Genomic DNA, 46505 nt, shown 5'->3' with positions numbered 1-46505 from the left:
CCGATCTCGGTAGGTTACCCACTTGATTGAGGCAAACATGACAGGTTTTTGAGGAAGGAAAGAAACGGTCTACTTCTTGATAAACCTTTCCTTCTCTTTCAGCTTTGTACTTGAGCATGGTACAAAACATCCCCCAGCCAGCATCACTAATCGCTTTGGCTAGCTTGGGATTTCGCACCATCCCTTTGACATGCAGATTTTCTACAGCAATCACTTGGTTTTCGTTGACTATCTTGCGGGATAGCTTGTGCAGAAAATCTTCACGACAGCGAGCTATTTTATGGTGAACGCGAGCGACTCGCTTTCGCGCTTTATCTCGATTGTTGCTTCCCTTCTGTTTGCGAGAAAGCTTCTTCTGTTTGCGCTTTAGGTTACGAGCATGTTTGGCTAAATGCCGAGGGTTGTCGAACTTCGAGCCATCGCTGGTAATTGCGAAGTGGGTCAACCCTAGGTCAATTCCTATCGCTTTCCCCTCAGCACTGGGAATAGGTTGCTCTTGACTATCATCAACTAGAAGGGACACATAATACTTCCCGTCTGGATTGAGAGAAACCGTAGCCGATTTGATTTGTCCCTCAAATTCTCGGTGCTGACGGCAGGATAACTTCCCAACGTTTCCAGGGAGTTTAACGTAATCTCCTTCTACTTTGACGTTTTGAGGATAAGTAATCGATTGACGACATTTTTTGGACTTGAACCTCGGCAGCTTCGCTCTCCCTTCAAAAAAGTTCTTGTAAGCCGTAGACAAATTCAGAGCCACGACTTGCAAGCATTGAGAGTAAGCCTCCTTCAGCCACAGRTGCTCCTTTTTCAGGTCAGGGAGTAATCCCTGAATAGCTGAGCGGGACAACCCTTTCCCAGTTGATTTGTAGGTTTCTTGGCACAAGTTGAGCGAGTAATACCAGTACCAGCGGCAGCAGCCAAAGCTCTTGGCTAGGGCTAATTTCTGCTCGTGGGTTGGATAGGCTCTGAACTTGTACGCTTGCAACATTTAGCGTCTTTGGATGTTACTGATAATATCCTACCAGATAGCAAAGAGGATGTGCTACGCACGTTGATTTATGGGTCGCCATTCATCCCACGATTCACCTGCGGTAGAATCGGGGACTTCTTGCGACATTTGTTAAAGTCACGCTGGCGCAACAGATCTATAATTGATGGGGCGTTTGTCAACAAATTGGCGTTGCTCTCATCCCCATACTCCGTTGCACTGCGTATGGGGTTTTCCCGCAAAGTTTGGTAAATTCTGGATCGCAAAGAACTGGACGAAAACGGTGGGGAATCCGCTAAGCTACAAGCTACTTGACTATCTTAACTGGTGGAAATAGCTATGGAATCATTGCGGGGGCGAGACCTACTCAGCATTGCTGACCTGTCCCAAGAGGAAGCGCAGTATGTGCTAGCGTTGGCGGCACAGATGAAGATTGGTGAGGTTGCCCCGCATTGTCCGGCAGTGTTGGGGTTACTGTTTCAAAAGGCCTCAACGCGGACGCGCGTTAGCTTTACGGTGGCGATGTACCAACTGGGAGGGCAAGTGATTGATCTTAACCCCCAATCTACCCAAGTCGGGCGCGGTGAGCCGCTCGCTGACACGGCGCGGGTATTGGATCGCTACCTCGATGCCTTGGCCATTCGCACCTACGGTCAAGCTGAATTACAATTGTTTGCTGACTATGCCCGCATCCCTGTCATTAATGCCCTTACTGATCGGGAGCATCCGTGCCAAGTGTTGGCGGATTTACTCACCCTACAGGAATCCTTTGGCGGCTTAGGGGGCTTAACCCTTTGCTACATTGGTGATGGCAATAATGTGGCACATTCGCTGTTGCTAGGTTGTGCGTTGATGGGGGTGAATGTACGGGTTGCTTCCCCTGCTGAATTTCAGCCACTCCCAGACATTGTTGAACAGGCGCGCTCATTGAGTCGCGGTGCAACGGAAGTCACCGTTACCACAGATCCCTATAGTGCAGCTAAGGGTGCCCATGCGCTTTATACCGATGTCTGGGCCAGTATGGGTCAGGAAGCAGAAGCGATCGCTCGCCAACCCATCTTTCAGCCCTACCAGATCAACGATCAGCTACTAGCGGTAGCAGATTCCCAGGCGATCGTCCTTCATTGTCTGCCGGCTCATCGGGAAGAARAAATTACCGCCAGTGTCTTGGAAGGCCCCCAGTCGCGGGTGTGGGAGCAAGCGGAAAACCGCCTCCATGCCCAAAAAGCCCTACTTGCGAGTGTGTTGGGATAGTACCATGACCCTTGTGCCGATACGCCGCCCTTGGTTCCCCACCCAACTATCGGATCAACTACTGTGGATCGGCGGCTTGATTTGTGGCATCTTTGTGTTCGTTGCCTTTACTGCGCCTTTAGGGCAAGCCTTGGGCTGGATCCCCAACCCCCAAGACTTTCTGGACTTTCCGATTCATGCGCCCCCGTCCGCGCAGCACTGGTTTGGCACCAATCGCCAAGGCTATGATGTCTTTTCCCGCACCCTCTTTGGAACTCAAGCCGCCTTACAGGTCGTGGTGGTAGCCACACTCTTTAGTCTGATCCTTGGTGTGCCCCTCGGATTGCTCAGTGGCTATTGCGGCGGTTGGTTGGATCGCGCCTTGCTCTTTTTCATGGATACAGTCTATACCTTACCCGGATTGCTATTGGCGGTTACCGTTGCCTTTGTGGTTGGCAAGGGGGTGGTGAATGCCGCGGTTGCTCTGAGTGTTGCTTATATTCCCCAGTACTATCGGGTGGTGCGTAACCACACCGTCAGCCTCAAAAATGAAGTGTTTATTGAAGCAGCGCGCGCGATGGGAGCCTCTACACCACGAATTTTGCGACGGTACTTGTTGATCAATGTCTTGCCAAGTATTCCGGTGCTTTTTACCCTGAATGCCGCAGATGCGATCTTAACCCTAGCTGGATTAGGGTTTTTAGGCTTAGGGTTGCCGCCGGAGGTGCCAGAGTGGGGACAGGATCTGCGCCAAGCCTTGGATGGCCTGTCGGTGGGAGTTTGGTGGACTACCCTCTTTCCAGGGCTAGCCATGACCACCCTTGTGGTGGGGCTATCGCTGCTTGGGGAAGGCTTGGGGGAACGCTTAGATCCACGGCGGCTGCGGTAACCATGGCCGGCCATATCCTTGTCAGTGGACCAAGCCGCTCCGGTAAAAGTGCATGGGCAGAGTTCCTTGCGGCGGAGTCTGGTGCCCCTGTGATTTATATTGCGACGGCGATCGCCGCCAGTGGCGATCCAGAATGGTGCGCACGGATTGCCCAACACCAAGCCCGTCGCCCTCCCCACTGGCAGCTTTGGGAATGCCCGGTGACCTTGGTCAATAGTGTGCAGCAACTCCCCCCTGATCACTGTGGTCTAGTGGATTCTCTGGGCACATGGGTGGCCAATACACTGGAGCAACAGGAGACCCAATGGCAAGCCACGGTGCAACACTTATTGGCGGCGGTTGCTGCCTGCCAAGCCACCTTAATTCTTGTGGCTGAGGAAACCGGTTGGGGCGTTGTGCCCCCCTATGCCAGCGGTCGCCACTTTCGAGACCGCCTCGGTGAGTTGTGCCAGCAGTTGCGCCCGCTGATGACGGAGGTCTATCTGGTGACCACGGGGTTTGCTTTGCCCCTCCACCAATTAGGTATCCCGCTGCCTATCACCAGATTGAGCTAAGATTGTAACGGTTTGTCACACTCCTCGACGTTGTATTACAAAATCTGCGGGAATAGTCTATGAGTCTGCCCATTCGCAATGTTGCCATTATTGCCCACGTTGACCATGGCAAAACCACCCTGGTCGATGCCCTCCTACGGCAGTCCGGTACGTTTCGTGAGGGCGAGGATATTCCCGATTGCGTCATGGATTCCAACGATCTTGAGCGGGAACGCGGTATCACCATTTTGGCGAAAAATACCGCTGTGCGCTACAAGGAGTTAACCATCAATATCGTCGATACTCCCGGGCACGCCGACTTTGGCGGTGAAGTGGAGCGGGTATTGGGGATGGTGGAAGGCTGTCTGCTGATTGTGGATGCCAATGAAGGGCCGATGCCCCAAACCCGCTTCGTGCTCAAAAAAGCCTTAGAAAAGGGGTTGCGCCCTATTGTGGTGGTCAACAAAATCGATCGCCCCCAAGCTGAACCCTATAAAACCATCGATAAAGTGCTGGATCTATTTATTGAACTGGGTGCCGACGACGATCAGTGCGAGTTTCCCTACCTCTTTGCATCGGGGCTCGCGGGCTACGCCAAAACTGATCTGGACGAGGACGGCAATGATATGCAGCCCCTTTTCGAGGCAATCGTCCGCCATATTCCACCCCCAGTGGGAAATCCCGATGCCCCCCTACAACTTCAGGTCACCACCCTTGACTACTCTGAGTACTTAGGGCGAATTGTCATTGGCAAAATCCATAACGGTACGGTGCAGGTGGGGCAGCAGGCCGCCTTAGTTAAGGATAATGGTCAAATTGTCAAGGCCAAAGTCACCAAGCTCCTCGGGTTTGAAGGCTTAACGCGAGTGGAATTGACCTCCGCCAGTGCGGGTAACATCGTGGCGATCGCCGGCTTTAGTGATGCCAATATTGGCGAAACAATTACCTGCCCCAACGAGCCGCAGGCATTGCCCCTCATCAAAGTCGATGAACCGACCCTACAAATGACCTTTGCGGTTAATGACTCCCCCTTTGCCGGTCAGGAAGGCACCTTTGTTACCTCCCGCCAACTGCGCGATCGCCTCTATCGGGAACTAGAAACCAACGTGGCACTACGGGTCGAAGAGACCGACTCTCCAGACCGCTTTGCCGTCTCTGGTCGCGGCGAATTGCACCTAGGTATTTTAATTGAAACCATGCGCCGTGAAGGCTACGAGTTCCAAGTCTCCCAGCCCCAAGTCATCTACCGGGAAGTAAATGGTCAGCCCTGCGAACCCTACGAATGCCTTGTGCTGGATGTCCCTGACGAAGCCGTCGGCGGTTGTATTGAGCGGCTTGGCCAGCGGCGGGGTGAAATGCAGGATATGCAAGTAGGGGGCAATGGCCGCACTCAACTGGAATTTATCATTCCAGCCCGCGGGCTAGTGGGCTTCCGCGGTGAATTCATGCGCCTCACCCGTGGCGAAGGGATCATGAACCATAGCTTTTTAGACTACCGCCCTCTTGCTGGTGAGATTAGCGCCCGCCGCAATGGGGTCTTAATTGCCTTTGAAGAAGGCACCGCTACCTTCTATGCCCTCAAAAATGCAGAAGATCGCGGGGTCTTTTTCATTACCCCAGGTACCAAAGTGTACAAAGGGATGATTGTAGGTGAGCACAACCGCCCCCAAGACCTAGAAATTAACGTCTGTAAAGCCAAACAACTCACCAACTTCCGTTCCTCCACCGGCGATGAACTGGTACAACTGCAATCTCCGGTGGACATGAGCCTTGAGCGTGCCCTTGAGTACATTGGTGCCGACGAACTGGTGGAGGTCACCCCCCAATCGATTCGCCTGCGGAAGATGAGTAAAAAACTGGCACGGCGCTAATGCTGACCAATAGCTTCTTTGCTCTCTCGTTGTTGCCCTATCTGGGGTTTTTGTTTTTCCTCACCCGTAACCCCAGAACCCCCCGCTTGGCCTTAATTGGCTTTTATAGCACCTTGGTGTTTGTGGCGGTCACCATTCCCGCAGGCCTCTATGCCCAGCACGCCTACGGCACCTCCTTGGCCAATGTGGACACCCTACACGGGGGAGCAGAGGCTTTCTTGACCGTTGCAAATATCTTAGTTGCCCTAGGGTTTCGCCGCGCTGTTAAGGAAGCCTCCAAGTAGCCTATTGCTGGTGCGCTCCCGCAGCTCAAGATATCAGACGTGATATTTTTTGACGGGTTTGGGTGAGGTAGGTGCTGATACCGTTAGGTCTGGGGTAGGCAAGAGGGTGCCTACGCTACAAGAGTGGCCAATCCCCCTAGTGGGGATGTCACTTTCCCCTACAATCGAAGGTGAGGTTTCATCAATGTTATGCCGCCGCGCCGTACTCGTAGTCAATCTATTGTCCTTGAAGCACTCAAAGCCAGTGGGCGATCGCTCTCGGCTCAGGAACTTTATCTTGAACTCCGCCAACGACAAACTCCCCTTGGGCTAGCAACGGTGTATCGTACTCTAGATGCCTTAAAGGTCAATGGTGTGGTGCAAGCGCGCCCCTTAGCTACGGGAGAGTTAGTTTATAACTTAGTACAGCAGGATCAACACTATCTTACTTGTCTGCACTGTGGCGTATCGGTGACGATTGATAGTTGTCCAGTTCAGCACCTTGAAGCCGAACTGCGCCAATCGCACAACTTTGAGATTTTTTACCATACCCTTGAATTCTTTGGGCTGTGCCAAAGTTGCCAACAAACTCTACTCAAGTAAACCGACCCTTGTAACATCGGGCTAAATTCGATCTAAGACACGAATCCCCAACAACGAGAGGCCTAGCTTGAGGGTACTTGCGGTTAGATAGGCGAGGGCAAGGCGGGACTGCTTGAGGGGTTCAGGAGCCGTCAAAATAGGACAGCGATCGTAAAACTGGTTAAAACGCTGGCTCAGTTCAAATAAATATTGACACAATCGATTGGGTAATAATTCTGCCATAACCAGATCTAGGGTTTCCTCGAATTGCACCAAGTGTTTTGCCAGTGCCTGTTCACTATCCTCTTCAATATGGATTGGGACATTCTCAGAGAGCAGACCCCAGTCAATGTTGCCGCGCCGAGTTAGCCCTTGAACCCGGACGTAGGCATAGATTAGATAGGGGGCAGTATTCCCTTGCAGCGACAGCATCTTATCGTAGCTAAACACATAGTTGCTATTGCGGTTTTGGCTCAGGTCTGCGTATTTGACTGCACCAATGCCAATAACCTCAGCGACGGTGTTAATGAACTCTGGAGATTCTTGACGGTCTTCTGCGGCTAGGCGTTGCTCTAGATCGCTGCGACTGCGGGCGATCGCCTCTGTGAGTAAATCAATCAGGCGAATGGTCTCTCCGGAGCGGGTCTTGAGGCGTTTACCATCTTCGCCTAGCACAAGCCCAAAGGGAACATGGGTTAGGGTAACGTTAGGGGGAACCCAACCTGCCCGCTCAGCCACCTGAAAGAACTGCGCAAAATGGTTGCTTTGGCCAACATCGGTAACGTAAATAAGCCAGTCTGCTTGATCCTGCTGAATGCGGTAACGTAGGGCAGCAAGGTCGGTGGTGGCATAGTTGTAGCCGCCATCGGATTTTTGAATAATTAGCGGCTGGGGCTGCCCTTCTTTGTTGGTAAAGCCTTCGAGGAAGACGACTTTTGCCCCTTGGTCTTCGACTAAGAGTCCTTGGGCGGCTAAGTCTTCAATAACAGCAGGCAAGTAGGGATTGTAAAAGGACTCCCCTCGCTCTGTAATGTCAATATCGAGGAGGTCATAGATTTTCTGAAATTCCCGTCGCGATTGATTGCACAGGAGTTGCCAAGCGCGGCGACTGTGTTCGTCTCCTTGTTGGAGGGCAACGACCTGCTGCCGGGCGTTTTGCTGAAATTCAGGATCGGTGTCAAAGCGCTGCTTGGCCTGCTTATAGAAGGTGACTAAGTCTCCTAAATCCAAGGCATCGGCCTTGGTCAGGGCATCGGGATACACCTCATCTAGGTAGGCAATGAGCATCCCAAATTGAGTGCCCCAGTCACCAACGTGGTTCAGCCGCAGAACATCGTGCCCCTGAAACTCAAGGATACGCGCAATACAATCCCCAATGATGGTTGAGCGTAAATGCCCAACGTGCATTTCTTTGGCAATGTTGGGGCTGGAAAAATCCACCACGACCCGGCGGGGGTGCTGAGTTCGGGCAATGCCAAGGCGATCGCTCCCCAAGGCAGCTTGGAGCGCTTGGGCTAAAAATTCAGGCTTGAGGCGAAAGTTAAGAAAACCAGCGCCTGCAATTTCAACGGGTTCACACAGATCATTAATGTCTAGAGCCGCCACAACTGCCGCCGCAAGGTCTCGGGGGGACTGTCCTACCTGTTTGGCTAAGGTGAGGCACACATTTGATTGATAGTCCCCAAACTTGGCTTGAGTGGCGGGTACCACTAGGGGCTGTGGGTAGTGGGGCAGATCCACAACCTTTTGGAGGGCACTTAGAAGGCGATCGCCCAACACCTGTAAGGGAGCGACCATTAGCGCTTGCGCCCCCGCCGTTGTTCCTGCTGCTCTGCGCGGTAGCGGCGGCGATCGCGCCATTCAGCATAGGTGAGATAGCCAATACCGCCACTGACGACGATGAGCAAGAGCAACGCAATCAGAACAAAAACATCTGCTAGAGAGACTGAAAGATCCATACTCCCGGACTCTGATGGGCTACATGCCGTGGCGACCCCAAACCACAAAGGCAATGGAGAGGGTAAAAACGCTGAGAATACCTATCCAACCCAAGCTAATAATATCCATTGGCTGATGTCCTACAAATCAGGTCAGCCCTTATTTTATCGCAGTTGTTCTCTATGGCACTAACGGCTCCCTAGGCATTTCTACTAGGTGTGCATTAACCTAGGAACTGCCTTTAATAACGTCTTTGAAAAACGGGCACGGTACCTACGCTTTAAGTCGAAGCGGGATAACCAATCTATCTAGTACCCCCAATTGGATGCGAATCGTTCGTTGCATAGGGATATACCACCCAGAGATTCAAGGACTCATTTCTCGCCAGTCACCGATGAAAATAAACCCTGACCAATAGCGAGGATGCTCACGGCTAGGGGTTCTCAGCATCTCTAGTTGAGCCTGCCGCAACGCTTCCCCCCGTTGTTCTCCTTTGCGTAGCCGTTGGTAGTATGCCACCATCAAGTCCTTAGTTGCCTCATCATCCACTCGCCACAGCGTCATCACTTGTGACTGTGCGCCCGCTAGGGTAAATGCTCGTCGTAGCCCATACACCCCCTCACCACTTTGCACATCACCTAGTCCTGTCTCACAGGCTGAGAGTACCACTAACTGCGTTCCTCGCAAGTCCATTCCAGTAATTTCCAAGGCCGTTAATACGCCGTCATCCTCACCCCCTTGCCGCACATTAAAACCAGATAACGCCAATCCAGAGCGCAATAAAGGGTTTTCATAGAGTATATTGCCATCTCTGTCCGGCGCAATTGGAGCAGGTCTCAAGAAAAACCCGTGGGTTGCTAGGTGCAAAATGCGCGGATTCGGCGTTCTTTTGACCACTGCCTCCGTTGCCTGTGCTTCAGTGAATAACCAAGCATTGGGTAATAACCTAGCGATGGCCTCCCCTTCGATCCTAGTTGCGGGTAATGCCCCGAACTTCAAGGCAGTCAAGTCGCCAGAGCGAGGATTACTCCGGTCAGCACTGGCAATTTGGATGGGCGGACTGCCGGGTTTATCAAAGGTGGGATTGGCCATAATTAAAGGGGGATTGGCTTTCGGAGGCCTAGTTTGCCAGCGTAACAAATCCCGCCCTGAGGTCAAGTAGGTAATCTTGTACCGCTCAACTAGGTATTTGTTTTGTTCGTCCACTAAAGCAGCAAAAGAAACAACATTTAATTGTCCATCAGGAGCAATTAGCAGGTGATTGGCTGACTTCACCAGTTGGCGCACGGGAGCCATGATTTTAGCATCAAGGGCACGGGCGGTGGCTTGGCCTTCGCTGATAGAGCGGCGGGGGTCAAGGGTAGCGGTGCGATACTGAGCAATCAGGGCATCAATCTCGCTAGCGGTTCCCAAATCTACCCAGCGAGGCTCACCTGTTGCACTCAGGATATAAACGGCATAACGGGGGGAGTCAAGGCCTTGATTAGCAGGAGCTTTTGGGTTGAAGGGCTGGTAATGGATGAACTCGACCAAAGCAGTATTGGCAGGGATAGCTTTTTGGACGGCTTCTAGGGKAATTTTTTGAGTGGTTTGGGCAAAAGCGGTACTGCTGCGGCTGAGTTGTATTTCAATTTGTTGCGCTTGGGTGTTTAGTAGTTGCCACTGTTGACGCTCTTGGTCGGTAGAACTAGGGTTAAAAGCAATTTGAGCCACTTGAGTGCGAAGAGTAGAAAGACGGGCAAGCTGCTCTTGGTCAGATGGGGAGAGTTGTTGCCGCAGACGGTTAAGGGATTGGCTGAGGGTATCAAGCACCCGCCCTTTGCGCCGTAAAATGGTCGTCAGAGCTAGCCGAGCCGCCTGAGGGTTGTTAGGAGCAAATTGCAGGTGAAAAGAGATGGCGGCATTGGTTGAGCCGAAAAAGGTCTTGAGGTAAGCGCGTTTATCCTCTTCTGAGCCAATGACGAGATTGTGGGTTAAATGAGTTTCTTCAATGTCCAATGCCTGTACCAGACGTGTTAGGGCTGGCTCAATTTGGTTGAGCCTCCAATACAACAGCGCCAAGTTGCTCAGGGCGGTGGCCACTTCTGGATGATTGGTACCTAGGGCTTGTTGCGTTATCGCTAAACTGCGCAAGTACAGAGATTCTGCCTCACTATGCTGGCCTTGCGTTTGATACAGCACCGCCAAGTTGTTGAGGGTCGTGGCCACTTCTGGATGGTTGGTGCCTAGGGCTTGCTCCAAAATTACCAAGCTGCGCTGTAGTAAAGGTTCGACCTTGCTATATTCCCCTTGTGCTTCATACAACAGCGCCAAGTTGTTGAGGGTAGTGGCCACTTTTGGATGGTTGGCGCCTAGGGCTTGCTCCAAAATCACCAAGCTGCGCTGTAGTAAAGGTTCGGCCTTGCTATATTCCCCTTGTGCTTCATACAGCAGCGCCAAGTTATTGAGGGTCGTGGCCACTTCTGGATGGTTGGTGCCTAGGGCTTGCTCCAAAATTACCAAGCTGCGCTGTAGTAAAGGTTCGACCTTGCTATATTCCCCTTGTGCTTCATACAGCAGCGCCAAGTTATTGAGGGTCGTGGCCACTTCTGGATGGTTGGTGCCTAGGGCTTGCTCCAAAATCACCAAGCTGCGTTGGTAAAGCGGTTCGGCTTTGGCGTATTGCCCTTGCTTTTCATACAGTAGCGCCAAGTTATTGAGGGTCGTGGCCACTTCTGGATGGTTGGTGCCTAGGGCTTGCTCCAAAATTACCAAGCTGCGTTGGTAAAGCGGTTCGGCTTTGGCGTATTGCCCTTGCTTTTCATACAGTAGCGCCAAGTTATTGAGGGTCGTGGCCACTTCTGGATGGTTGGTGCCTAGGGCTTGCTCCAAAATTACCAAGCTGCGCTGTAGTAAAGGTTCGACCTTGCTATATTCCCCTTGTGCTTCATACAACAGCGCCAAGTTGTTGAGGGCAGCGGCCACATTTGGGTGGCTAGCCCCTAGGGTCTGTTGCAAAATTGCCAAACTGCGCTGGTATAGGGGTTCGGCTTTACTATATTGGCCTTGCTCTCGATACAGCAGCGCCAAGTTATTGAGGGTCGTGGCCACTTCTGGATGGTTGGTGCCTAGGGCTTGCTCCCTGATCGCCAAACTGCGCTGCAATAGCGGTTCGGCTTTACTATATTGGCCTTGCTCTCGATACAGTAGCGCCAAGTTGTTCAGGGATTGGGCGACATCTGGGTGATTGGCACCTAAAACTCGTTCCCTTAACGCCAAACTGCGCTGGTAAAGAGGTTCGGCTTTGTTATATTCCCCTTGTGCTGCATAGGACAACGCCAAGTTGTTGAGTGTGGTGGCCACTTTTGGATGGTTGGTGCCTAGGGCTTGCTCCAAAATCACTAAGCTGCGTTGAAATAACTCCAGTGCTTGAGCGTATTGAGCTTTTTGATACTGTTCAATTCCTAACTGTTCGAGTCGCTTGGCTTCTTGCAGTGCTGAAGATTGAGCTATAACGTACCGTGGCGGATATCCTCCCACTTGCATGGGCATTGCAGCTATGACACTAGCAGTTAACGCCCATCCCACAATATGCCTGTGATTCATGAGCCGCTTTCTCTTGATGACGTGGCTCTATTTTAGTTTGTAGAGTGTTTTATGAACGTTTAGCAAGTTGTCTCTGGGTGGGTTGCTCTGGTGCTATACAACTATTGAGGTATTGGGTAACCTCTGGTTGGTTACATTCCTTTTCAAGCTGTCACACTTTTGGGTAAGGCGGTAATGCAACACTTCTTGATGTGATTAATGCACCTTACATTTACCACGTGCGAAAAACATCTCATATAAAGTTATGAGACTTAATTCAAGTCTTATAATGCGTCTATTTATCTCATACGATAATGCCAGATCTTCTCTTGGGAAAATTAGAATTAGGCAAGAGGTTGACGAGGGGGTTCAAGTGAATCCTGAAGCATGCTGGACGCTGTTTTTGGATTGGTTGCTGGCACAGGCGGTGGCGGGGGCAGGGGGCTTGCCAGCGGCGGAACAGGTCGCCGCAGAGGCACTGAGGGAGGCAACGGGCGATCGCGCCCAAGCCATTGAAACAATTATTTGGTGGCGAACCGGCCATGCTGCTGGTTTAGGGATGTTGGCGGCCTTACCAATGGGACTTCTGAGCATAGTGGGCATCAGTACCAGTTTGGCGGCAACCTATTTGCTGGGAGCCAATACAGCGGCGGCGATCGCCATAGTGCAGGGATACGATGTCAACAGCGCAGCGGTGCGATCGCTGATTTTGCTGACTTTATTGGGGGGGAGCGCCTCCCAGATGCTTAAGAAAGCTGGTTTAGAGGTTTCGGAGCGTGTGAGTGTCCATTTGCTCAATCAACTACCAACACACCTATTACGGCAGATCAATCAGCACTTAGGCTACCGCCTGTTCACAGTGGGCGCTCAAAAAGGAGTCTTCAGCGTGACCACTGTTGTCCCTGTGGTGAGTGGGTTGGTGGGGGGTGCTATTGATGCGGCCTACGTCTATCAATGCGCCCAAGTGGCTAAGCAGGTATTTGAACGCCCTGTGGCTGAGGAGCCAACCTCAGTCTGAGCACTCATATGGATAAGAAATCCAAAATTTTTCAGCCAATTCCTTCACGTTTCAGGCACACACTGAATCTAGAAATCGACAATAGACAATAAGGAATTCAATGATCTCCAGATTCATCAATCGTCGTTGATGGAGGAGTTACGCCTATGCAATACCGATGGAGTGTTTTCGGAGGGTTACTGCTAACCATGGCTGCTGCGTTACCTGCGGCTGCCGAGACCCTAGTTTCAGATAGTGGCCTAACCCGGATCTATGGCTACCAATTTAACCACTTCCCTGGGGATGTGATTGAGTACACCACACAGGTTAATGGCCGTCGCCATAACGGTGTTATTACCGTAACCAATGTGAGCAACAGTTTGGTCAGGGGATGGTTTAGCGATCGCGATGAGGGGGGTAATTTTGGCTGTATCGGTGAGGTTAGCATCCAGTTTGTCCGCAATAATCGCTATATTTCGGTGTGGCGAATTGGCGGCAGACCTAGCCCCTACGTCACGTGCCCCCAAGCAGGAACCACGTCCCGGTTGAATATGACTGCCTACCCCTAGCGCCGGAGATGAGTCGCGAGAATGTTTGCGGGGCACGCAATAGAGCAAAATTTTCAAACGCTTATCTGAAGAGGCTTTTTATGTACTCAGCAAAAACGTTGGACTAAAGTTGGCCTAATTCTGCAAATAGCTCGGCGTGAGTGGCAAGGCTTCTTGGAACAGCGGTGTGGTCAGGTAGCGCTCCCCAAAGCTGGGTTGCACCATCACAATCAGCTTGCCCTCGTTTTCTGGGCGTTTGCCCACGTGGATGGCTGCACACAACGCCGCACCGCTAGAAATTCCTGAGAGCAGCCCCTCTTCGCGGGCAAGGCGACGACCAAAATGAATGGCCTGATCATCAGAGACGGTGATGACCTCATCAATAAGCTCAAGTTTGAGGACAGGGGGAATAAAGCCGGCACCAATGCCTTGAATTTTATGGGGGCCAGGTTTACCGCCTGAGAGTACCGGACTATTGCTGGGTTCAACGGCGATCGCCTGAAAACTCGGCTTCTTTGCCTTAATCACCTCCGCAACCCCGGTAATGGTGCCCCCTGTCCCTACCCCACTAATGAGAATATCGACCTGCCCGTCAGTGTCTTCCCAAATTTCTAAGGCAGTCGTTTCGCGGTGAATTTTGGGATTGGCAGGATTTTTGAATTGCTGCAGCATAAAGGCATCCTCAAGGGAGGCAACAATTTCCTCGGCACGGCGAATCGCGCCACTCATCCCTTCTGTACCGGGGGTGAGATCTAGCTCTGCACCGTAGGCTCGTAGCATTGCACGGCGCTCAGCACTCATGGTTTCCGGCATGGTTAAAATTAAGCGATAGCCCTTGGCGGCGGCCACCATGGCCAAGGCAATTCCAGTATTACCAGAGGTTGGCTCCACTAAAACGGTTTTACCAGGAGTAATTAACCCCGCTGCCTCTGCCTCGGCAATCATACTCAAGCCAATGCGATCCTTCACGGAAGCTGCAGGGTTCATGCTTTCCAGTTTGACCACAATCTGTGCCACACAACCTTCCGCCGCAGGAATCCGATTTAAGCGCACTAAAGGAGTGCGGCCAATCAATGCAGTAATATTGGGGGCAATGTTCATCCTTAAGTGCTCCTAGACTTAGATGTAGTACATGACATCAACGTGTTGATAGGCACGGCGGCGATCGCACAGGTCTTGGAGGGTGTGCGTTGCCAGAATGGCATTGGCAGCATTGCAGGCCTCTAGCCACACCGAACGGATGAGGTTACGGGCAAGATCATCCTTGTCTGGACGCTTTTCCGCCAGTTTAGAATCAATCCCCTCAATACAGTTGAGTACCTCTAAAATTGAGATTTGCCATGGCGGTTTAGCCAGTAAATARCCCCCCCTTGCCCCGCGTTGGCTACGAACTAATCCTTTACGCCGTAGGGTGGCCATCAGTTGTTCAAGATAGCGATCGGGAATCATGTGCAGGGCAGCAATTTGGCGGATTTGTAATGGCTCTCCTTGATCGTAAGCCGCCGACATTTCTAGTAAGGCAAGGAGTGCATACTCACTTTTGGCAGACAGTTCCACAGGAAAGTTGGACTCGCACGACACAATCAAGAGCAGTGTTGCCTAGTGGCTAGTATATCCTACTTCTTGATCGGAATTAGGGAGATTACAACCTGTTACACAGCGCTGTACTGGCGGCCTCGCCACTGTTTGGGGCGCTGCCCAGAGGAGAGGCTAATGCGCCAAACCGCAAGGAAATCAGCAAAAGGCGACAGCCAAAAGAACGCGGATCCTTGTCTGTGGTGCCAATCATACACCGGCGCGATCGCCACCATCATCGCCATGCGAATCAGCAGCAGCCCCCCGTTCAAGAGCATGGCCAGTTGCAGAGGCAACAGAGGGGGAGCCGCTGTTAACCCCGCAAGGGTCAGCAAGAATAGGGGCAACGGCAATCCTTGTACCGCCCAGAGAAAATAGACATCCCCCCATACTTGGGCTACGGGAGTTGCATCCTTCAAATCCAGCGATCGCCCCCACTCCCGCCAAGTTTCCGCCATCCCCTCGTACATCCGCACCTTGAGCAGCCGTGAACCATCTCGAAAGCCAACCCGCGCCCCCCGTGCCGCCGCAGTGCGCACCAAGGTCACATCATCGCAAAATGAGGAACGTGCCGCACTGTAGCCTTGCAGTTGCTCGAGAAGAGACCGGCGAATCAGCAAACACTGGCCATTGGCAAGAATGCGCTCCGGCTGGGACTCTACCACCCGCGTTGCCCCAAAGCGGTAGATGAGCGTTATCAGTAGCGCCGGTTGCAGCCACCATTCTCCCGCCGACTTGAGGATAAACTGCGGCGAGAGAGAGACCACATCCAGCTCATCGGCTGCTGCTGTGTACAACAGACTGGCCACTAAACCGGGCTGAGGTTGCGTGTCGGCATCAATTCCCAAAATCCACTGGCTCTGAGGATGAGCGCGACAAAAGCCGGTGTGCAATGCCCAAGGCCGCCCCACCCATCCCCTAGGAAGCGGCGGATCAAACTCTAGGCGCAGGCGCGGATCTCGCTGCTGTGCTGCTCGCACCATATCGGCAGTGCCATCGCGGGAGTGACTATCCACAATCAGGATTTCGCGAACCTCGTAGCCTTGGCGCATCAACCCCTCCAAGCACGGTTGTAAGCGCTGAGCCTCATTGAGAGTGGGCACGACAATGGTTACTGTCCCCAGATTGGCTAAACAAGACGGCTGAGGTTGTAAGGATTGAGGTCGGTTTAACCCAGCCCATAACCGCGCCAATAAAATTGCTACCCATGGTGCCTGTAGTGCGATCGCGACGGTGGCGATCGCCCCTAAACCGACTGTTAATGCACTCAATTGGAATCCGCCTCCTGAGAATGCGGTGTCTGATCAATGTCCTGAAGTGGTTCTGGTTCGGCCACCTTAAGGCGCTTAATGGGTAGGTTTGCAATTAGAGCCGTCGTGCGTTGATCCGATTCCAGCGAAACCTCTAACCCATCGGTTTCTAACTCCACATAGCGGGAGACCACCTCCAGAATATCGCGACGCAAATTTTCTAAAATGTCAGGGGTCAAGGCAGTGCGATCATGAGCCAGCACTAGCTTTAACCGCTCCTTGGCAGTGGTGCGACTGGGGGGCGTGCGTGTAAACAGCCGCTCCAGCAGTTCACTAATCATCCCTTTGCCCCAAAGAAACGGCGAATGCGCTTAAAGAGTCCGCCGGTAGCAGCATGGAGATCTAAAAATTCAACGGTCTCCCCTTCCAAACGACGGGCAATATTCAAAAATGCCTGTGCAGCTAAGGATGGTGGGTCAGCCAGCACCAGCGGCTCTCCCTTATTGGTGGAGACAATCACCTTTTCGTCTTCGGGGACAATCCCCAGCAGCGGGATTGAAAGAATCTCTTGCACATCTTCCACTGACATCATATCGTTGGCCGCCACCATCGCAGGTCGCAACCGGTTCAAAATCAAATGACTTTTACGAATACGGTAGGCTTCCAGTAAGCCAATCACGCGATCCGCATCCCGCACCGCTGCAATTTCCGGGGTGGTCACCACTAGGGCTTCCTGGGCTGGGGCAATGGCATTGCGAAAGCCACCTTCAATGCCTGCTGGGCAGTCAATTAGCACATAGTCATAGTGCTTAGCTAGCGCCGTAGCCAACTGCCGCATTTGATCGGGAGTGATGGCATCTTTATTGCGGCTCTGGGCAGCGGGAAGTAATGCCAACCTACTCAGACGCTTATCCCGTACCAGGGCTTGATCTAGACGGCACTGCCCCGTCAACACATCAATGGCCGTATAAACAACTCGGTTTTCCAGCCCCAAGAGCAAATCTAAGTTCCGTAACCCAAAGTCAGCATCGATGAGTACCACCGATCGCCCCAACTTGGCTAAGGCCATACCGATGTTGGCACTGGTCGTGGTTTTACCCACGCCCCCCTTGCCAGAGGTAATGACAATCGTACGCCCCATGGAACTCCCTAAGAATTTGAGCCTTGCCTTAGCACTGCCGCCACACCCCTTACACGCATCGGCTAGGACGTGAGGCGAACAGGTACAATTATGCTACAAACTTGGCCTTTCCCACAGAGAATCGACACGCCGCCCCTCACGTACCTATTATGTTAGATGTTTAGTTATGTTAGATGTTTAGATTAGGAGTGCGAGCTAAAAGCCGTTTGTACTCGCGTTGTTTGACTTGGGCGAGGGGATAAACAAACGAGCGCTCAGAAATACGCTCTAATTCGGCGATCGCCCCTTGCAATTGGTGAGTTACCACCGCCCACTCTTGTGCCTTTGCCGAGGCAAGTGCCTGCTGCCCCATAGCGAATGCTGCTCGATAACGATTTTCCGCAATGATTTCAAAGGCAAGCCGCTGTTGCACCCACGATAACGCTTGCTGTTGCTCTTTGAGGGCGGCAGCAATCTGATGCCGTTGCGCGGGTTCCAGCGGGCTGCTGGCAATCAACTCTGCCCGCAGCGCCTGACAGCGCGCCTCTAGCTTAGCGACCAAAACCTCTAACTGTGCCGTTTCCTGAATGGTTAACCATTCGGGGTGGTGTAGCTCCCCACTGGGGTCACTGGCCTGTAGCAACTCGGGCAGGGTGACGAATTCGTAACCCTTAGCGCGTAAGTCTTGAATCATTTTGGGCAAGGCCGCCACCGTTGCCGCACGGTTGCCCCCGCCATCGTGGAGCAAGACAATTCCCCCCGGATGCGCCTCACGAATAACGCTAGTGGCAATCTGTTCACTGGTTTGGCCCGGTAGCCAATCCTGTGGATCCACAGACCACATCACCACCCCATACCCCTGCTGGGTGGCTCGACTCGCTAGCCCATTATTTAAGCGCCCCCCAGGCGGCCGAAATAGTTTGATATTTACGCCAGTCACCTGCTCAATGTACTGCTGGGTGTGGTCAACTTCCCGCATGGCGGCGCTAGGCGTGTAGTTATGATAGCGGTGCGACCACGAATGATTGGCTAAGGTATGACCCTCCTGCACGATCTGCTGTGCCAATTCCGGATACGCTGCAACCGCACTGGCGATCGCAAAAAAGGAGGCTTTGATATTTTCCTTTGCCAGAATATCTAGCACTTGAGTCGTATAAATCGGATCAGGCCCATCATCAAAGGTTAAGGCAATGAGCTTTTGGCCAGCGGCAAGGGGCACAGAATTAAAGACCCGACCGCGAAACGACTCCGGCGGTACATAGCGAAACAGGGGTGGAGTGGCTGGCGCAAGTGTAGCAGCAGCATTCAAAATCACTGAACGCACTTGAGCCGGACTGGCGGCGGGTGCGGCCTCTAGCCAAACGCTGGGAGACTGCCAGTGTAATCCGGCTCCCACACTGAATAAAATGGCAACCCCCGCAGCCAACAGCAGTGGCTCCGTGCGGTAGGGGCGATCGCTCCTCTGCCCAACCTCCTCCGGCGCTGGCACATCCTTTGGACGTAAGCGTACTCCCCAACCGGGCTGGCTACCCCCCAGTTGCCGCCCATAGACATCAATGGGTTGCAGCAGAAAACTAGCAAACAAATCCTCGAGAGCATCAAGGCAGCTACGCTGATCAGGAATCTGCTCTGCTTCAAGGAGAATTTTCCAACCATCTTGAGCGTATGCAACACGCACACTGATGGCTTGGGGAGCAAGACGCAGCGCCAAGGCTTGGGCAATCTCCTGAGCCGATGGCAGGCGATCGCAACCCACAACAACACCAGCAGCCGTCACGGCTAATTCTCCCTAAAATAAGCTGATCTAGATAATTAACCGTAGCCTAGCCGTGAATCCGTGATTGCGGCTACATTTTAGGCCAGATCTTCAGGTGGCCTAAGACCAAAGAGCCGATGCCGCCTAGCCAAAGCGACCACTGACATAATCTGCGGTTTTTTGCTCCTGAGGATTATTGAAGATCACTGCCGTCGGATTGTACTCCACGATCTCCCCCAAATACATAAAAGCCGTATATTCCGACACACGACTGGCCTGTTGCATATTGTGGGTTACAATCAGTATTGTCACCTGATGTTTGAGTTCCGTAATCAGCTCCTCAATACTGACTGTGGCAATGGGGTCTAAGGCCGATGTTGGCTCATCAAACAAAATGATGGCCGGATCCGTTGCTAGCGCACGGGCAATACACAGACGCTGCTGCTGTCCTCCCGAGAGCGCCGTTCCTGACTCCTTGAGACGATCCTTCACCTCATCCCACAATGCTGCACCCCGCAGCGATCGCTCTACCACCTCATCCAACACAGCCCGATTGTTAATACCGCGCACCCGCAAACCGTAGGCAATATTGTCATAAATAGACTTCGGAAACGGATTCGGCTTTTGAAAAACCATGCCAATCTGCATCCGCACTTCAATAGCATCCATTTTGAGGAGATTGCGAGGCGGTTCATACCCCAAAAGAATATCTCCCTCATAGCGATTACCGGGATAGAGATCATGCATGCGGTTAAAACAGCGCAGCAGTGTAGTTTTGCCACAGCCCGATGGACCAATCAAGGCCGTTACTTTTTTTTCATAAACCGGCAAATTGATTGATTTTAGTGCCAATTTATTCCCATAGTAAAAGTTTAAATTCCGCACTTCAGCAAGGGTTTGCAATGGTGGGTTTGTTGTTGAGGTAACAGAATCGTTAGGGTTTACCATTTGATACTTTTCCGAAAACGATAACGCAGATAAATTGCTAAAGCATTGACACCAAGCGTTAGGACTAACAGCACAATCCCCGCTGCAGCGGCATTGATCTGAAATGCATCTTGGGGTCGGGACACCCAATTGAACATTTGAATGGGTAACACCGTAAAGGGTGCCCATACCCAGTTAAACGAAATATAGGGAAACTGAGCCGTTAGCGGTGAGTCTGGCAGAAATGTAATAAACGTCAATGCACCAATGGTAATAAGCGGTGCAGTTTCGCCAATGGCTCGGGAAATACCCACAATAATGCCAGTGAGAATACCCCCCATCGAATAGGGCAGCACATGATCCGCAATCACTTGCCAACGACTGGCACCGACGGCATAGGCCGCTTCGCGGATGCCCTGGGGAATGGCTCGCAACGATTCCCGAGTCGTTACAATCACAATCGGTAAAATCAGCAATGCCAACGTAAAGCCTGCGGTGAGAATACTTTCCCCCCAGTTGAGAATATAGACAAAAAAGCCCAGCGCCAGCAAGCCGTAAATAATTGAAGGAACGCCTGCTAAATTAGTGATGTTGATCTCAATAAAGTCCAACAGCCAATTTTTGGGGGCGTACTCCTCAAGGTAAATTCCTGCTGCAATGCCAAGGGGAACCGCCACCAACGCAGTGACAAAAATGACTAGCAGACTGCCCACCCACGCAATTAAAAYCCCCGCCTCTTCAGGATCGCTACTGGGAGGAGACGTAAAAAACCGCCAATTTAACATTGGCCAGCCGCGAATCAGTAGATCAGAGACCAAGAGCACAAGGGTTGCGAGTGCTATAAACAGAGAAAAGACACCGACGACAATAAACACCTTTTCCCAGCGCTTACGGACTTGGATGGAGCGCAAAATTGCTGCCGGATGGCTAAAATGATTGGGCATCTAGTACACCTCCCGATAGCGGCGACTAATAAAGTACCCCGCAACATTCAAAATCAAGGTTGCCACAAAGAGCATGATTCCAGCAGCAAAAATCGACTGGTATTCTAGGGAGCCGTGGGGTAAATCGCCTAAACTCACCGACACAATGTAGGCGGTTGTGGTCGCAGCCCCCTCTAACGGATTAAACGTTAGCTTTGGCTGCAACCCAGCGGCAATGGCAACAATCATCGTTTCGCCCACCGCCCGCGACAAGGCCAAAATATAGGCGGCAACAATCCCGGAGGTAGCAGCAGGCATGAGAACTTTAATGGCAGTTTGCAAGCGGGTTGCCCCCATCGCGTACGATCCTTCCCGTAGATGTACGGGCACAGCTCGCAGTGCATCCTCCGCCAAGCTAGTAATGTAAGGGACAATCATCAGCCCCACAACAATACCGGCTCCCAGCATATTAAAGCCCGGTAGCTCAAAGTATTCCCAAGGCTCCTTCCCCGGAGCAAAGAACTGCTGAACCTCTAGGATGATTTTTTGCAGCATGGGTGTAACAAACAAGAGAGCAAAATAGCCATAGACTACCGTGGGCACACCCGCCAGTAGTTCCAGAACCGGCTTGAGGAACTCCCTCACTTTAGCAGGGGCAAATTCACTTAAGTAGATGGCGGCAATGGTACCAAAGGGGATAGCGACGCAACTGCCCACCACGCAGGTGGTAAAGGTGCCCGAGAGCAGCGGCAAAATACCAATGCTAATGGGCTGAATCAGGGGTGACCATTCAGTCCCCGTGAAAAACTCCACCAATGCTTCAAGAAAGGACTCTTGGTGCTCCTCCATCACTTTTTTAAAAAAGATCATTGTTTCTGCAAACAAAATATAAACGATCACGAGGGTGGTGATCACCGAAGAGATGGCTGCTAAAAACAGCACGGTGGCAATGATCCGTTCTCGCCAAAGCCTAACAGTGCGGGAGGGCAGGGTAAGGGGAACCTTATTTGTAGAGGGGAAGGGTTGTTCTACCATCAGTGCGCGTCTAACCAAAAAAAGTTAAGAGGGTGCAGGCCTAGCATTTACCTCCACCCTGTAGAAAAAAGAATCAGAATTTACTGAGGGGTCATTTTTAGCAGTTGATTAATGGTCAGCCCGATCGCCTCTTGACCACCAAAGACAGTACCAACCCGGTTTTTGTTAAAGTTAGCCAGAATGGTTTTGTAGGCACTAGCGGGCAGGGGAACATACCGCACTTTCTTCACTAGTGCAGGTGCATTATTTAGGTAATAGGTAACAAATTGTTTGACTTCGGGGCGTTGCGCAGCTCGCGAGTTAACGTAAATGAAAATAGGGCGAGAGAGGGGCTGATAGGTACCATTGAGCACGGTTTGTTCCGAAGGAAGCACAGGCCCTTTGCCATTGTTGATGGCTACCGCTTTAAGGCGGTTACGGTTTTCGGCGTAGTAGGCATAGCCAAAATAGCCAAGGGCACCGCGCTCCCGAGACACCCCTTGTACTAAGACGTTATCGTCTTCACTGGCCGTATAGTCTTTCCGACTCACTTTGGCTTTGCCGTTGATGGCCTCAGTAAAGTAGTCAAAGGTACCCGAATCAGCCCCAGCACCAAAGAGTTTCAGGGGAATGTTGGGAAACCCTTGCCGCACTTGGCTCCAGTTGTTGATCTTAGAGTCAGGAGACCAGATTTTTTTCAGTTCATCAACCGTTAAGTTTGTTGCCCATGTGTTTTGAGGGTTAACAACAACAGTGAGGGCATCGTAGGCAATAGGCAATTCGATAAAGTTAACCCCTGCTGCTTTACAATCAGCAATTTCTTTCGCCAAGATGGGGCGCGATGCATTGGAGATGTCTGTTTCACCACGGCAGAACTTCTTGAAACCACCACCTGTACCAGACACACCAACGGTGACTCGTACCTTACCCCCTTGGGCTTTTTGGAACGCTTCGGCAGCAGCTTCTGTGATTGGAAAGACGGTACTCGAGCCATCAATGCGTACGGTAGGCGTGCCTTGGGATAGGGCATGGGGCATGAGGCTGGCAGAAAGAGCAGTCACGGCTGCCAGAACCCCTAGACGGGCATAGGCTTTTGCAGATGTGAACATGATGATGTTCCCTAGCGGAGTAAACAACGATAGATTCGGAAATGCAATATAGCATCTAGGCTGGGTGTGGCCGCAACGTGTTTGCGAAGGCATTCGCAATGGCTGAACCTTTCACACCCTTCATTGGTCAGAATAATCACCTTGTCTTGGAAATCAGGTTAAGTACAGGGAAAAGTTTGGTTAAAATTACTACCAAGTATCAGGAATTGGCCATATTGTAAGGTTGGGTAACACTGCCACCATTCAAATGGTTGGCTCAGTTACGTTTCTTAAACTCTCCTGCAAGAGGCCAATGATGCAGCCACTACCAACGAAAACCTATGACTGGCAAGGGTTCTCCTGTGCCTATCGGTTTGCCCCCGCCACTGCAACTCAAACACCGCTGCTGTTCATTCATCCGGTGGGGGTGGGGTTATCGGGACACTTTTGGGATCGGTGTATTGCCGCATGGCAAGAGGGCGATCGCCCCTTGTATGTCCCAGATTTACTCGGCTGTGGCGAGAGTGCTATGCCTCATGTGGCCTACTATCCTGAAGACTGGGCAGCGCAGTTAAAATTCTTTATTGAATCAGTGATTGACCAAGTGGTGGTGCTAGTGGTGCAGGGGGCACTGTTTCCAGTGGCCATGGAACTAGTGAGCCAGTGTCCTGAACGCATACGGGGGATGATCTTGAGTGGGCCACCAACCGCGTCACTGATTACCGAATACACCGATCGCTACTGGCAACACGTGCGTTGGAATCTTTTTGACTCTCCCTTGGGCTGGGGGTTTTATCTCTATGCTCGCCAAGAAAGCTTCTTGCGCCAATTTTCCATTGATCAGCTGTTTGCTCAGCCAGACGCGGTGGATTCTGAGTGGTTGCGGATGCTGGCAGCGGGTTGTGCCAACCTAGACAGCCGCCACGCGGTGTATTCCTTCCTTTCAGGGTTTTGGCGCAAAGATTATCGCAGTGCGATGAAGCATGTACACCAGCCTGTTTTGGTGGTAATGGGGAATCAAGCGTCCAGTATTAGTCGCGATGGCGTTGCAGATTCACCCCTAGATCGCCTGAAGTTCTACACCGAAACGTTTCCGAATGCTGAAGGAGTTGTCATTCCGGGGCGTAATGTTCTGCCCTACGAGTCCACGACTGCCTTTGTGGAGGCCTCTCAGCAGTTTCTAGCGGCCAAAGAGCTTTAGAGCCAACCCCGCAGACGATAGATCAGTAGTCCCTGATATTCCCGCAGTGCCATGGTGGTGATGTCCATATTATAGGGAGTAGGAATGAGGCTCAAGAAGAGATTCTGCCATGTCAATGAGCGGGCAATGGAGGGGTAGCGATAGTCAGTGGGTGCCGGAATGACCTCTAGGCCAAGTTTGCGAAAGATTGCGACGGAGCGGGGCATGTGGTAGGCCGAGGTCACCAGCAGTAGTTTGCCGGTGATGTTCTGCGCCGCTAGTAACTTTTTCACGTTCACAGCATTCTCATAGGTGTTCAGTGAGGTGGAGTCGAGCAGAATTTGGCTAGCAGGTACCCCACAGGTCTGGGCAATTTCCGCCATGTCGGCGGCTTCTCCCCGTTGTGAGGTTTCCCCTAACCAGCCAATGCGGCCACCGCTCAAGATGAGATAGGGAGCATAGCCCTGTTGCTGTAAACGCGCACCATAGAGAATGCGATCGCCCCCTTCGGTCACTTCAACCCAGGGACGGGGGGCGGTTTGGGGCACAACAGCTCCCCCTAACACCACGATTGTCGCTGCTTGGGGCATTGGTTCCGGGGGCAGATGTTGCTGCTCTAGAGATTTCATCAGGGCAGCGGCCACATAGTCATTGCCACTCAGCACCAGAATCAAAAAGCCAATGGCGAGGGCGATCGCCGCCTGTTGAGGGGCACGCCAAAAGCGCACCATTGCAAAGATTAATGCCCAACAGACTAGTGACAGCGGGTAAAAAAGGGGGGGCAAGAGCTTTGAAAGTAAAAGTAATAGATCGACCAAGCGCACCTGTCACAATCGAGCACAGCGGAAAAGCAGTCAATGCTAGCCATTGTACACCCCTCTCTTTTCAAGCAGCGTTAACTGCACCGCTCTCAGAGGTTTTTGCTCCTTGTAAGAAGCACCGAAATTCGTGACAAGAGCCTCGAGCATTGGATTTCGATTAACTTCCTTTGCCCCTACATGGTAGAAGTGCTCTCTCGTTAAAATGTTATACCTCGCCCAAACGGTATCAATAAGCTGGTTTGTTCTAAATTCGTTGCCATGCCATGTGGATAGGATGAACCTCGCTGGAGTATGTGCGAGCAGTTTCGCTAGTTGTCTCTCGTGCTCCTCGTCCCAGCCGTTGAAATAGTCAGTATGGCGAGCGATGTATGGGGGATCACAATACAGAATATCACGGACACTCGCTTCGGCGATAGTCACCGAGTAATCTTGACATCGGAATTCGTAATCTCCTAAGGCGCAGGCGTCTGCAACAGCTTGAACCTGATTGCAAATCTTTGTGATATAGGCTTGCGCGAAGCGGTTGGTCTTACGACAGAATGGAACGTTGAATTCCCCATGCTGGTTGAAACGGATCATTCCATTGAAACCCGCACGATTTAGAAAAAGGAAATCTAAAGGATTGCCGTGCCGATTGAATCTCTCTCGGACTAAGTAATAATAATCCCCCTTTGACCGCAGCAATTCTGCTCCTTCTTTCTCGAGGAAGCGTCTTGTGATCGCGGCGGTGATCTCGCCCTTGGCGACTGCTTGGTAAAAGTTAATGAGGTGCGGATTTGAGTCCGCAAGCAACGCCTTCCTAGGCCGCACATTAAAGACCACGACGCCTGATCCCATGAATGGTTCAATCCAGCGACCGTCAAAATCGGCAGGGATGATGGCCTTTATCCAAGGAACGAGTTTAGTCTTGATTCCTTGACACTTTATCGGGGGCACTAGCATTCGATGAATGATCATGGTTGATTGTTCCTTGGGACGATAAGTGATGGATCGCCGCCACGATATTTCACAAAATCAACAAGCGACGTGATCCTCTTGGTTTTCCCATCTGGGCATTTGACGATAATCTTTCCAAAATTCATCCAGTAATCGTCAAACCACTCCTCAACGAGCTTAGCGAAGATGCCGTTGCCTGAAAGGATGTCCGCAATGCGCTGGATGCTATCGATATTGGCTGTGTTTCCAGACCCGCTCTTATCGCCAGCGATTTTCCATTTCTCTGCAACGAAGAACTGGATATTCGAAATAACGGAGGTGATGGAATGAAGTTCCTCAATACGATAGCACCGTGTTTCGTCAATAATGGCTCCATCAGCGCGATCATAGATAATGCCCAAGCAAAAATGGCCGGAATAGCTTCCATAAGGGAATTGAATGTTCTTCGTGCTTGTTCGGTTCTGAAAGTATTCACCATGTGAACCAAGAGTGAATCCATTACAGAGCCAAGGTTTGCCGGGAATACGGTAGGTAGTCTTGAAGTCAACGGCAAAGCGAACGGCTTCATCATGCTTTGAGACGAATGATATATCCGGGTAGTAATTCTGCTGCTCAGCGAGAACGATGGCAAAGTCATGCTCATCAGCAAAAGCAATAATTCTCGGGAAAAGGTGGATCTCGAGGATTTTGGAAACAATTTTGGTGTCGGACGAGATTGTATAAACGTTCCTAAAGGCGTCGATAAATCCCTTGACTGACCACTGCCCATCCTCTGTGCTCACGTGCTCTGTGAGAGTGTTTACAAACTCTTTCAAGACATTCTCGAATTCCGCTTTCATCATCGCTGGTGATCTCTTATGGCTAACCACCTTTTGGAGAGCTGTTCTAAGACTCGATGGGGCGATCGCCGCTCAGGCAAGGTGTAATTGTAAGACGGAGCGAGGCGCACGCCGTACCCGCGCCCGAATGGTGGCTAACCCCAAGCGTTGGCAGGCTTCATAGCGGTGGCAACCAGAAAACCCATAGTACTGCCCTTCCACTTCCAAAACATCAATTGGTTCCCGCTGGCCAATCTCGGCAATGGAGGCCATCAGAGCTTCCACTTTGGCAGGATCCGTCTGGCGGATCAGCGGACGACGAATGGCATTCAGGGGCAAGTCTAAAATTCGCATTGGCTTACTCAAACTCGTTATGAGTTTATTTTAGCAGTCTCTAGGACAGTTGCCTAGCTATGGCGCAGCGATCACCTGTATTCGCTGTGGATCCCCAAACCGAGGGGGTACGGCATGGCCTTGAAACTCTGCGCCTCGTTCTTGGCTAGGTTGCAGGGTTTGGCTAAGGTGTTGAACGTAGCGATCTTGACCGTGGCGGAACCCCCAMAAATTACCACCGCCATTGAAGAGGGCAAAACAAACCGTGCCGTACTTCGCGGTGGGTAACACGCCAGCAAGGGCGCTAACGTTCCATAGAGACCCTGTCTTAATCAGCGTTGCTGCAGGAAGTTGGCGATTCTCTAGGGTGCCGCCATCCCGTCCCGCCATGGGTAAAATATCGGCAAGGCTATAGTTTTTGGCGGCCAGTTCCTGTTGCAAGCTAAAAAGCATTCCGCAGGCGGCGCGGGGCGAGATACGATTTTCTACCCCTAAGCCAGAGCCATTGATGAGTTGAATTTCTTGGGGCGGCACCTGAGCCTTGGCAGCAGCAATCTGGGCAACGGTGGCTGCCCCTCCAGCAAGTTTAGCAAGAGTGTCCGCAATGTCATTATTGCTGTAAATATTCATCTGGCGCACAATTTCTAGCAGCGGCAGGGAGCGGTGCTCAAGACGAAGGGTCACGTTGGCGGGCGGACTAGCTTGAATGCGGGTTGTGCCAGCAATCGCTAACTGGGGGCGAGGTTGACCGTGTAGATGCGCCTTGTAAGCGGCTTGGGCGTCAGCAGGCCAACGCTGGTGATCAAGGGCAATCTTGAACAGATCAGCCGCAGTGCTTGGCTCTGGGTAAAAGTTCATGCTGAAGGGGGGCACGATCACCAGATTTCCGTTGATTCTGCGAATGCCTAGGCGATTCAACCCTTGAGCGATCGCCATCGCCTCTTCCCAGACAAATAGAGGATCGTTGCCCCCGATAACCACTAGATCGCCATTGAGGGTGCCATTGCTCAGGGTGCCTGTGGTGCCAATACGGGTTACAAATTGATAGTCAGCGGGATGGTTTGCCAGCACTGCTAAGCTGGTGGCAACTTTGGTAATGGAGGCCGCCGGTAAGGGGCGATCGCCTTGGTGATCAATAAGCAACTGATGAGCGGTTTGCACCCAGACTCCCTGATCCGTTATCGGAAAGCCTTGCTGAGCAATTCCTTGCAAGTAGCGATCGCTATACTGTTGCAGTGCCACTTCCGTCGGAAACAGCACAGAACGGATGTGCTCAACCCCCACGCCCCCGGCGTACCAAGCAATTATGGCCAGTAAATCTAACATCGGTTCCCTAGTTTGCCGCTAACTGCCACCAGCCGAAACTCGGGCCAATGAAGCGAACGGTTAACCAAATAACCACCAACAGGCCAATCCCCACCCATGTGCCACGAGTCAGCCACGTTTGCAGCAATACCAGTTGCTCTTTCTGGAACCAACGACTTTTTTCCTTGCCGTAATTTTCTCCTAGGGTATTCTTACGCCGTTTTGCCTCACCCATCGGTGCCTCCTCGTTCAGCCTCTTTGGCTTCCCATCTTACCTTACCTGCTAGACGGGAAGGCTCGCGCTGTACCCGCCAAGGTCAGCGTCGAGATGAAAGGCGCGGCAAACGAATCCGGTCAACCCCAGTGAGTTTGCCAACAATCTGTTGGACAAAACAAACCCTCTTTGCATCCATTTGTTCTCTTGTTTACGGTAAGATAACTCCACAAGATTTGAGTCTTGCCTTGCATGATTGTTCTGGAAACCAAGCTCAGAGGAAATCCCACTCAGTTTGCAACACTTGATGACGCGATTAGAACCGCTCAGTTCATTCGCAACAAATGTCTGCGCTACTGGATGGATCACAAAGGAGTGGATCAGTATGACCTCTCTAAGCTCTGTGCTGTGTTGGCCAAAGAATTTGAATGGGCAGGCAAGCTCAACTCGATGGCAAGGCAGGCCAGTGCTGAACGGGCTTGGTTTGCCATTAAACGGTTCTACAACAATTGCAAAGCCAAGAAGCCGGGGAAGAAAGGCTTTCCTAGGTTCAAAAAGAACTGCCGCTCGGTGGAATATAAAACCACTGGGTGGAAGCTCTCTGAAGACCGGAAGCATCTTACTTTCACCGACGGGTTCGAGGCTGGAACTTTTTTGCTGATGGGTGCCGTCGATTTGCACTTCTACCAGATGTCGCAGATTAAGCGGATTCGGGTTGTGCGCAGAGCCGATGGCTACTACGCTAGTTTTGCATTAATGTTGACCGGCAGGAAACGATTCAACCCACAGGCAAAGCCCTTGGTATTGACTTGGGGTTGAAGTATTTCTATAAAGCAACCGATGGCACCGAGGTCGAGAATCCCAAATTCTTGAGGAAGTCGGAGCCTAAGCTGAAACGATTGCAGCGTCGAGTCTCTAAGAAGCAAAAAGGTTCTAACAATCGCAGAAAAGCAATTAACCGTCTGGGGCGACAACACCTGAAAGTATCGAGGCAGCGTAAAGACTGGGTTGTGAAACAAGCCCGTGCGTTGGTGATGTAAGAGCGACTTCATTGCCTATGAAAACTTACAGGTGCGGAATATGGTTCGCAACCATCATCTAGCTAAGTCCATCAGTGATGCAAGCTGGAGTCTATTTGTCGATTGGGTCAAATACTACACCCAAATCTTTGGCAAAGTGCAGCAACCCGTTCCACCTCAGAACACAACGATTGATTGCTTTGATTGCAAACAGCCAGTTCAAAAGACTTTGAGTACCCGCACTCATGTTTGCCCCCGCTGCGACTCTGTTCGATGCAGAGATGAGAACGCAGCGTGGAACATCTTGGAGAGGGGATTGAAGCTGGCTGGTTTGAGTACGGTAGGGCATACCGGAATTCACGCCTCTGGACAGAACGACCTCTATCTGAATCAAGCAATTGGTTTGGACAAGTCGGCTGGATGAAGGAGGAACCCCGCACTGTATGCGAAGCAACCCTGCGGGAAGCTAGCTACAGCGTCGGGAGGATGTCAGTCCCCATCCCCTGCGGCAAAGGATAAAGGCGGTGGCTGCCCCTTGGGATCCTCTAGCTTCAGGGAAATTAGCCCTGCACAAAGGACAAACACCATCGACACCCATAGGCACCCCACTAACCCCCACACTTGATACACCCAACCGGAGAGGACTGTGCCCGCTAGCCGCCCCCCTGAGTTGGCCATATAGTAAAAGCCCACGTTCAACGCAACTTTTTCATCGTCGGTGTAAGCCAACACCAGATAGGAGTGTACGGCGGAGTTTATGGCAAAAATAAGGCCAAACAGCAATAGCCCACCAATAATGACGGCGTTCGGATCCCAGCGACTCAGGAGTCCAAAGGCAATGACCCCAGGGACAAGTGTTAGGGCAAACGTCCAAAATTGAATGGTTGAGGCTTGGGGCGATCGCCCCCGATTCAGGTAGCGCAGCAAAATAGGTGCCGACGACTGAACGGCACCATAACCAATGACCCACAGCGCCAAAAAACCCCCCACCTGATAAAAAGACCACCCCAGCTCACTTTGCAGGAACACGGGCAAACCCACCACAAACCAGACATCCCGCGCCCCAAACAGAAAAAAGCGTGCCGCTGACAAAATATTGATGGCCCTACTTTTAGAAAACAGTTGCCGAAATTTGATTTTCTTTTTGATTTGTCCCATCCCCCGCGGTAGCAGCAACCCGCTTAGGAGAATGAACATCAAGGCGATCGCCATGATCCACAGGGCAGCGGCAAAGCCCACCACTGTCAACAGCACACTACCCACAAAAAAGCCTACCCCTTTAAGGGCATTTTTGGATCCCGTTAAAACCGCAACCCACTTAAACAGCCGCGACTCCGCCTCTTGAGGCACCACCAAGCGAATCGCGCTTTTCGAGCTCATCTTTGTTAAATCCTTGGCAACCCCTGAAAGAGCTTGAGCCGCCATAACGTAAGGAATAGCAAACCATAGCGGCCAGGCTTGGGTCAGGGGGGTCAGCAAGACTAGCGCCACCACCTGTAGGCCAATCCCCGCGTACAGGGTTACATTTAAGCCTAAGCGAGAGCCAATCCAGCCCCCCAAAAAATTCGTGACAATGCCGAAGATTTCATAAAACAAAAACAGAAAGGCAATTTCCAGTGGGGTGTAGCCAATCTGGTTAAAGTAGAGCAACACAAGCATCCGTAGTGCGCCATCGGTGATCGTAAACCCCCAGTAGGCAAGGGTAACAATCATGTAATTGCGCACACTGGTGGAAGCGGCCATGCCAGTTCTCCTAATCCTTAGGGAAGGGTTGTCGCCACTAAGCGAGCGAGTTCAGCCATGCGGTTACTGTAGCCCCACTCATTGTCGTACCACGCCAGAATTTTCACCTGTGTGTCATCGACGACAAGGGTTGAGGGGGCATCAATAATGCTGGAGCGGGGATCATTGCAGTAGTCAATAGACACAAGGGGGCGCTCTTCGTAGCCGAGGATACCCTTCAGGTTACCGGCTGCTGCCGCCTTTAGGTATGCGTTCACTTCAGCAACCGTCGTGGCACGGCTGACTTCAAACACACAGTCGGTTAGGGAGGCGTTCAACAAGGGAACCCGTACCGCCAAACCGTTCAGCTTCCCTTGCAACTCAGGATAAATCAGGCCAATGGCGGTGGCGGAGCCAGTGGTGGTGGGCACCAAGGACATCAGGCTAGAGCGAGCGCGACGTAAGTCTTTGTGGGGGGCATCGACAACGGTTTGCGTATTCGTGACATTATGAATTGTGGTAATTAAGCCGTGACGAATCCCCAAGGCTTCGTGAATAACCTTGACCACAGGCGCGAGACAGTTGGTGGTGCAGGAAGCCGCTGTGAGTAAGTGATGGGTATGCGGATTGTAAAGATGATCGTTGACCCCCATGACAATGTTGAGCGCTTCCTCTTTAACGGGCGCGGCCACAATAACCTTTCTCACCCCCGTGGCAAAATAGGGAGCTAACTGCTTGGGGGTGCGAAACTTGCCAGAACACTCCAGCACAATCTCTACACCGTAATCGCCCCAAGGAACATCCTCAGGATGCTTCGCCTCAGAAAAGGTGATCGATTGATCCGCAATGGCGATCGCCCCCTCCTTAGCATGAATCACCTGTGGCCAACGACCATGAACCGAATCAAATTCCAGCAAGTGTGCGGCTGCCGTTGTGCCCCCCTGAATCTCATTAATGTGGCGGAACTCCAGTTCAGGCCAAGCCCATGCGGCTCGCAACACTAAGCGGCCAATACGTCCAAAGCCGTTAATGCCGATGCCAATACCCATTGTGGCTGCTCCAGCAGGTCATTCCTACGTTATTTCAACTTATCTTGAATTGTCAACGCCCACCAATAGCCTCGAGCCTTTGGGGATTCTAAGGGCAGAAGACAAAACAGCTAGCCCTCACCGTAGGATACTGAAAGAGCGCTGGGTTTAGGCGAAGTAGGGATGAAATGGCAATTCTGGATTGATCGCGGGGGCACATTTACCGATATTGTAGCGCGGCACCCCAACGGCCAAATTCTGGTTCATAAGCTCCTATCAGAAAATCCAGAGCACTACCGGGATGCAGCGGTGGCCGGCATTCGCTCTTTGATGGGGCTACAGGCCAGTGACCCCATACCGGCAGAGACGGTTGAGATCGTTAAACTGGGCACCACGGTTGCCACCAATGCCCTGCTGGAGCGCACCGGAGAGCCAACAGTACTTGTAATTACCGAAGGGTTTGGCGATGCCTTAGCTATTGGCTACCAACAGCGTCCGGATCTGTTTGCCCTTGCGATTCAACAGCCTGAGCCACTCTATGCTGAGGTCATTGAAGTCAGAGAGCGCCTGAGTGCCAGCGGCGAGGTATTAGTCCCCCTTGATGTGGCCGCATTGGAGCCACAATTGCGATCTTGCTATGCCAAAGGCATCCGCAGTTGTGCCATTGTCTTGGTGCATGGCTATCGCTACCCCCGCCATGAGATGCAAATTGCTGAGCTGGCTCGCGCCATTGGTTTCACTCAGGTATCGGTGTCCCACGAAGTCAGTGGCTTAATCAAACTGGTCAGCCGTGGGGATACCACCGTTGTCGATGCCTATTTGTCCCCTGTACTCCACCGCTACCTTGCAGGGGTTCAGGCTGAATTAGGGGAGATTCCCCTCTACTGTATGCAGTCCAATGGCGGCGTGGTGGCGGCCTCCTTTTTTCGCGGTAAAGATAGCTTACTCTCAGGGCCTGCGGGCGGGATGGTGGGTGTGGTGCAAACCGCCTTGGCCGCCGGTATTGAGCGGTTGATTGGTCTGGATATGGGGGGGACATCTACCGATGTATGTCACTACCGGCACAGCCAGACGACCCCTTGGCCAGAGTATGAACGCTGGGAAGAAGCCAGTATCGCTGGTGTACGGGTGCGATCGCCCCTGTTAGCGGTGCATACTGTCGCAGCAGGAGGGGGGTCGATTCTGCGCTTTCACGGGGGACGCTACCAAGTGGGGCCAGCCTCTGCGGGGGCAAACCCCGGGCCTGCTGCCTATCGCCGCGGTGGACCACTGACCATTACCGATGCCAATGTTTTGCTAGGGAAGATTCAACCTGACTATTTTCCGTCAGTGTTTGGCGTGGATGGTCAACAACCCCTTGATCACAAGACGGTGATCCACAAATTTGGCGAGCTTGCCACCACGATCGCCAAGGCCACGGGAGAGCAGGTACCACCGGAAGCAGTGGCCACTGGCTTTATTGCGGTTGCCGTTCATACCATGGCGCAGGCAATCAAAAAAATTTCCTTAGAGCAGGGGCACGATGTACGGGAATACACCCTCTGCTGTTTTGGTGGGGCTGGCGGCCAACATGCCTGCCTCATTGCCGAGGTTTTGGGGATGCCACAAGTCTATATCCACCCGTATGCGGGGGTGCTTTCCGCTTACGGCATTGGCCAAGCAGAGCTACGGGTACTCAAAGAGCAAACCATTGAACGCCCTTTAACCCCAGAGACGGTGTCCCACCTTGCAGCAACGATTGAACAACTCCGGCAACAGGCACTAGGGGATTTAGTGGCTCAAGGGGTGAGTGCACAAAGTGTGCAAACCCATGTTCGCGCGGGGCTAGGGTATGAGGGCACGGACTCGACCCTGTGGATTCCGTGGGACGATGTCACCACCATGACGGCAGCCTTTACTCAGGCACATCAGGATCGCTATGGCTTTGTGTTAGCGGGGCGATCGCTTCGGATAGGCCAAATTGCCGTTGAAGCCGTAGCGTGTCAGCCACCCCCAGCGGTAACGGACTCCCGACCCTACGTCAGCTCACAGCCCTTGGCCACCGTGCGTCTCTATAGTCAGGGGCAGTGGCATCTGGCGCCAGTGTACCAGCGGCAGGCACTCCCTAGCAATACAGTCATTCAAGGGGTAGCCCTCATTCTGGATGGGACAGGCACAAATGTAGTAGAGGCAGGGTGGCAGGCTAAAGTTGACCCCCAAGGCGGCCTCTGGTTATCTCCTATGGCCGCCCCAACAGTACCCCAACCACGGCAGCGGCCAACCGTTGCCGATCCGGTACAGCTAGCCATCTTTCAGCAGCTTTTTCGCGCCATTGCCGAGCAGATGGGGGTCACCCTGCAACACACCAGTGCCTCGGTCAACATCAAAGAACGCTTAGACTTTTCCTGTGCCCTTTTTGATCATCAGGGCAACCTTGTGGCCAATGCTCCCCACATCCCTGTTCACCTTGGCTCCATGGGGGAAAGTGTCAAGGCACTGCTGGCAGAGAAGGGCGATACCCTGCGCCCAGGTCAGGTGTTTGCCACGAACAATCCCTACCGCGGCGGCACTCACCTCCCTGATATTACCGTAATCACCCCTGTCTTTTTGCCTAGGGAAACACGCCCCGCATTCTTTGTGGCCTCGCGGGGGCACCATGCGGATATTGGTGGTATTAGTCCGGGGTCAATGCCCGCCAACAGCACGACGATTGCTGAAGAAGGGGCACTGCTGGATAACGTCCTCCTTGTAGATCAAGGGGTGTTTCAGGCGCTGGCCATCAGCCAATGTTTAACGGCAACACCCTACCCTGTCCGACATCTCCAGCAAAACCTAGCAGATTTACAAGCACAAGTTGCCGCCAATCAGCGCGGCATGCAGGAGCTACGCAGCCTCTGCGATCGCTATGGCCGGGAGGTGGTGGCTGCTTATATGCAATTCACCCAAGACAATGCTGCTGAGTGCGTGCGCCAGTGTTTGCGATCGCTGGTCAGCGGCACGTTTCAGACAGACATGGACAACGGTAGTTGCCTTCAGGTACAGATCACCATTGACCCTGAGCAAGGAACTGCGCTTCTCGACTTCAGCGGCACCTCACCCCAACGCAGCGACAACTTTAACGCCCCCCTCGCCATCACTAAAGCGGTGGCGCTCTACGTCTTTCGTACCCTTGTCCAAGAGGATATTCCCCTTAATGAAGGGTGTTTACGACCCATTACCCTGCGTATTCCAACCGGGTGCCTGCTTAATCCCACCTACCCTGCTGCGGTTGTAGCTGGGAACGTCGAAACCTCCCAAGCCCTTGCCAACCTTCTCTATGGCGCACTGGGGGTCATGGCAGCCTCTCAGGGCACCATGAACAACCTGAGTTTTGGCAATGACCGCTATCAATACTACGAAACCCTCTGTGGTGGTGCAGGGGCAGGAGCCACCTTTGAGGGGGCTAGCACCGTGCAAACCCACATGACCAACTCACGGCTGACGGATGTTGAAGTTCTTGAAAGCCGCTATCCAGTCATCATTTGGGAATTTCGTCGTCGCTCGGGGAGTGGTGGGAAGGGGAGGCACCGGGGGGGCGATGGCGCAGTGCGAGTTCTCGAGTTTCGCGAAGCCATGACCGTTAGCCTTCTGAGCCAGTCACGCCGCATCCCACCCTTCGGCTTAGCTGGTGGGGAAGCCGGGGCAACGGGGCAAAATCAGTTACTGCCCCTCAACCAGCCTCCTCAAACGTTGCCAGGAACAGTGACTATTCAAGTGCAGCCGGGCGATCGCCTGCGAGTGGCTACCCCCGGTGGTGGTGGGTTTGGGTTCTAGTCGGGATCTGTGGGCTGACCATTACTGCTGACCTGCTTGAGATGAATATGCTTACGCCCAAGGCTAATTTCAAACTCATCCCCAGGTTTCAGATTCATTTGCTTCGTATAGGCAGAACCAATCAGCAAGTTGCCATTGGCTTGTACCGTAATCCGATAGCTGGCACTACGGCCACCCCGACTACCACTCCGCCCGCTCTTACTGTCAAGATTCATCCCCAACGCTTCGAGCAAGGCATTAGTAAATTTCATCTTGCTGATCCGCTCAGCACCACTTTGAGTAACCGTGTAGTAGCCACAGGCTTTTGCCTTTTCTGCCTTAGAAAGATGTTCGAGTTCTTTGACTTTGTCTAGTAAAGCAGCACCCGTGAGAGGTTCTACTCGTTTTCGTCCCATTTTAACCTACCTTATCAACCGTTAAATGCTGTCCTTCATTGACGACTTAGATAGTTGATTGTCGATCAGATGACAGCCAACTCAATAATAGTGAGCCTATTATTTAGATAACCATAACTGCTTTAAAAATTCAAGTTCTTACGTAGAGTAACGACATTTTATCACCTTTTAGGTTGTGATACTATTTCAGAAATGTTTGGCATATTTTCTGCCTAAAAGATATATGGCCTTAAGCTAGGCCAGCCGTTCCCTCAATGAAGTCATAGTAATCCTATCTCTATACCATGTTCCGTAGTAGCCAACAGGACAGCGCAGGTTAATTTTTAATAGTTAGCTTAAACGACCGGGGTTATAGCACAGTTCCGTGAACAAAAAGCAGGGAGTAGTATCCATCCCAGCGGCGGGTCGTGGCATCCTCCTTTATCTGACGAGCGAGAATCTCCCGTGCTCTTGAGGTAGCAACGAGAACGAGCCTAACATGATGCTTGGTATTAACAACAAGAGCGGCTTGACCATGTTTACACCCTAACTTCCTTACTGGCTGAAAAAAGAAGACGACCTCTAGGGTTCCAATGAGGTTAATGCTGTGCCTCTACAGCAAAGCATGACGCATCTAATAACGTTTTCACCGACAAAGCGCCCTAAAGCCCCTGCCTTGAGACATGGGGATATAAGGTGCTGAAATGTTGTAAAATCTAGGGTGTATCGTAGGACATACGGAAACATCTCCAATAAAGAGTAAACGACTAGAGAGACAAGCACCTCTGCTAATGCAAAGCAACTTGAGTTTGTAAGTGCGGCCACTGAACCAGTAATCCTAAAGGACAACCTTAGGGGAATCTCCTAGCCTTAGCTACGGGCAATATGTTAAACACAGCGTAAAGTATGCCAAGGATGCCAACTCCAAAACAAAGCACCATACCTGCATTGGGCTAGCACTTGGGGTGCATGGCGTGGATGCCAACTGGCTCCTGATATCTGAACCCGCCGGTCAATCTGTTTCACCCAAGACTCAACACACCCACCGCCAATGGCACAAACGCCTTCAGCTTGAAAATACTCGTAATTGATCATGCGGTAACGATGCTCGCGTCAATGCCTTGACACCCCAAGCCATTGACATACATGCCTCAGCATTGTTGCTGGATGTCATCACTATATCGTTGAGCGCCACTGTAGTTATCAACGAATTGCGGGTAACAACTGACACAAATGTAATTTTGCTTACCTCTTCTCCTCCCGTTCTTACGGATATGAGTCGATTGGCATTCTGGACATTGCATGAGAACTCATCCTCACTCCTCCCTTCATCATGCAACGTCGGCCAACCGCCCTGTGCAAGATCTAGACCAGCACGTTGCAACGGTGACCCACAGTTGGAGCAACTGTCCCTACAACCCAGCTACACCCAGTACCTATCCCTGCATGTGGACGGCTCCGCAACGTCTTGGTACGCCCTACCCTACTAACGCCTACGAAAACGCTGTTGGCCAAGCTCACCCCTATCGTGCCACTACTGCTGCTGCGTTTAACTCATGGCAGCGTAGCTCTGCCCATCGCAGTGTTCTCCTCAATTAAGGGATATGCCAATCCATGACATGGCAAGTGATTGGCATTGGCATTTACAGAGGCTATGCAGTGGTATGGTTTGGCGATGCTCTTGACCCTGCGGTACAGATGGAACCTTAAGATCTAGCTGAAAAGCCTTAAATCTGTTGCTGGGGTTACGAAACAGTTAGGGATAAATTTGCTAAATTAGCATCCAATTCCAGTGAAATACCCTTGGGAGAGGACACTTAACCCTCTCTTTATGATGGGATTGGGACACCGCTGATGAACGGTTCGTCTCATGGGCGGCAAACATTCACAAGAAAGTTACCTGTTGCTTGTTACTGTTTACTCCTCTGCTAATGTGGGGCAATGGCTTATGTTTGTGCATATCGAAATTATTGAGAGCAACCCCCACCTCCGATCTCTCCTAGGCTGGCATTTACAGCAGGTTGGCCACACCGTTCACTTGGCCAGTGGGTGCCAGCAGGGGCAAGAGGTCTTTCAACAGCGCCATCCCGATCTCGTTGTCCTAGACCTCGACTTAAATGAAGGGAATGGCCTTGATCTGTGCCGCTGGCTTCACTATCAGCAGCAGGCCATTATCTTAGTACTTTCAGCTCACGGCGATGAAACAGATGTTGTGGCCGCCTTGCGCTCAGGTGCCGATGACTATCTTGCCAAGCCGTTTGGGATGCAGGAGTTTTTAGCCCGGGTCGAAGTCCTCACGCGCCGTAGCCGTCCGTTTTTACCTAGCGTTCTGAATCTAGGTGAGTTGCAAGTGGATTTGGTGCAACGACGAGTTGTTGTCCGGAATATGCCGGTCGATCTAACACCCCAAGAGTTTAGTTTGCTCTATGTGCTCACGCAAATGGGAGGCACACCCCTCAGTCGTCAAGAACTCCTGCGCAGGGCATGGCCCGAAAGTATTGATAACCCACGCACTGTCGATACGCATATTCTATCTTTACGCAAAAAAATAGAGCTTGATCCCCAGCAACCGCGTCTCATTCAAACGGTACGCAATGTGGGCTATCGTCTGCACCTAGAACCCGTGAACGGTCGCCACAGGCACAATGGGGTGAAACCCCACCAACGTCCAGCACAGTCCCGTTCCTCCCATGTGTTGGTCTAGAGGGTTTGCTAGGATTGGGGATTGAGTGGAGCACGAGCAAGATTTCATGACAACTGCACCGCCATCCCCGGCCGCCTCGTCTTGGATACTCCAGCCAAACAGGTTGCTCGATCTGTATCGCCAGCAGCAGTGGGATGCCCTCTCAGAGGAGTTTTTGCAGTTGCTGGATCTTTTTAGGCAGACAACCTATCTAAGCCTAGATCCGCAGCAGCAGTATGCCATTGATGCCTTTGTGAAACACTTTCTTTATCTCTTTAGCCAAGAGGATTACATTATTGGCGATCGCTATGTGGAGCCATTTTTGGCAGCAGCAGGGTTAATTTCCAATCTTGTGGCCATCTCCCACTTCAAAACAACGGATCCCTACCTTGCCCTGCTCGAGCAGCAAAAAAATAATTTCGTGAAGCTGCTAACGCTTTACTCTGCTCGCAATTCACCACGATATAGCGTCAAAGCATTATTTGACATCTCTCCAGCTATTGCTAGCCAGTGGTATTGTCACTTTTTTAACAGCTACTATTCCCTGTGCGCCAACGATGTTGCCTACCGTCACTTGCAATCACACATGGCAGCCTTTGACGATCGCCTTGACACTTTGGTGAATTTTCACCACATGAATTTTGCTGTCACCTACATTAATGCCGAGGGCGATCGCCTACCTCATTGCCCACCACCCCACCTTACAAGCAGACCCCAGCCGTGAACCGATTCTGATTTCCTAGCCACAATGTCTCAAGCTTTTGCATGGTTAGAACCCGCCTTAGGTGCACTTCAGCGAGCCCACTGGTGGCGGCAGCCAAGAGCCAGTAGTGCACCGGCTGCCCTTGTGACCCTCGAAGATGGGGGGCAGCCACTAATTAACTTTTGCAGTAATGATTACCTCGGCTTAGCCACTCATCCAGCCGTCAAAGCTGCTGCCATTCAAGCTATTCAGGAGTGGGGCACTGGTGCAACAGGCTCCCGCTTACTCAGTGGTGAGCGCCCTTTGCATGCAGAGCTTGAAAGCGCGATCGCCCATTGGAAAGGCACCGAAGCCGCCCTTGTCTTTAGCTCCGGCACCGCCGCCAATATCGGTACCATTGCCGCTCTAGTGGATCCACGGGATCTCATTCTTGCAGATAGCTATAATCACGCTTGTCTTAAAAAAGGAGCACGCCTAAGCCGGGCAACCTACTACGAGTACCGCCACAATGATGTAGAACAGTTGCGGCATTACTTAAAAAAATACCGTCACCAGTACCGCCGTTGCCTGATTCTCAGCGACGGAGTGTTCAGTATGGATGGGGATGTTGCCCCACTGCCAGACATCCGTCAGCTTGGGGCAGAATTTACTGCCATGGTTTTGGTGGATGATGCCCACGGCACAGGCGTATTAGGGGCAACGGGGGCAGGCACCCTAGAAGCCCTAGGCCAGTCCAACACTGGGGTGATTCAGATGGGAACCCTCAGTAAAGCGCTGGGGAGCTTAGGGGGGTATATCGCAGGCGATCAGTCCCTCATTACCTACCTCCGCCACCGCGCCAGTACGTGGGTTTATAGTACTGGCCTCTCCCCCGCTGATACCGCCGCTGCCTTAGCTGCGATTCAGGTGGTGCAATCTGAACCCCAACACCGCCAAGCTCTACACGATCGCATTCAGCAGTTGGCCATAGGACTGGCTAAGGGAGGAGTGCAGGTGCTGCCTCGTTCCGTGCCGACCCCCATTTTTTGCCTCCCTGCCCCTGATGTGGCCACCGTCCAAGCATGGGGACAGCAGTTACAGGCTCAGGGCTGTTGGGTGGCTGCTGTCCGTCCGCCCACCGTGCCCTACAGTCGGCTGCGGATTACCCTGCGTGCCGATCACACACCGCAGCACATTGACCAATTATTGACGGCATTACTGTCGCTGCACATCTAATGAAGAATTAAATAAAATTCGCAAGCAAGCGGGTGTATTAGATCGAGGCAGCAAGTTTATTTTATTGAGGAATGATCTAGATTTAATGCCAGAAGAAACGGTCAAATTAGAGCAGCTTTTGCAACGCTCAAAGCGATTAGAAAAAGCGTACCGATGGAAACAAGAATTGTGTGGAATTGATGAGAAGTTGTTGATAATTGAGGAAGGGAAGCATCGAATTCAAGAATGGCTATATCAGACAGGAGCCGTTTGTAATCCAGCAATCATAATGATTGGGAACCCTTTAGATGGAATTATAAACTACTTTAGAAACCGCACTACGAGCGGAGTAACGGCGGGAATCAATAATCGTATTAAGTTGATTAAACGACAAACGCATAGCTTTGTAAACTTCAACAATTTTCGAGAAAGGTTATTAGCTTGCTTCTCTAAGTTAGTAATAGTTATCACCATACTAACGGGAGAGCTATTTTCATAAACAATTGAGGGCTTGGAGATGAGTGCTAAAATAGATGCCTAAAATAGACCCAGAGCAGCGGGGTAGTCTATGCATGATTACTGAGATATTGGCAGCACTGGATCGGGGTAACTATCAGCAGGCAGAGCAGCTCCTAGGGCAACTTCCTGCGGAGGATCCGCGGGTGTTGCTCTGTCAAGGACGGTTGTACCTCAAGACCGATCGCCTCGCCGAAGCAGAAACAACGTTTCGGAACCTGCTGCGACTGAATTGTGGCCCTAAGCTCACCCAAGCCGCACGGCAAGGGTTGCAGACGATTGAGCAGGTGCGGCAGCAGCAGCGACAGCAGGCGATCGCCCAAGCCCATGCAGTAGTCGGCGTTGAAGAACAGGGGGTACTGGTACTGGAAGGCGTTGCCAATCCAGAGGCGAAGGCTCCCCTAGCGCGTCATTTGGCAAGCATTCTAAAAATTGATCCCTATGCCGCCCGCTTGTTAATTCCCACCCGCGGATGGCGGTTGATCCGCTGCGGTAATTTTGCAGAGCTGATGGTATATCGGCAAGAGCTACAGGCCGTGGGCTTGCCGTTGTTTTGTGTCCCCATGGCGGCATTAACCCAGACCCCTGTCCTTGAAGTTCGCTATTTTCAAGCACTTTCCCCCCAGCCTCAGGTGGTGTGTACCAGTGCCCTGCATCCCCAGCCCTTTACACTGACCTTTCAGTGGGCAGAGGTCACGCAGCGGGTGGAGGGGCTACTGCCAATTTTTGAGCTGGTGTTTGATCGCGATCGCCAAGGCAAAGTCAGCCGCAAACAGCAAATCCAAGATCACGCCCAGTGCTGTGACCTACACTTAACCGAAAAAAACCAGATTCTGCGCTTTTATCGCGGCGGCTATCAGTTTAATCAGGGGCTTGATCTAGGAACCCTTGATATTGCGACAGCACCAGAAATCGAACTGGATCACCATACATCTTGGGCAAAATGGCGGCAGTTGTCTAGTCTATGGCAGCATAACTGTGGCGATCGCCCCGTCTGGAACGACTTTAGTAGCTTTGCTGCAACAGCTCTCGAATTTAGCGAGTTGCTCAGTAAAATTCCCCCCCATCTCAACCTCTTTCGCCGTGAAGATAGCCCTTGGGATGCTGCTTTCATGCTGTATAGTAGTTTAGCCTTTCACCGCCCGCCTCCCTAATCAGCCGTCCCCACAACCGTTAAGCTATAAGTACACTCCCCGTTCTGAGTTTGTTGTGCTCCATCGACTCAAACAAGCGATTAAAAATGACTTAATTGCTGGCCTGCTGGTGGTTATTCCCCTAGCAACCACCATCTGGTTGTCAATTTCAGTATCCAGTTGGGTGTTAGATCTACTCACGCGGATTCCCAAGCAAATCAACCCCTTCAAAACATGGCACCCCTTACTGGTGGAGTTACTGAATGTCAGTGTTGGCATTCTTGTCCCCCTCAGTGGCATTCTGCTGATTGGCTTAATGGCACGCAACATCGTAGGTCAGTGGTTCTTAGCAACTGGCGAAAGTCTGCTGAAGCGCATTCCCCTCGCAGGAACGATTTACAAGGTTTTGCAACAACTGCTAGAAACCATTCTGCGGGATTCGCGCAATCGCTTTCGTCGCGTTGTCCTAGTCGAGTATCCCCGTAGGGGTCTATGGGCAGTAGCCTTTGTCACTGGTACGATTAATGAATCCTTAGAAACACCCTTTTCAGAGCCAATGCTCAGTCTATTTGTGCCCTCCTCCCCCAACCCCACAACAGGCTGGTACGTCATTGCCAGTGAGCGCGAGGTGCAGGACTTAAACATTTCCATTGAAGATGCCTTTAAGCTGATCATCTCCGGCGGCATTGTTACGCCGGAGACACCTCTGCCGCAGTCCTTGACCCCTGCATCATTACCCCTATCATGAACAGCTCAACCCGCATGGCTAGGTACTCGAGCGCAGAGCTACCGTCAATTAAGCCAACATCAATGCTGAGGAACAACTAATGATAACTGCTCGCCGTGTTGCCCGTGAATTAGCCCTGCTCAGTGCAGCGCAACTCCTGCGCCAACCCAAGCAACTTAGCGATACTGACTGCCGTAGCTTGATTTTAATGGCCGTGCGTACCCTCGCCAGCGATGTGCGCGATACCTTAGAGCAAGCGGGGAGTGAGTTAAGTGACAGTCAACGGCTGTTACACCACAGTGAATTACAACTTCCCCACCTTGAAAAGGCACAGTCCCTGCTGCAAGAGGCCTTACAACAGGCAGAACGCTGTATTAATCGTGTGGGTGCCGCCTTAGATTTACCGGAAATTCTCTACTTTGCCCACCAAGAAGAGGTGCAAGCCTACGCCATAGGCATTTTGCAGCACCTCCATCGCCACCAAGCAGAAATTGAACAACACCTAGGCGCAGCCATGGTCGATTGGCACGTGGATCGGCTGACACAGTTAGACCGTTACATTATTGAAATTGCCATGACTGAAATGGCCTACTTAGGTGTGGCCAAACAAGTTGCGATTAACGAAGCCGTTGAACTGGCCAAACGCTACAGCGACGAAGGCAGTCATCGATTTATCAATGGTGTGTTGCACCGTATCAGCGAACTCAGTGCACGCGGGGTTGCACAATCCCCCCAATCATAAAGCCTCGGTCACAGCACTAGCAGACATTGTAAAATGAGAAACGACTAGGTCGTTGAAAGACTGGCTAAGCCTTAAGAGTTGAGTTTGTGCTGGTTGATAAAAGGTAGCTCCATCAATGTCTGCTTATACTGAATCCCTCAAACGCTCTCTTTTTCTGACAATCCTTGCGCTCATTGTATCATTGACCATTTCTTTCTTGGTGGCAATCTAGAATAAAACCCTAATCCATTTATAATCATCTATTCATGTGAGTTGAGTGAGCCATGGTTGCCCGTTCTGTAACGACTGCGCCACCCCCCTTGCCCCTTTGGGTGATGTTCCGCCTCGGTTTATTTCAGCTGGGACTGGGGATGATGTCTATCTTGGTTTTGGGGGTGCTCAACCGCATCATGATTAAAGAGCTGGCCGTGCCAGCGACCTTGGTGACGCTTACGATCGCGATGCATCAATTTGTGTCTCCGGTGCGGGTATGGTTTGGTCAACTCTCGGATGCCCACCCCATTGGCGGGCAGCATCGCACAGGGKATATTTGGGGCGGTGCTGTTGCCTTTACCTTGGTGGCCTACACCATTGTGCAGGTCATTTGGCAGGTGGGGGAAAGCCTTAGCCAGTCGGGCTGGAATGGGGTCACGCAGGCATGGATTGCACTCTTGGGAGTGCTGTTTGCCGCCTACGGCATTTGCGTCAGCAGTAGCTCTACACCGTTTGCAGCACTGCTTGTGGATGTCTCTGAGGAAGACAACCGAGGCAAGCTGGTGGGGATTGTCTGGTCGATGTTAACGGTGGGGATTGTTGTGGGTGCCATCCTCAGTGGTGTGCTCTTGCAGCAGTTGGAGATCGACACCCCGATCGCCCTGTTGCGCAGCAGTGTGAATCAGCTTTTTTTGACGGTGCTGGGGGTGGTGTTACTCTTGGCGATCGCCGGCACGTGGGGGGTAGAAGCCAAGTACTCCCGCTATGCTGTGCGCACAACCCACCCACAACGCACTGAACATATTACCTTGGGGCGCGCCCTTAAAATTCTGACTGCCAACTCGCAAACGTGGCTCTTTTTTATATTCTTGGTTCTGATGACCTTGAGTTTATTTATCCAAGAGCCTGTTTTGGAACCGTTTGGGGGTGAAGTGTTTGGCATGACCATTGCCGAAACAACGCGCCTCAATGCCTATTGGGGGGTGGGAACCCTCGTTGGTCTCAGTTTGACCGGCTTTTTGATTGTGCCTCGTTTGGGCAAAATTGCAACTACGAAATACGGCTGCTTAGGGGTGGCTGTGATGTTTTTGCTCTTGATTGTGGCGGGGGTAACCCAGCAGGCATGGCTCTTTAAGCTGGAGTTATTTCTCTTTGGCATTACCGCAGGGATTACCACCACAGGTGCTCTAAGCTTGATGTTGGATTTAACGGTTGCGGAAACAGCAGGAACCTTTATTGGTGCATGGGGGCTCGCTCAAGCGATTGCGCGGGGATCGGCAACAGTGCTGGGTGGTGCGGCTCTGGATATCGGGCGGCAGCTATTTGGGGTCCCCATTTTGGCCTATAGCCTTGTATTTTGCTTGCCAATGGTGGGCATGGTTCTAGCCATTTGCTTGCTGCAACGGGTGGATGTCAGCCAATTTCAACAGCAGTCTCAACGGGCGATCGCCAGCGTCTTGGCAGAAGACCTAGATTAACGCTTGCTACCACCGGCCGGGGGGATGGCGCGTGTCCTAGTAGCGACCAAAAAAGGAAAAATCCCGCTTACCAAAGTGGGTTACATTGGCAATATTAAAGTGCTCAAGACAATTTACAAGCCACCGCACCTTGCCACGACTAAAGGATTGGTAGTGATTAAATAAAATGGCAAAGCGCTTCTCGAGGTAAGGCTTGACCTTTTTGCTCACAAGAACCACTTTCAGCAGTAAGCCAATAGTGGCCGCGGTACCAATATTATTCAACAGGTCAATAAAGACCAAATGATTTGGGTTTTGGGCGCTATCCACCACCAAATAGTTCAATGTTTGGCTACAGGTACGCACAATCGTGAACTCATTAACGGGCTGTGGCTGCTGAAACGCTGGTAACGTATCGAGATATTGGTGAAATTTTTGGCGAAAGCGACCGCGACCGACATCAGGGATAGTATCCGTCAAGTAGTGAAAAAATGCATCCCGAAAATCACGGGTCGATTTTAACCGCTGTAGCCGCTGCTCAAACTGATTGGCTA

At 51.9% G+C, this 46505-nt stretch carries 48 protein-coding genes and 1 pseudogene (1 of these 49 running past the window's edge); 22 read left to right on the top strand and 27 right to left on the bottom strand.

The window, feature by feature from the left end; all coding sequences use genetic code 11:
• The coding region (locus L5220_RS05100; RefSeq protein WP_499572099.1) for an RNA-guided endonuclease InsQ/TnpB family protein at positions 1-991 on the bottom strand (991 nt) is incomplete at its 3' end.
• 339 nt (positions 992-1330) lie between these two features.
• On the opposite strand from L5220_RS05100, the gene argF reads away from it, so the two are divergent.
• From argF to L5220_RS05070, 6 genes are all read left to right on the top strand, one after another.
• Positions 1331-2245: an ornithine carbamoyltransferase gene (gene argF / locus L5220_RS05095; protein ID WP_499498463.1), complete on the top strand. Its 915-nt coding sequence runs from the start codon at positions 1331-1333 to the stop codon at positions 2243-2245.
• Positions 2208-3113, top strand: a complete 906-nt coding sequence (locus L5220_RS05090) for an ABC transporter permease (protein WP_099798326.1) — start codon at positions 2208-2210, stop codon at positions 3111-3113. Before argF ends, L5220_RS05090 begins: the two co-directional genes overlap by 38 nt.
• A 2-nt stretch (positions 3114-3115) precedes the next feature.
• Positions 3116-3667, top strand: a complete 552-nt coding sequence (gene cobU, locus L5220_RS05085) for a bifunctional adenosylcobinamide kinase/adenosylcobinamide-phosphate guanylyltransferase (protein ID WP_099798327.1) — start codon at positions 3116-3118, stop codon at positions 3665-3667.
• 59 nt (positions 3668-3726) lie between these two features.
• Complete coding sequence (gene typA, locus L5220_RS05080) at positions 3727-5517, top strand: translational GTPase TypA (RefSeq protein ID WP_499572096.1); 1791 nt, start codon at positions 3727-3729, stop codon at positions 5515-5517.
• Positions 5517-5801, top strand: a complete 285-nt coding sequence (locus L5220_RS05075; protein ID WP_099798329.1) for a DUF3593 domain-containing protein — start codon at positions 5517-5519, stop codon at positions 5799-5801. Before typA ends, L5220_RS05075 begins: the two co-directional genes overlap by 1 nt.
• A 189-nt stretch (positions 5802-5990) precedes the next feature.
• Entirely contained in the window at positions 5991-6383 is a 393-nt protein-coding gene (locus L5220_RS05070) for a Fur family transcriptional regulator (protein ID WP_099798330.1), read from the top strand.
• A 21-nt stretch (positions 6384-6404) separates the two neighbouring features.
• Here L5220_RS05070 and argS read toward each other — a convergent pair whose 3' ends face one another.
• From argS to L5220_RS05050, 4 genes are all read right to left on the bottom strand, one after another.
• A complete protein-coding gene (argS, locus tag L5220_RS05065) occupies positions 6405-8159 on the bottom strand; it encodes an arginine--tRNA ligase (protein WP_499572094.1) in 1755 nt (584 codons plus the stop codon).
• Positions 8159-8320: a hypothetical protein gene (locus L5220_RS05060; protein WP_099798331.1), complete on the bottom strand. Its 162-nt coding sequence runs from the start codon at positions 8318-8320 to the stop codon at positions 8159-8161. Before L5220_RS05060 ends, argS begins: the two co-directional genes overlap by 1 nt.
• A 19-nt stretch (positions 8321-8339) precedes the next feature.
• On the bottom strand, positions 8340-8429 hold the full coding sequence (locus tag L5220_RS05055; protein WP_099798332.1) for a cytochrome b6-f complex subunit PetN: 90 nt from the start codon (positions 8427-8429) through the stop codon (positions 8340-8342).
• Positions 8430-8666: 237 nt separating this feature from the next.
• Complete coding sequence (locus L5220_RS05050; protein WP_499572092.1) at positions 8667-11831, bottom strand: CHAT domain-containing tetratricopeptide repeat protein; 3165 nt, start codon at positions 11829-11831, stop codon at positions 8667-8669.
• Positions 11832-12237: 406 nt separating this feature from the next.
• Between L5220_RS05050 and L5220_RS05045 the strand changes: the two genes are divergently transcribed.
• Both L5220_RS05045 and L5220_RS05040 read left to right on the top strand, forming a co-directional pair.
• A complete protein-coding gene (locus L5220_RS05045) occupies positions 12238-12882 on the top strand; it encodes a hypothetical protein (protein WP_499572090.1) in 645 nt (214 codons plus the stop codon).
• Positions 12883-13070: 188 nt separating this feature from the next.
• Positions 13071-13430, top strand: coding sequence for a hypothetical protein (locus L5220_RS05040; protein WP_499572087.1), 360 nt, complete (start codon positions 13071-13073; stop codon positions 13428-13430).
• A gap of 114 nt (positions 13431-13544) precedes the next feature.
• On the opposite strand, the gene cysK is transcribed toward L5220_RS05040, so the two are convergent.
• From cysK to L5220_RS04990, 10 genes are all read right to left on the bottom strand, one after another.
• A complete protein-coding gene (gene cysK, locus L5220_RS05035; RefSeq protein ID WP_499572085.1) occupies positions 13545-14510 on the bottom strand; it encodes a cysteine synthase A in 966 nt (321 codons plus the stop codon).
• Between the two features lie 18 nt (positions 14511-14528).
• Entirely contained in the window at positions 14529-14966 is a 438-nt protein-coding gene (locus tag L5220_RS05030) for an RrF2 family transcriptional regulator (RefSeq protein WP_099799816.1), read from the bottom strand.
• A 95-nt stretch (positions 14967-15061) separates the two neighbouring features.
• A complete protein-coding gene (cruG, locus tag L5220_RS05025; RefSeq protein WP_499572082.1) occupies positions 15062-16255 on the bottom strand; it encodes a 2'-O-glycosyltransferase CruG in 1194 nt (397 codons plus the stop codon).
• On the bottom strand, positions 16252-16575 hold the full coding sequence (gene minE, locus L5220_RS05020; RefSeq protein WP_099798336.1) for a cell division topological specificity factor MinE: 324 nt from the start codon (positions 16573-16575) through the stop codon (positions 16252-16254). Before minE ends, cruG begins: the two co-directional genes overlap by 4 nt.
• A complete protein-coding gene (gene minD, locus L5220_RS05015; protein ID WP_448515090.1) occupies positions 16572-17375 on the bottom strand; it encodes a septum site-determining protein MinD in 804 nt (267 codons plus the stop codon). The genes minE and minD overlap by 4 nt, the downstream gene beginning before the upstream one ends.
• Before the next feature lie 169 nt (positions 17376-17544).
• Complete coding sequence (locus L5220_RS05010; RefSeq protein WP_499572080.1) at positions 17545-19131, bottom strand: polysaccharide deacetylase family protein; 1587 nt, start codon at positions 19129-19131, stop codon at positions 17545-17547.
• Between the two features lie 123 nt (positions 19132-19254).
• The gene (pstB, locus tag L5220_RS05005) at positions 19255-20058 is read right to left on the bottom strand and encodes a phosphate ABC transporter ATP-binding protein PstB (RefSeq protein WP_499572078.1); all 804 of its coding nucleotides are present in this window, start codon (positions 20056-20058) and stop codon (positions 19255-19257) included.
• Positions 20052-20981 (bottom strand): phosphate ABC transporter permease PstA, encoded by a 930-nt coding sequence (gene pstA, locus L5220_RS05000; RefSeq protein ID WP_499572075.1) that lies wholly within the window; start codon positions 20979-20981, stop codon positions 20052-20054. The genes pstB and pstA overlap by 7 nt, the downstream gene beginning before the upstream one ends.
• Positions 20982-21995, bottom strand: coding sequence for a phosphate ABC transporter permease subunit PstC (pstC, locus tag L5220_RS04995; RefSeq protein ID WP_448527760.1), 1014 nt, complete (start codon positions 21993-21995; stop codon positions 20982-20984).
• A gap of 80 nt (positions 21996-22075) precedes the next feature.
• Positions 22076-23083, bottom strand: a complete 1008-nt coding sequence (locus tag L5220_RS04990; protein WP_499572073.1) for a PstS family phosphate ABC transporter substrate-binding protein — start codon at positions 23081-23083, stop codon at positions 22076-22078.
• Between the two features lie 292 nt (positions 23084-23375).
• Here L5220_RS04990 and L5220_RS04985 point away from each other — a divergent pair, with 292 nt between their 5' ends.
• Positions 23376-24263: an alpha/beta fold hydrolase gene (locus L5220_RS04985; RefSeq protein WP_499572071.1), complete on the top strand. Its 888-nt coding sequence runs from the start codon at positions 23376-23378 to the stop codon at positions 24261-24263.
• On the opposite strand, the gene L5220_RS04980 is transcribed toward L5220_RS04985, so the two are convergent.
• The 6 genes from L5220_RS04980 to L5220_RS04955 all read right to left on the bottom strand — a co-directional run bounded on the left by L5220_RS04980 (position 24260) and on the right by L5220_RS04955 (position 28690).
• Positions 24260-24973, bottom strand: a complete 714-nt coding sequence (locus L5220_RS04980) for a YdcF family protein (RefSeq protein WP_499572069.1) — start codon at positions 24971-24973, stop codon at positions 24260-24262. The genes L5220_RS04985 and L5220_RS04980 overlap by 4 nt on opposite strands.
• 129 nt (positions 24974-25102) lie before the next feature.
• Positions 25103-26020, bottom strand: a complete 918-nt coding sequence (locus L5220_RS04975) for a DNA adenine methylase (RefSeq protein WP_499572067.1) — start codon at positions 26018-26020, stop codon at positions 25103-25105.
• Positions 26017-26841: a type II restriction endonuclease gene (locus L5220_RS04970; protein WP_499572065.1), complete on the bottom strand. Its 825-nt coding sequence runs from the start codon at positions 26839-26841 to the stop codon at positions 26017-26019. Before L5220_RS04970 ends, L5220_RS04975 begins: the two co-directional genes overlap by 4 nt.
• 69 nt (positions 26842-26910) lie before the next feature.
• Entirely contained in the window at positions 26911-27171 is a 261-nt protein-coding gene (locus L5220_RS04965) for a ParB N-terminal domain-containing protein (protein ID WP_499572061.1), read from the bottom strand.
• Between the two features lie 57 nt (positions 27172-27228).
• Positions 27229-28476 carry a D-alanyl-D-alanine carboxypeptidase gene (locus L5220_RS04960; RefSeq protein ID WP_499572059.1) on the bottom strand — a complete coding sequence of 416 codons (1248 nt, stop codon included), beginning with the start codon at positions 28474-28476 and terminating at the stop codon, positions 27229-27231.
• Between the two features lie 7 nt (positions 28477-28483).
• Positions 28484-28690, bottom strand: a complete 207-nt coding sequence (locus tag L5220_RS04955) for a DUF2839 domain-containing protein (RefSeq protein WP_499572056.1) — start codon at positions 28688-28690, stop codon at positions 28484-28486.
• Between the two features lie 231 nt (positions 28691-28921).
• Here L5220_RS04955 and L5220_RS04950 point away from each other — a divergent pair, with 231 nt between their 5' ends.
• From L5220_RS04950 to L5220_RS04940, 3 genes are read left to right on the top strand one after another with little or no spacing between them, the layout of a single operon-like run.
• Complete coding sequence (locus L5220_RS04950) at positions 28922-29488, top strand: RNA-guided endonuclease InsQ/TnpB family protein (protein WP_499572054.1); 567 nt, start codon at positions 28922-28924, stop codon at positions 29486-29488.
• A complete protein-coding gene (locus tag L5220_RS04945; protein ID WP_499572112.1) occupies positions 29422-29709 on the top strand; it encodes a transposase in 288 nt (95 codons plus the stop codon). Before L5220_RS04950 ends, L5220_RS04945 begins: the two co-directional genes overlap by 67 nt.
• 40 nt (positions 29710-29749) lie before the next feature.
• A complete protein-coding gene (locus L5220_RS04940) occupies positions 29750-30112 on the top strand; it encodes a zinc ribbon domain-containing protein (protein WP_499572052.1) in 363 nt (120 codons plus the stop codon).
• A 65-nt stretch (positions 30113-30177) separates the two neighbouring features.
• On the opposite strand, the gene arsJ is transcribed toward L5220_RS04940, so the two are convergent.
• Together arsJ and L5220_RS04930 are read right to left on the bottom strand one after the other, a co-directional pair.
• Positions 30178-31431, bottom strand: coding sequence for an organoarsenical effux MFS transporter ArsJ (arsJ, locus tag L5220_RS04935; RefSeq protein WP_499572050.1), 1254 nt, complete (start codon positions 31429-31431; stop codon positions 30178-30180).
• A gap of 17 nt (positions 31432-31448) precedes the next feature.
• Positions 31449-32453 carry an ArsJ-associated glyceraldehyde-3-phosphate dehydrogenase gene (locus L5220_RS04930; RefSeq protein ID WP_499572110.1) on the bottom strand — a complete coding sequence of 335 codons (1005 nt, stop codon included), beginning with the start codon at positions 32451-32453 and terminating at the stop codon, positions 31449-31451.
• 168 nt (positions 32454-32621) lie between these two features.
• Between L5220_RS04930 and L5220_RS04925 the strand changes: the two genes are divergently transcribed.
• A complete protein-coding gene (locus tag L5220_RS04925) occupies positions 32622-36230 on the top strand; it encodes a hydantoinase B/oxoprolinase family protein (protein WP_499572048.1) in 3609 nt (1202 codons plus the stop codon).
• Here L5220_RS04925 and L5220_RS04920 read toward each other — a convergent pair.
• From L5220_RS04920 to L5220_RS04910, 3 genes and pseudogenes are all read right to left on the bottom strand, one after another.
• On the bottom strand, positions 36227-36625 hold the full coding sequence (locus L5220_RS04920; protein WP_099798945.1) for an AbrB family transcriptional regulator: 399 nt from the start codon (positions 36623-36625) through the stop codon (positions 36227-36229). The genes L5220_RS04925 and L5220_RS04920 overlap by 4 nt on opposite strands.
• An 867-nt stretch (positions 36626-37492) precedes the next feature.
• A pseudogene (locus L5220_RS04915) lies at positions 37493-37714 on the bottom strand (hypothetical protein); the annotation flags it as partial.
• A gap of 41 nt (positions 37715-37755) precedes the next feature.
• On the bottom strand, positions 37756-37908 hold the full coding sequence (locus L5220_RS04910; RefSeq protein WP_448515381.1) for an IS1/IS1595 family N-terminal zinc-binding domain-containing protein: 153 nt from the start codon (positions 37906-37908) through the stop codon (positions 37756-37758).
• Between L5220_RS04910 and L5220_RS04905 the strand changes: the two genes are divergently transcribed.
• From L5220_RS04905 to L5220_RS04865, 9 genes are all read left to right on the top strand, one after another.
• Complete coding sequence (locus L5220_RS04905) at positions 37907-38203, top strand: hypothetical protein (protein ID WP_448527750.1); 297 nt, start codon at positions 37907-37909, stop codon at positions 38201-38203. The genes L5220_RS04910 and L5220_RS04905 overlap by 2 nt on opposite strands.
• Positions 38204-38552: 349 nt before the next feature.
• Positions 38553-39308 carry a response regulator transcription factor gene (locus tag L5220_RS04900; protein WP_099799881.1) on the top strand — a complete coding sequence of 252 codons (756 nt, stop codon included), beginning with the start codon at positions 38553-38555 and terminating at the stop codon, positions 39306-39308.
• 46 nt (positions 39309-39354) lie between these two features.
• A complete protein-coding gene (locus L5220_RS04895) occupies positions 39355-40011 on the top strand; it encodes a hypothetical protein (RefSeq protein WP_499572046.1) in 657 nt (218 codons plus the stop codon).
• A 24-nt stretch (positions 40012-40035) separates the two neighbouring features.
• Positions 40036-41205 carry an 8-amino-7-oxononanoate synthase gene (gene bioF, locus L5220_RS04890; protein ID WP_499572043.1) on the top strand — a complete coding sequence of 390 codons (1170 nt, stop codon included), beginning with the start codon at positions 40036-40038 and terminating at the stop codon, positions 41203-41205.
• A 16-nt stretch (positions 41206-41221) separates the two neighbouring features.
• Positions 41222-41683: an ISL3 family transposase gene (locus L5220_RS04885; protein ID WP_499572107.1), complete on the top strand. Its 462-nt coding sequence runs from the start codon at positions 41222-41224 to the stop codon at positions 41681-41683.
• A gap of 73 nt (positions 41684-41756) precedes the next feature.
• On the top strand, positions 41757-42854 hold the full coding sequence (locus tag L5220_RS04880) for a tetratricopeptide repeat protein (protein WP_499572041.1): 1098 nt from the start codon (positions 41757-41759) through the stop codon (positions 42852-42854).
• 55 nt (positions 42855-42909) lie between these two features.
• On the top strand, positions 42910-43581 hold the full coding sequence (locus L5220_RS04875; RefSeq protein WP_448515387.1) for a DUF502 domain-containing protein: 672 nt from the start codon (positions 42910-42912) through the stop codon (positions 43579-43581).
• A 79-nt stretch (positions 43582-43660) separates the two neighbouring features.
• The gene (nusB, locus tag L5220_RS04870) at positions 43661-44302 is read left to right on the top strand and encodes a transcription antitermination factor NusB (protein ID WP_448515388.1); all 642 of its coding nucleotides are present in this window, start codon (positions 43661-43663) and stop codon (positions 44300-44302) included.
• Positions 44303-44565: 263 nt separating this feature from the next.
• The gene (locus L5220_RS04865; RefSeq protein WP_499572038.1) at positions 44566-45972 is read left to right on the top strand and encodes a BCD family MFS transporter; all 1407 of its coding nucleotides are present in this window, start codon (positions 44566-44568) and stop codon (positions 45970-45972) included.
• 36 nt (positions 45973-46008) lie between these two features.
• Here the strand turns inward: L5220_RS04865 and L5220_RS04860 are convergent, their stop codons facing one another.
• Positions 46009-46505, bottom strand: the end of a protein-coding gene (locus tag L5220_RS04860) for a Sll1247 family protein (protein WP_499572036.1). It continues 754 nt past the right edge of the window; only the last 497 of its 1251 coding nucleotides appear in the window; the start codon falls outside the window, past its right edge; it ends in the stop codon at positions 46009-46011.

The sequence above is a fragment of the Synechococcus sp. PCC 6716 genome (assembly GCF_022570815.1).
Classification (GTDB): Bacteria; Cyanobacteriota; Cyanobacteriia; order Thermosynechococcales; family Thermosynechococcaceae; genus Thermosynechococcus; species Thermosynechococcus lividus.
This window is presented reverse-complemented; position numbering and strand designations above follow the sequence as displayed.

What these genes read in the sequence shown, in the direction of transcription:
- L5220_RS04900 (WP_099799881.1), top strand. Translation starts at nt 38,553, where the DNA reads ATGTTTGTGCATATCGAAATTATTGAGAGCAACCCCCACCTCCGATCT.
- L5220_RS05055 (WP_099798332.1), bottom strand. Translation starts at nt 8,429, where the DNA reads ATGGATATTATTAGCTTGGGTTGGATAGGTATTCTCAGCGTTTTTACC.
- L5220_RS05040 (WP_499572087.1), top strand. Translation starts at nt 13,071, where the DNA reads ATGGCTGCTGCGTTACCTGCGGCTGCCGAGACCCTAGTTTCAGATAGT.
- L5220_RS04880 (WP_499572041.1), top strand. Translation starts at nt 41,757, where the DNA reads ATGATTACTGAGATATTGGCAGCACTGGATCGGGGTAACTATCAGCAG.
- L5220_RS05075 (WP_099798329.1), top strand. Translation starts at nt 5,517, where the DNA reads ATGCTGACCAATAGCTTCTTTGCTCTCTCGTTGTTGCCCTATCTGGGG.
- L5220_RS04910 (WP_448515381.1), bottom strand. Translation starts at nt 37,908, where the DNA reads ATGCAATGTCCAGAATGCCAATCGACTCATATCCGTAAGAACGGGAGG.
- nusB (WP_448515388.1), top strand. Translation starts at nt 43,661, where the DNA reads ATGATAACTGCTCGCCGTGTTGCCCGTGAATTAGCCCTGCTCAGTGCA.
- argS (WP_499572094.1), bottom strand. Translation starts at nt 8,159, where the DNA reads ATGGTCGCTCCCTTACAGGTGTTGGGCGATCGCCTTCTAAGTGCCCTC.
- L5220_RS05060 (WP_099798331.1), bottom strand. Translation starts at nt 8,320, where the DNA reads ATGGATCTTTCAGTCTCTCTAGCAGATGTTTTTGTTCTGATTGCGTTG.
- bioF (WP_499572043.1), top strand. Translation starts at nt 40,036, where the DNA reads ATGTCTCAAGCTTTTGCATGGTTAGAACCCGCCTTAGGTGCACTTCAG.
- L5220_RS04980 (WP_499572069.1), bottom strand. Translation starts at nt 24,973, where the DNA reads ATGGTGCGCTTTTGGCGTGCCCCTCAACAGGCGGCGATCGCCCTCGCC.
- typA (WP_499572096.1), top strand. Translation starts at nt 3,727, where the DNA reads ATGAGTCTGCCCATTCGCAATGTTGCCATTATTGCCCACGTTGACCAT.
- arsJ (WP_499572050.1), bottom strand. Translation starts at nt 31,431, where the DNA reads ATGGCCGCTTCCACCAGTGTGCGCAATTACATGATTGTTACCCTTGCC.
- L5220_RS04970 (WP_499572065.1), bottom strand. Translation starts at nt 26,841, where the DNA reads ATGATGAAAGCGGAATTCGAGAATGTCTTGAAAGAGTTTGTAAACACT.
- L5220_RS04925 (WP_499572048.1), top strand. Translation starts at nt 32,622, where the DNA reads ATGAAATGGCAATTCTGGATTGATCGCGGGGGCACATTTACCGATATT.
- L5220_RS04905 (WP_448527750.1), top strand. Translation starts at nt 37,907, where the DNA reads ATGAGAACTCATCCTCACTCCTCCCTTCATCATGCAACGTCGGCCAAC.
- L5220_RS04950 (WP_499572054.1), top strand. Translation starts at nt 28,922, where the DNA reads ATGATTGTTCTGGAAACCAAGCTCAGAGGAAATCCCACTCAGTTTGCA.
- cysK (WP_499572085.1), bottom strand. Translation starts at nt 14,510, where the DNA reads ATGAACATTGCCCCCAATATTACTGCATTGATTGGCCGCACTCCTTTA.
- pstC (WP_448527760.1), bottom strand. Translation starts at nt 21,995, where the DNA reads ATGGTAGAACAACCCTTCCCCTCTACAAATAAGGTTCCCCTTACCCTG.
- L5220_RS04985 (WP_499572071.1), top strand. Translation starts at nt 23,376, where the DNA reads ATGATGCAGCCACTACCAACGAAAACCTATGACTGGCAAGGGTTCTCC.
- L5220_RS04990 (WP_499572073.1), bottom strand. Translation starts at nt 23,083, where the DNA reads ATGTTCACATCTGCAAAAGCCTATGCCCGTCTAGGGGTTCTGGCAGCC.
- L5220_RS04940 (WP_499572052.1), top strand. Translation starts at nt 29,750, where the DNA reads ATGGTTCGCAACCATCATCTAGCTAAGTCCATCAGTGATGCAAGCTGG.
- L5220_RS04975 (WP_499572067.1), bottom strand. Translation starts at nt 26,020, where the DNA reads ATGATCATTCATCGAATGCTAGTGCCCCCGATAAAGTGTCAAGGAATC.
- pstB (WP_499572078.1), bottom strand. Translation starts at nt 20,058, where the DNA reads ATGGTAAACCCTAACGATTCTGTTACCTCAACAACAAACCCACCATTG.
- L5220_RS05070 (WP_099798330.1), top strand. Translation starts at nt 5,991, where the DNA reads ATGCCGCCGCGCCGTACTCGTAGTCAATCTATTGTCCTTGAAGCACTC.
- minE (WP_099798336.1), bottom strand. Translation starts at nt 16,575, where the DNA reads ATGATTAGTGAACTGCTGGAGCGGCTGTTTACACGCACGCCCCCCAGT.
- cobU (WP_099798327.1), top strand. Translation starts at nt 3,116, where the DNA reads ATGGCCGGCCATATCCTTGTCAGTGGACCAAGCCGCTCCGGTAAAAGT.
- L5220_RS05090 (WP_099798326.1), top strand. Translation starts at nt 2,208, where the DNA reads ATGCCCAAAAAGCCCTACTTGCGAGTGTGTTGGGATAGTACCATGACC.
- minD (WP_448515090.1), bottom strand. Translation starts at nt 17,375, where the DNA reads ATGGGGCGTACGATTGTCATTACCTCTGGCAAGGGGGGCGTGGGTAAA.
- L5220_RS04965 (WP_499572061.1), bottom strand. Translation starts at nt 27,171, where the DNA reads ATGCGAATTTTAGACTTGCCCCTGAATGCCATTCGTCGTCCGCTGATC.
- L5220_RS04920 (WP_099798945.1), bottom strand. Translation starts at nt 36,625, where the DNA reads ATGGGACGAAAACGAGTAGAACCTCTCACGGGTGCTGCTTTACTAGAC.
- L5220_RS04895 (WP_499572046.1), top strand. Translation starts at nt 39,355, where the DNA reads ATGACAACTGCACCGCCATCCCCGGCCGCCTCGTCTTGGATACTCCAG.
- L5220_RS04955 (WP_499572056.1), bottom strand. Translation starts at nt 28,690, where the DNA reads ATGGGTGAGGCAAAACGGCGTAAGAATACCCTAGGAGAAAATTACGGC.